Source organism: Nocardiopsis sp. TRM 82005, assembly GCF_056312425.1.
The window spans coordinates 1-56,742 of sequence record NZ_JBWDTQ010000008.1 but is presented as its reverse complement, the minus strand read 5'-3'; the positions used below and the strand labels follow the sequence as shown (position 1 = coordinate 56,742).

45 protein-coding genes, 2 pseudogenes, 2 CRISPR repeat arrays and 4 riboswitches are annotated in these 56,742 nt (G+C 71.1%); of the genes and pseudogenes, 16 read left to right on the top strand and 31 right to left on the bottom strand.

The genetic code is table 11. From position 1 onward, the window contains the following. Window positions 1–280: 280 nt before the first annotated feature. From AC0T5L_RS06085 to AC0T5L_RS06065, 5 genes are all read right to left on the bottom strand, one after another. The gene (locus tag AC0T5L_RS06085) at window positions 281–2,704 is read right to left on the bottom strand and encodes an ATP-binding cassette domain-containing protein (RefSeq protein WP_476164384.1); all 2,424 of its coding nucleotides are present in this window, start codon (window positions 2,702–2,704) and stop codon (window positions 281–283) included. Window positions 2,705–2,814: 110 nt separating this feature from the next. Next, entirely contained in the window at window positions 2,815–3,225 is a 411-nt protein-coding gene (locus tag AC0T5L_RS06080) for a VOC family protein (RefSeq protein WP_476164383.1), read from the bottom strand. Between the two features lie 5 nt (window positions 3,226–3,230). Further along, complete coding sequence (locus AC0T5L_RS06075) at window positions 3,231–3,680, bottom strand: helix-turn-helix transcriptional regulator (protein WP_476164382.1); 450 nt, start codon at window positions 3,678–3,680, stop codon at window positions 3,231–3,233. A gap of 206 nt (window positions 3,681–3,886) precedes the next feature. After that, window positions 3,887–4,735, bottom strand: coding sequence for a poly(ethylene terephthalate) hydrolase family protein (locus AC0T5L_RS06070; protein ID WP_476164381.1), 849 nt, complete (start codon window positions 4,733–4,735; stop codon window positions 3,887–3,889). 528 nt (window positions 4,736–5,263) lie between these two features. Continuing rightward, on the bottom strand, window positions 5,264–6,310 hold the full coding sequence (locus tag AC0T5L_RS06065; RefSeq protein WP_476164380.1) for a glucose 1-dehydrogenase: 1,047 nt from the start codon (window positions 6,308–6,310) through the stop codon (window positions 5,264–5,266). A gap of 271 nt (window positions 6,311–6,581) precedes the next feature. Here AC0T5L_RS06065 and AC0T5L_RS06060 point away from each other — a divergent pair, with 271 nt between their 5' ends. After that, window positions 6,582–7,001, top strand: a complete 420-nt coding sequence (locus AC0T5L_RS06060) for a Fur family transcriptional regulator (protein WP_476164379.1) — start codon at window positions 6,582–6,584, stop codon at window positions 6,999–7,001. A gap of 57 nt (window positions 7,002–7,058) precedes the next feature. Next, window positions 7,059–8,558: a catalase gene (locus tag AC0T5L_RS06055; protein ID WP_476164378.1), complete on the top strand. Its 1,500-nt coding sequence runs from the start codon at window positions 7,059–7,061 to the stop codon at window positions 8,556–8,558. 92 nt (window positions 8,559–8,650) lie between these two features. On the opposite strand, the gene AC0T5L_RS06050 is transcribed toward AC0T5L_RS06055, so the two are convergent. Further along, a complete protein-coding gene (locus AC0T5L_RS06050) occupies window positions 8,651–9,028 on the bottom strand; it encodes an ankyrin repeat domain-containing protein (protein ID WP_476164377.1) in 378 nt (125 codons plus the stop codon). A 93-nt stretch (window positions 9,029–9,121) separates the two neighbouring features. Beyond that, window positions 9,122–9,478 carry a cupin domain-containing protein gene (locus AC0T5L_RS06045; RefSeq protein WP_476164376.1) on the bottom strand — a complete coding sequence of 119 codons (357 nt, stop codon included), beginning with the start codon at window positions 9,476–9,478 and terminating at the stop codon, window positions 9,122–9,124. Window positions 9,479–9,665: 187 nt separating this feature from the next. Here AC0T5L_RS06045 and AC0T5L_RS06040 point away from each other — a divergent pair, with 187 nt between their 5' ends. After that, complete coding sequence (locus tag AC0T5L_RS06040; RefSeq protein ID WP_476164375.1) at window positions 9,666–11,060, top strand: acyl-CoA synthetase; 1,395 nt, start codon at window positions 9,666–9,668, stop codon at window positions 11,058–11,060. A 76-nt stretch (window positions 11,061–11,136) separates the two neighbouring features. Here AC0T5L_RS06040 and AC0T5L_RS06035 read toward each other — a convergent pair whose 3' ends face one another. The 4 genes from AC0T5L_RS06035 to AC0T5L_RS06020 form a co-directional block, all read right to left on the bottom strand. Then, window positions 11,137–12,330: an FUSC family protein gene (locus AC0T5L_RS06035; protein WP_476164397.1), complete on the bottom strand. Its 1,194-nt coding sequence runs from the start codon at window positions 12,328–12,330 to the stop codon at window positions 11,137–11,139. A 315-nt stretch (window positions 12,331–12,645) separates the two neighbouring features. Further along, window positions 12,646–13,038 carry a hypothetical protein gene (locus tag AC0T5L_RS06030; RefSeq protein ID WP_476164374.1) on the bottom strand — a complete coding sequence of 131 codons (393 nt, stop codon included), beginning with the start codon at window positions 13,036–13,038 and terminating at the stop codon, window positions 12,646–12,648. Window positions 13,039–13,093: 55 nt separating this feature from the next. Continuing rightward, the gene (locus tag AC0T5L_RS06025) at window positions 13,094–13,273 is read right to left on the bottom strand and encodes a hypothetical protein (RefSeq protein WP_476164373.1); all 180 of its coding nucleotides are present in this window, start codon (window positions 13,271–13,273) and stop codon (window positions 13,094–13,096) included. A gap of 198 nt (window positions 13,274–13,471) precedes the next feature. Then, window positions 13,472–14,353, bottom strand: a complete 882-nt coding sequence (locus AC0T5L_RS06020; RefSeq protein WP_476164372.1) for a lysostaphin resistance A-like protein — start codon at window positions 14,351–14,353, stop codon at window positions 13,472–13,474. 405 nt (window positions 14,354–14,758) lie between these two features. Between AC0T5L_RS06020 and styA the strand changes: the two genes are divergently transcribed. From styA to AC0T5L_RS05980, 8 genes are all read left to right on the top strand, one after another. Next, a complete protein-coding gene (gene styA / locus AC0T5L_RS06015) occupies window positions 14,759–16,006 on the top strand; it encodes a styrene monooxygenase subunit StyA (protein WP_476164371.1) in 1,248 nt (415 codons plus the stop codon). 59 nt (window positions 16,007–16,065) lie between these two features. Next, window positions 16,066–16,280: riboswitch (cobalamin riboswitch) on the top strand. Between the two features lie 60 nt (window positions 16,281–16,340). Continuing rightward, the gene (locus tag AC0T5L_RS06010; protein ID WP_476164370.1) at window positions 16,341–17,384 is read left to right on the top strand and encodes an ABC transporter substrate-binding protein; all 1,044 of its coding nucleotides are present in this window, start codon (window positions 16,341–16,343) and stop codon (window positions 17,382–17,384) included. Beyond that, complete coding sequence (locus tag AC0T5L_RS06005) at window positions 17,381–18,397, top strand: FecCD family ABC transporter permease (protein ID WP_476164369.1); 1,017 nt, start codon at window positions 17,381–17,383, stop codon at window positions 18,395–18,397. The genes AC0T5L_RS06010 and AC0T5L_RS06005 overlap by 4 nt, the downstream gene beginning before the upstream one ends. Continuing rightward, a complete protein-coding gene (locus AC0T5L_RS06000; RefSeq protein ID WP_476164368.1) occupies window positions 18,394–19,323 on the top strand; it encodes an ABC transporter ATP-binding protein in 930 nt (309 codons plus the stop codon). Before AC0T5L_RS06005 ends, AC0T5L_RS06000 begins: the two co-directional genes overlap by 4 nt. 2 nt (window positions 19,324–19,325) lie before the next feature. Further along, window positions 19,326–19,440, top strand: a riboswitch (cobalamin riboswitch). Between the two features lie 35 nt (window positions 19,441–19,475). Next, on the top strand, window positions 19,476–23,102 hold the full coding sequence (cobN, locus tag AC0T5L_RS05995) for a cobaltochelatase subunit CobN (protein ID WP_476164367.1): 3,627 nt from the start codon (window positions 19,476–19,478) through the stop codon (window positions 23,100–23,102). Next, a complete protein-coding gene (cobF, locus tag AC0T5L_RS05990; protein ID WP_476164366.1) occupies window positions 23,099–23,824 on the top strand; it encodes a precorrin-6A synthase (deacetylating) in 726 nt (241 codons plus the stop codon). Before cobN ends, cobF begins: the two co-directional genes overlap by 4 nt. After that, window positions 23,821–25,386: a cobyric acid synthase gene (locus tag AC0T5L_RS05985; protein ID WP_476164365.1), complete on the top strand. Its 1,566-nt coding sequence runs from the start codon at window positions 23,821–23,823 to the stop codon at window positions 25,384–25,386. Before cobF ends, AC0T5L_RS05985 begins: the two co-directional genes overlap by 4 nt. Beyond that, window positions 25,383–26,102: a cobalt-precorrin-6A reductase gene (locus AC0T5L_RS05980; RefSeq protein WP_476164364.1), complete on the top strand. Its 720-nt coding sequence runs from the start codon at window positions 25,383–25,385 to the stop codon at window positions 26,100–26,102. Before AC0T5L_RS05985 ends, AC0T5L_RS05980 begins: the two co-directional genes overlap by 4 nt. A gap of 77 nt (window positions 26,103–26,179) precedes the next feature. Here AC0T5L_RS05980 and AC0T5L_RS05975 read toward each other — a convergent pair whose 3' ends face one another. The 3 genes from AC0T5L_RS05975 to AC0T5L_RS05965 are packed head-to-tail and all read right to left on the bottom strand — an operon-like array spanning window position 26,180 to window position 31,418. Then, window positions 26,180–28,726 carry a cobyrinate a,c-diamide synthase gene (locus AC0T5L_RS05975; protein ID WP_476164363.1) on the bottom strand — a complete coding sequence of 849 codons (2,547 nt, stop codon included), beginning with the start codon at window positions 28,724–28,726 and terminating at the stop codon, window positions 26,180–26,182. Next, window positions 28,720–29,334 (bottom strand): cob(I)yrinic acid a,c-diamide adenosyltransferase, encoded by a 615-nt coding sequence (cobO, locus tag AC0T5L_RS05970; RefSeq protein WP_476164362.1) that lies wholly within the window; start codon window positions 29,332–29,334, stop codon window positions 28,720–28,722. Before cobO ends, AC0T5L_RS05975 begins: the two co-directional genes overlap by 7 nt. Then, window positions 29,334–31,418: a VWA domain-containing protein gene (locus AC0T5L_RS05965; RefSeq protein WP_476164361.1), complete on the bottom strand. Its 2,085-nt coding sequence runs from the start codon at window positions 31,416–31,418 to the stop codon at window positions 29,334–29,336. Before AC0T5L_RS05965 ends, cobO begins: the two co-directional genes overlap by 1 nt. 48 nt (window positions 31,419–31,466) lie before the next feature. After that, a riboswitch (cobalamin riboswitch) is annotated at window positions 31,467–31,548 on the bottom strand. A 153-nt stretch (window positions 31,549–31,701) separates the two neighbouring features. Here AC0T5L_RS05965 and cbiE point away from each other — a divergent pair. After that, window positions 31,702–32,928 (top strand): precorrin-6y C5,15-methyltransferase (decarboxylating) subunit CbiE, encoded by a 1,227-nt coding sequence (cbiE, locus tag AC0T5L_RS05960; protein WP_476164360.1) that lies wholly within the window; start codon window positions 31,702–31,704, stop codon window positions 32,926–32,928. Window positions 32,929–33,094: 166 nt separating this feature from the next. Here the strand turns inward: cbiE and AC0T5L_RS05955 are convergent, their stop codons facing one another. After that, window positions 33,095–33,970, bottom strand: a complete 876-nt coding sequence (locus tag AC0T5L_RS05955; protein ID WP_476164359.1) for an alpha/beta fold hydrolase — start codon at window positions 33,968–33,970, stop codon at window positions 33,095–33,097. Between the two features lie 80 nt (window positions 33,971–34,050). Here AC0T5L_RS05955 and AC0T5L_RS05950 point away from each other — a divergent pair, with 80 nt between their 5' ends. Then, a complete protein-coding gene (locus AC0T5L_RS05950) occupies window positions 34,051–34,584 on the top strand; it encodes a CGNR zinc finger domain-containing protein (RefSeq protein ID WP_476164358.1) in 534 nt (177 codons plus the stop codon). Window positions 34,585–34,687: 103 nt separating this feature from the next. On the opposite strand, the gene cobM is transcribed toward AC0T5L_RS05950, so the two are convergent. The 5 genes from cobM to AC0T5L_RS05925 all read right to left on the bottom strand — a co-directional run bounded on the left by cobM (window position 34,688) and on the right by AC0T5L_RS05925 (window position 39,452). Continuing rightward, window positions 34,688–35,437, bottom strand: a complete 750-nt coding sequence (gene cobM, locus AC0T5L_RS05945; RefSeq protein ID WP_476164357.1) for a precorrin-4 C(11)-methyltransferase — start codon at window positions 35,435–35,437, stop codon at window positions 34,688–34,690. Continuing rightward, window positions 35,434–36,939, bottom strand: coding sequence for a precorrin-2 C(20)-methyltransferase (locus tag AC0T5L_RS05940; RefSeq protein WP_476164356.1), 1,506 nt, complete (start codon window positions 36,937–36,939; stop codon window positions 35,434–35,436). The genes cobM and AC0T5L_RS05940 overlap by 4 nt, the downstream gene beginning before the upstream one ends. After that, window positions 36,936–37,601 carry a precorrin-8X methylmutase gene (locus AC0T5L_RS05935; RefSeq protein ID WP_476164355.1) on the bottom strand — a complete coding sequence of 222 codons (666 nt, stop codon included), beginning with the start codon at window positions 37,599–37,601 and terminating at the stop codon, window positions 36,936–36,938. The genes AC0T5L_RS05940 and AC0T5L_RS05935 overlap by 4 nt, the downstream gene beginning before the upstream one ends. After that, complete coding sequence (locus AC0T5L_RS05930; RefSeq protein WP_476164354.1) at window positions 37,598–38,656, bottom strand: nitrite reductase; 1,059 nt, start codon at window positions 38,654–38,656, stop codon at window positions 37,598–37,600. The genes AC0T5L_RS05935 and AC0T5L_RS05930 overlap by 4 nt, the downstream gene beginning before the upstream one ends. 54 nt (window positions 38,657–38,710) lie before the next feature. Beyond that, window positions 38,711–38,916: riboswitch (cobalamin riboswitch) on the bottom strand. Window positions 38,917–39,074: 158 nt separating this feature from the next. Continuing rightward, a complete protein-coding gene (locus AC0T5L_RS05925) occupies window positions 39,075–39,452 on the bottom strand; it encodes a DUF1330 domain-containing protein (protein ID WP_476164353.1) in 378 nt (125 codons plus the stop codon). 380 nt (window positions 39,453–39,832) lie between these two features. Between AC0T5L_RS05925 and AC0T5L_RS05920 the strand changes: the two genes are divergently transcribed. Together AC0T5L_RS05920 and AC0T5L_RS05915 are read left to right on the top strand one after the other, a co-directional pair. Further along, window positions 39,833–41,050: a M14 family zinc carboxypeptidase gene (locus tag AC0T5L_RS05920; protein ID WP_476164352.1), complete on the top strand. Its 1,218-nt coding sequence runs from the start codon at window positions 39,833–39,835 to the stop codon at window positions 41,048–41,050. A gap of 459 nt (window positions 41,051–41,509) precedes the next feature. Beyond that, window positions 41,510–41,851, top strand: a pseudogene (locus AC0T5L_RS05915) (lysoplasmalogenase family protein); the annotation flags it as partial. A 212-nt stretch (window positions 41,852–42,063) separates the two neighbouring features. Here AC0T5L_RS05915 and AC0T5L_RS05910 read toward each other — a convergent pair. After that, window positions 42,064–43,086, bottom strand: coding sequence for an SMI1/KNR4 family protein (locus tag AC0T5L_RS05910; protein WP_476164351.1), 1,023 nt, complete (start codon window positions 43,084–43,086; stop codon window positions 42,064–42,066). Between the two features lie 210 nt (window positions 43,087–43,296). On the opposite strand from AC0T5L_RS05910, the gene AC0T5L_RS05905 reads away from it, so the two are divergent. Beyond that, a complete protein-coding gene (locus AC0T5L_RS05905) occupies window positions 43,297–43,590 on the top strand; it encodes an Rdx family protein (protein WP_476164350.1) in 294 nt (97 codons plus the stop codon). 146 nt (window positions 43,591–43,736) lie between these two features. On the opposite strand, the pseudogene AC0T5L_RS05900 reads toward AC0T5L_RS05905, so the two are convergent. From AC0T5L_RS05900 to cas3, 10 genes and pseudogenes are all read right to left on the bottom strand, one after another. Further along, a pseudogene (locus tag AC0T5L_RS05900) lies at window positions 43,737–44,083 on the bottom strand (VOC family protein). 238 nt (window positions 44,084–44,321) lie between these two features. Then, entirely contained in the window at window positions 44,322–44,744 is a 423-nt protein-coding gene (locus AC0T5L_RS05895) for a DoxX family protein (protein WP_476164349.1), read from the bottom strand. Then, a CRISPR array of direct repeats spans window positions 44,745–46,115; the repeat unit is 29 nt; unit sequence CGGTCCATCCCCGCGTCCGCGGGGCTCAC. 47 nt (window positions 46,116–46,162) lie between these two features. Beyond that, on the bottom strand, window positions 46,163–46,492 hold the full coding sequence (gene cas2e / locus AC0T5L_RS05890; RefSeq protein WP_476164348.1) for a type I-E CRISPR-associated endoribonuclease Cas2e: 330 nt from the start codon (window positions 46,490–46,492) through the stop codon (window positions 46,163–46,165). Further along, window positions 46,492–47,514, bottom strand: a complete 1,023-nt coding sequence (gene cas1e, locus AC0T5L_RS05885; protein WP_476164347.1) for a type I-E CRISPR-associated endonuclease Cas1e — start codon at window positions 47,512–47,514, stop codon at window positions 46,492–46,494. The genes cas2e and cas1e overlap by 1 nt, the downstream gene beginning before the upstream one ends. Then, on the bottom strand, window positions 47,511–48,191 hold the full coding sequence (cas6e, locus tag AC0T5L_RS05880) for a type I-E CRISPR-associated protein Cas6/Cse3/CasE (RefSeq protein WP_476164346.1): 681 nt from the start codon (window positions 48,189–48,191) through the stop codon (window positions 47,511–47,513). The genes cas1e and cas6e overlap by 4 nt, the downstream gene beginning before the upstream one ends. Beyond that, the gene (gene cas5e, locus AC0T5L_RS05875; protein WP_476164345.1) at window positions 48,176–48,973 is read right to left on the bottom strand and encodes a type I-E CRISPR-associated protein Cas5/CasD; all 798 of its coding nucleotides are present in this window, start codon (window positions 48,971–48,973) and stop codon (window positions 48,176–48,178) included. The genes cas6e and cas5e overlap by 16 nt, the downstream gene beginning before the upstream one ends. Next, complete coding sequence (gene cas7e, locus AC0T5L_RS05870; RefSeq protein WP_476164344.1) at window positions 48,970–50,121, bottom strand: type I-E CRISPR-associated protein Cas7/Cse4/CasC; 1,152 nt, start codon at window positions 50,119–50,121, stop codon at window positions 48,970–48,972. Before cas7e ends, cas5e begins: the two co-directional genes overlap by 4 nt. 5 nt (window positions 50,122–50,126) lie before the next feature. Beyond that, window positions 50,127–50,903 (bottom strand): type I-E CRISPR-associated protein Cse2/CasB, encoded by a 777-nt coding sequence (gene casB, locus AC0T5L_RS05865; protein ID WP_476164343.1) that lies wholly within the window; start codon window positions 50,901–50,903, stop codon window positions 50,127–50,129. Continuing rightward, on the bottom strand, window positions 50,900–52,501 hold the full coding sequence (gene casA / locus AC0T5L_RS05860; protein WP_476164342.1) for a type I-E CRISPR-associated protein Cse1/CasA: 1,602 nt from the start codon (window positions 52,499–52,501) through the stop codon (window positions 50,900–50,902). The genes casB and casA overlap by 4 nt, the downstream gene beginning before the upstream one ends. A gap of 478 nt (window positions 52,502–52,979) precedes the next feature. Further along, complete coding sequence (gene cas3, locus AC0T5L_RS05855) at window positions 52,980–55,949, bottom strand: CRISPR-associated helicase Cas3' (RefSeq protein ID WP_476164341.1); 2,970 nt, start codon at window positions 55,947–55,949, stop codon at window positions 52,980–52,982. A gap of 48 nt (window positions 55,950–55,997) precedes the next feature. Next, a CRISPR array of direct repeats spans window positions 55,998–56,697; the repeat unit is 29 nt; unit sequence CGGTCCATCCCCGCGTCCGCGGGGCTCAC. Window positions 56,698–56,742 lie beyond the last annotated feature (45 nt).

The following is a 56,742-nucleotide window of genomic DNA, read 5'->3' as shown; positions in this document are numbered from 1 at the left end:
CCGAACGCACCGTGCCACTTCGCCCTCGTTCTATGGCCACCCAAAGCAACCACCCCGTCACCGGACGATCCAGGGTGTGGAGTTCTCGCGATTCGTCCACAAAGCGCCACGAGGGGACATGAGTGCGGACCGATCCTGGCAACAGGCTCACGGAGTTCCATAACGGCCGGTACCGGACGCGCTCCCGGCCGATCTGCGGGCCCGGGACGACCCCGGTCCCGCACATGCCGGTGTCGGAACAGGTGGGAGAACCCGTCCCGCTGTGTCCTCGGGACCCTGGTCAGGTGCCGACGTAGGCCGCGAGGTGCTCGCCGGTGAGGGTTGAGCGGTCGGCGACGAGGTCGGCGGGCGTGCCCTCGAAGACGACCCGGCCGCCGTCGTGGCCGGCACCGGGGCCGATGTCGATGATCCAGTCGGCGTGCGCCATGACCGCCTGGTGGTGCTCGATGACCACGACCGACTTGCCGGAGTCGACGAGCCGGTCGAGCAGGCCGAGCAGCTGCTCGACGTCGGCGAGGTGGAGGCCGGCGGTCGGCTCGTCGAGGACGTAGACGCCGCCCTTCTCAGCCATGCGGGTGGCCAGCTTGAGCCGCTGCCGCTCGCCGCCGGACAGCGTGGTGAGCGGCTGGCCGAGGGCGAGGTAGCCGAGTCCGACGCCGGCGAGCCGGTCGAGGATCCTGTGCGCGGCCGGCGTGCGCGCCTCGCCGGCGCCGAAGAACTCCCCCGCCTGGGACACCGGCATCGCGAGCACCTCGCTGATGTCGCGGCCGCCGAGGCGGTGGTCCAGGACCGAGGCCTCGAACCGCTTTCCCTCGCACTCCTCGCAGGTGACGGTGACGCCGGCCATCATCCCCAGGTCGGTGTAGACGACCCCGGCGCCCTTGCAGTTGGGGCAGGCGCCCTCGGAGTTGGCGCTGAACAGCGCCGGCTTCACACCGTTGGCCTTCGCGAACGCCTTGCGGATCGGGTCGAGCAGTCCGGTGTACGTCGCCGGGTTGCTCCGTCGTGAGCCGCGGATCGCGCCCTGGTCGATCGAGACCACGTCCGAGCCCGCGGGAACCGACCCGTGCATGAGCGAGCTCTTGCCGGAGCCGGCGACGCCGGTGACGACGGCGAGCACCCCGAGCGGGATGTCGACGTCGACGTCGCGCAGGTTGTGCGCCCTCGCGCCGCGGATCTCCAGAGCGCCGGTGGGCGCGCGCACCGTCTCCTTGAGGGCGGCCCGGTCGTCGAGATGGCGGCCGGTGACGGTGCCGCTGGCCCGCAGGCCCTCGGTGGTGCCCTCGAACACCACCTCGCCACCGGCGGTGCCGGCGCCGGGACCGAGGTCGACGACGTGGTCGGCGATCGCGATCGTCTCCGGCTCGTGCTCCACGACGAGGACGGTGTTGCCCTTGTCGCGCAGCCGCAGCAGCAGGTCGTTCATCCGCTGGACGTCGTGGGGGTGCAGGCCGATGGTGGGCTCGTCGAAGACGTAGGTGGCGTCGGTGAGCGAGGAGCCGAGGTGGCGGATCATCTTGGTGCGCTGTGCCTCGCCGCCCGAGAGCGTGCCCGACGGCCGGTCGAGCGAGAGGTAGCCCAGTCCGATCTCCACGAACGAGTCGAGGGTGTCCCCCAGCGCCCTCAGCAGCGGCGCCACCGTCCCCCGCGCGTGGCTGACGCCGCCGTACGCGCGGGAGGTACCCCCGGATTCGTCGAGGCCGCGGATCCACTCGGCGAGGTCGCTGATCTGCATCGCGCAGGCGTCAGCGATGTTGGTCCCCCCGATCCTCGACGACCGGGCCGCCTCGCTGAGCCGGGTGCCGTCGCACTCGGGGCAGGCGACGAAGGTGATCGCACGGTCCACGAACGCCCGGATGTGCGGCTGCATCGACTCCCGGTCCTTGGAGAGGAACGACTTCTGGATCTTGGGGATCAGCCCCTCGTAGGTGAGGTTGACGCCGTTGACCTTCACCTTGGTCGGCTCGCGGTGGAGGAAGTCGTGCAGTTCGGTCCCGGTGTAGTCGCGGATCGGCTTGTCCGGGTCGACGAAGCCCGACTCGGCGAAGATCCGTACCGTCCACCAGCCGTCCGCCTTGTAGCCGGGGATGGTGATCGCGCCCTCGGCGATCGACTTGGAGTCGTCGAAGAGCTGGGTGAGGTCGAAGTCGGAGATCGTGCCCCGGCCCTCACAGCGCGGACACATGCCGCCGGTGCGGGTGAAGGTCTGTTTCACGGTCTTGCTGGCACCGCGCTCGACCGTGATCGCCCCGCTCGCCCGGACCGTGGGGGTGTTGAAGGAGAACGCGTTGGGCGAGCCTATGTGCGGCCGCCCGAGCCGGCTGAAGAGGATGCGCAGCATCGCGTTGGCGTCGGTGGCGGTGCCGACCGTGGAACGGGGGTCGGTGCCCATCCGCTGCTGGTCGACGATGATCGCGGTCGTCAGTCCGTCGAGTACGTCGACCTCGGGCCGTGCCAGTGTCGGCATGAAGCCCTGCACGAAGGCGCTGTAGGTCTCGTTGATCAGCCGCTGCGACTCCGCGGCGATCGTGTCGAACACCAGGGAGCTCTTGCCCGAGCCGGAGACGCCGGTGAACACCGTCAGCCGGCGTTTCGGGACCTCAAGGCCGACGCCCTTGAGGTTGTTCTCGCGCGCGCCGTACACACGGATCAGGTCGTGGCTGTCGGCGACATGCGGCGCGGGCGACCGCGTGTCCGTGCTCATCGTGTCTCCATCCGTTGGGCGGGGCCGCCTTCGCGGTCTCCTCGGGCCTCGTGCGCGGGATCCTTCACGGGCCCGCCTGTTCAAGGTCATGGCCGCGGCCGCCAAGCGGCTCAGCGCAGTTCCTGGATACGGACCAGGTTGCCCGCGGGATCGCGGACGGCGCAGTCACGGACGCCGTAGGGCTGCTCGGCCGGCTCCTGGACGATCTCGGTGCCGCCGGCCTGCAACCGTTCGAAGGTGCCGTCGAGGTCGGCGGTGGCCAGGAGGACTCCGGCGTAGGTGCCCTTGGCCATCATCTCGACGATGGTGCGGCTCTCGTCTTCGGTGACGCCGGGGTCGGCGACCGGCGGTTCCAGGACGATGGACGTGCTCGGCTGGCCGGCGGGGCCGACCGTGATCCAGCGCATCCCGTCGTATCCGACGTCGCCCCGGACTTCGAAGCCGAGGGCGTCGCGGTAGAAGGCCAGGGAGGCGTCCGGGTCGTCGTGCGGAAGAAAGCTCGCGTGAATGGTGATGTCCATGGCAGTCACGCTAGACCCGGCTCGGGTGCCGGCGCTTCTCGATTCCTGACCGGTCTGGTCACCTGTCTCGCCACGCAGGACGGCATCCCCGCCGTCGCGCGCGCCGCCTGGCGCCGGTAGATGCTGGGCGGCATACCGACCAGCTCGGCGAAGCGGGTGCTGAAAGTGCCCAGCGACGAACAGCCGACCGTGAAGCAGACCTCGGTGACGCTGAGGTCGCCCCGGCGCAGCAGCGCCATCGCGCGCTCGATTCGCCGCGTCATCAGATAGGCGTACGGCGACTCGCCGTAGGCGCGCCGGAACTCGCGGCTGAGGTGCCCGGCCGACATGTGCACACCGCGGGCGAGCGCCTCGACGTCCAGCGGCTGCGCGTACTCCCGGTCGATCCGGTCGCGGACGCGGCGCAGCCGCGCGAGGTCGCGCAGGTACTGCGCTGCGGCGGGTCTGCTGATCACATGTCATATCGTGCCACGTCGCACCGAAGCCGCGACAGAAGACACAATGCGGTACCAGCGGGCGGGTCCGTCAGCTCCTGGGCGGGCAGCGCCCCGTCCCGGACCGGGAACCCCCGCGGGGGGCGAGCATCCGACGGCGATGGCCTTGCTCCCAGTGACACTGCCGCCAAGAGCAAGACCATCCGGTGGGGCTCCCGGTCACCGCGCTAGCCGAGGTTCTTCTGCCTCACGTCCCAGTCGGTGGAGCACAGACCGCAGTCGCTACCGACGAACTCCTGTCGGGCCCCCTGGTCGCCCTTGAGCTGCCACTTCAGCCAGGCGGCGCCCACACGGCCGTACTCGCCGCCGTTGACCTCGCCGAAGGTGCCGTAGTGGCCGACGTCCAGGTGGCCCATGAACGCGGGCAGGCCCTGCGGCAGCCGACTGTAGTCGTCCAGGGCGTTCTCGTAGGCGATGTCGTCGGGACCTCCGGTGAAGTAGGCGACGGGTGCGTGCAGTCCGTCCAGCAGGTCGTTGTCCCGGTCGCTCAGGAGACCGCTGTTCCACAGCACGGTGGTGTCGATACGGGGGTCGTCGGCGACCTCATAGGTCTCCAGGCCGCCACAGGACTGGCCCATGACCGCGATGTTGTCGGTGTCGATGTGGCCCCGGTACCGGCTGAACCAGCGGTCGTTCTCATCGACCGCCCAGTCGATGGCCTCGGTGAGCATCTCGGCGTCGGTGCTGCCGGAGCCGCCCGGGCGGCCGTTGGCGATGACCAGGAACCCGTGCGAGGCGATCTCGGTGAGGAAGTTCTCGAACCACGTCCCGTCGGCGCGGCAGGCGCCGTTGCCCCAGGCGACGACGGGAAGCTGCTCGTTCTCGGGCAGGTCGACGGGACGGTAGATGGTGTGGTCACGCAGGCGCAGGGTGGTGACGTACTCGGCGTCGTAGGGCCCCGATCCGCCCATGGTCTCCACGGTGTCGGCGGCCGCCGACGCTGGGACCAGGGTGGCGGCCACGAGCAGGCCGAGAAAAGCAGATGATGCGCGGCGCACCAGGTATCGTGCTCCCATTCCACACTCCTCACGAGGTGTACAGCGAATATCAACGGTCCTTTTTTCAGCGCGCTGACCATCGAATATTCGACACGGGGAGCCAGGTGTCAACAACACTCCGAAACAACCCGTGCTATCACCGATACCCCGGGACCCGCACGACCCGTGTTCGTCGGACCCGGCCGCAATCGGCCCCATCCACCATTCTCAACCGGGCATCGGCATTTCCACCCGCAGAGGGTTATCCACGCATCGGGGCGACGGAGTTCGGCATACGGCCTGCGAAAACGGGCACCATGGCCCCCGTTCTCCAGATTTCCCACCCCTGCTGGCCCCTCTTCTTCATGAGGTTCCGCACGGGAAATAGCGAGTGCATCGCGGAAGTTCGGTTGGTTACCGAAAAACAGACGCACCGGACGTGGCGACCACCTTTTCCTGGAAACCGCTACACAAGGTGACCGTGAAGGGTGTGGAACCGCCCTCGCGGCCCGCCCGCGCTCCCCTTCCGGCGGTGGGCCGGGCCGGGGTTCGAAGCGGCCCGGCGGCTCACAGGTCGATGACGGTCTTGATGTCGTCGCCGCCGGGCTCGAACGCCTCGTGCGCACGCTCCAGCGGCAGACGTCGGGTGATCATCCGCTCCAGCCAGGAGCGGTCGGCTCGGGCCAGCGCCTGGGCGGCCAGCTCGTAGTGACGCAGGTTGGCGTTGACCGATCCGAGGATCACGTCGTTCTCCAGGACGATCTCCCGGTTGACCGCACCGGCGTCGACGCTGATGGTCCGTCCGGCCGAGGAGATACCGGTGAGGCAGACGATCCCGTAGGAGGCGTTGTCGGCCATCGCATCCGCGATGAGCCTGGACGCTCCGGTGGCCTCGATGATCACGTCCGGCTCGCCCTCGGCGGCGACGTCGGCGATGCTCCCGGTGTGGTAGGTCGCCCCCAGCTCGGCCACCAGGTCGGGTTTGACCCCCGTCTCCACCCGGTCCAGAACGTGCACGTCGAGGCCGCGCTGGGCACCGAGCAGTGCGGCCAGCAGGCCGATCGGGCCGGCGCCGGTGACGAGCAGGCGGCGCGGGTCGAACCAGGCCCGGTTACCGATCCGCTCGATCTGCTCCCACGCCTTGGCGACGACCGTGGTGGGCTCCATCAGTACGCCGACGCGCTCCAGCGAGGGGGCGAGCCTGACCGCGTAGTCGGCCTCCACCGTCCACTGCTGCGCACCGTAGCCGTGGATGCCCTTGATGCCGCGTTCGGTGAACCTCCCGTTGCGGCACATGTCGAACTCGCCGCGACCGCACGCGCCGCACGGCTCGGGGTCGGGCCGTCGCACGACCCCGACCACCAGGTCGCCCGGCGCGAAGCCGCTGCCGTCCGGTGCCTCCCGGACCCGGCCCAGGGACTCGTGCCCCAGGACCAGGCTCTCCGCCCCGGGTGGCGCTTCACCGTACTCGCCCCGGGCGATCTCGCGGTCGGTACCGCAGACGCCCAGCGCGACACCGTCCACGAGCAGCTCCCCCGCGCCCGGCACGGGCGCCTCGATCTCGCTCACCCGCACCGAGTCGGCCTTCGACGGCACCACTGTCAGAGCACGCATGATCATCCATCCCCTCGCCTGGGCCGCTCGTCCGCTGCCGGGTCGCCGTCGGCGCCGTCCCACCGCGTGGACGGCCCGGTCCATCGGCCGGCCGACAGTCCGGGGACGCGTTCTCGCTACCCGGCGATTCTGCCAAGCGGCTACCCGGCCGCCGCACGTGACACACGAGGAGGGGGAAACCGGGCCGCGGACACCCGGTGCCGTCACACCCAGCCTCCGGGTTAGGCACCCCTTTGTTGGAACTGTTCCAGAAAAGTGTTTCAATGGGCACATGCACCAGACCGAGACCGAGGTCCTCCTCAGGGAGGCCTCGCTACGCGTGACCCGACCGCGGGTCGCGGTACTGGCGGCGCTCGGGGCCCACCCGCACGCTGACGCCGGCACCGTACTCCAGGTGGTCCGCGGCCAGCTCGGTGCTGTATCCACACAGGCGGTGTACGACGTGCTCAAGGCTCTGACGGACGCCGGCCTCGTGAGGCGTATCGAACCGGAGGGGTCACCCGCGCGCTATGAGCGGCGAGTGGGTGACAACCACCACCACGTGGTCTGCCGTCGCTGCGGCGCGATCGCCGACGTGGACTGTGCCACCGGATCCGCCCCCTGCATGACGGGTTCGCAGGACCACGGTTTTGCCATCGACGAGGTCGAGGTCACCTACTGGGGCCTCTGCCCCGGGTGCCAGCAGGCCTGATCCCGACCGGCACCCCCGCCGCAGCACCGACAGACCCCATCGAAGACCAAGGAAGTCATGTCCCAGGACAACACCCAGCCGATGACCACCGCCAACGGTGCCCCGGTAGCGAACAACCAGAACAGCATGACCGCGGGTCCGCGCGGACCGATGCTGCTCCAGGACCTGTGGTTCCTGGAGAAGCTCGCGCACTTCGACCGTGAGGTCATCCCCGAGCGCCGGATGCACGCCAAGGGCTCCGGAGCCTTCGGCACCTTCACCGTCACCAAGGACATCACCCAGTACAGCAAGGCCGCGATCTTCTCCGAGGTCGGCAAGCAGACCGAGATGTTCGCCCGCTTCTCCACCGTCGCCGGTGAGCGCGGTGCCGCCGACGCCGAGCGCGACATCCGCGGCTTCGCCCTGCGCTTCTACACCGAGGAGGGCAACTGGGACATCGTCGGCAACAACACCCCGGTCTTCTTCTTCCGCGACCCGCTGAAGTTCCCCGACCTCAACCGCGCCGTCAAGCGCGACCCGCGCACCAACATGCGCTCGGCGGAGAACAACTGGGACTTTTGGACCAACCTCCCCGAGGCCCTGCACCAGGTCACCATCGTGATGTCGGACCGCGGCATCCCCGACGGCTACCGCCACATGCACGGCTTCGGCTCGCACACCTTCTCGTTCGTCAACGAGGCCGGCGAGCGCTTCTGGGCCAAGTTCCACTTCCGCACCCAGCAGGGCATCAAGAACCTCACGGACGAGGAGGCCGCCCAGGTCGTGGCCGATGACCGTGAGTCCGCGCAGCGCGACCTGTTCGACGCCATCGAGCGGGGCGAGAACCCCAAGTGGACGTTCTACGTCCAGATCATGCCCGAGGCCGACGCCGCGGACTACCGCTTCCACCCCTTCGACCTCACCAAGGTCTGGTCCAAGAAGGACTACCCGCTGATCGAGGTCGGCGAGTTCGAGCTCAACCGCAACCCGGAGAACTACTTCGCGGACGTGGAGCAGGCCGCCTTCACCCCGGCCAACATCGTTCCGGGCGTCGGCGTCTCGCCCGACCGCATGCTCCAGGGCCGCCTCTTCTCCTACGGTGACGCCGCCCGCTACCGCCTGGGCGTCAACCACCACCAGATCCCGGTGAACTACCCCCGCGGGGCCAAGCTGGTCAACACCTACCACCGCGACGGCACGATGCGCGTGGACGGCAACCAGGGCGGCGTTCCGGGCATCGAGCCCAACTCCTACGGCCGCTGGCAGGAGCAGAGCCAGTACGCCGAGCCGGCGCTGGCCGTGGGCGCGACCGCCGACCGGTTCGACTACCGCGAGGACGACGACAACTACTTCGAGCAGCCCGGCGACCTGTTCCGCATGATGAGCGCGGACGAGCAGCAGAGGCTGTTCGAGAACACCGCGCGTGCGATCGACGGGGCCTCGCAGGCCACCATCGAGCGCCACATCGGCAACTGCACGAAGGCCGACCCGGCCTACGGCGAGGGTGTGCGCAAGGCCGTCGAGGCCCTGCACGCGGGCAAGGTCTCCGCGAGCGAGCCCAACCCGAACAACGCCTGAACGAACACCTGAGCAGACGAGCCGACGCGGCCCCGACCGCGTCGGCTCGTCTCCGTCGTGGGCGCCCGGGCCGTGGCCCCGCCAGTGCCGGGTCAGGGCAGGATGTCGGTGCGGCCGAACATCTCGGCCGCGGCACGGGCGCTCGGCGTACCCGCGTCGAGGTCGGCTCCCGCGGCGACGAGCACGGCCACGATGCCCTCCTCTCCCTTGAACAGCGCTCCGGCCACGGGTGACTGGTCCCGTTCGTTGCGCAGGTCGACGTCGGCTCCGCGGTCGACCAGGGCGCGGACCGTGCTCTCGCGGCCGTGGTAGGCGGCGAGCATCACCAGGGTGTTGCCCTGTTCGTCGGGGGTGTCCACGGGCAGGCCGTGGTCGAGGAACTCCAGCAGCTCCTCCGTCCGGCCCTCCCGTGCGAGGTCCATCGCCAGGGCGATGACCCGGTTGGTCTGCTCCGCTGAGAGTGCGTTCATGGACCCCATGCTAGGAGCGCCCTCCCGCCCGCCGGTACGGAGGTGCGGTCTCCGCCCGGGTGCGGTGGGGGACTCGCACCCGTCCCGTGACACCTACTCGTGCGTGTGGCTCTGGGGGTCCAGCATGAAGACCAGGACGCGGGAGGCGCCGACGGTCGTGACCGCGTGGGGGACGGACCCGGCCACGTAGATCATCCCGCCGGGGTCGAGCTCGTGGCTCTCGCCCTCGACGTCCACCCGGATCCGGCCTTCGAGGACCTGGACCAGGACCGGGGAGGGGGTCATGTGCTCCCTGAGCTCGGCGCCCTCGTCCAACGCCAGGTGCATGACCCGGGCCTCGCCGTTGGAGAACAGGCGTGCGGGCGCGGTCTGCCCCTCCTTGAAGTGCCTCTGTTCCCTGAGCTGGTCGAGCCCCGTCGCGATCAGTTTCCATCGGGCGTCGTCGGCCATGCGGTCCCCGCCTCCGTGTCTTCCCCACAAGGGCTGCGCATCCCCGCCGTCCACGGCCCGGCCCGGGGCCGCCGGGGTGCGTCGCCTCCCATCCAAATCGGCCGGAGGCCCGGTGGCAAGGAGAACACGGCCCCGTCTGTGGTGTACTGGCTCGCGACCGGGTCGGGAACGACGGACGGAGTGGGACATGCTGCTGGGCTCCGGGGCGGGCGAGGGGCTCGCGGCGCGGGTCGGTGACGAGGAGCTCGACCGTGAGGGGCTGTGGTCGGCGGCGGCCGCCGTGGCCGGGCGGATCGCCGGCGCCCACGCCGTCGCCGTGCACGGAGAGGCCTCTCTGGCGACGGTCGTCGCGGTCGTCGGCGGCCTGCTGGCCGGTGTTCCCGTGGTCCCGGTCCCCGCGGACGCGGGGGCCGCCGAGCGCCGCCACATCGTGCGCGACTCCGGTGCCGCCCTGTGGCTGGGGACACCACAGGACGGGATCGACCTGCCGGCCGTCCCCGTCGACCCGGCTGAGCGCTCCTCCCACACGCTCCCCGAGCCCCCGCCCGGGGCCACCGCGCTGATCATGTACACCTCCGGGACCACCGGCCCACCCAAGGGCGCCGTCCTGTCACGCCGGGCCGTGGCCGCCGACCTGGACGCGCTCGCCGACGCCTGGGCCTGGACCCCCGAAGACGTACTGGTCCACGGCCTGCCGATGTTCCACGTGCACGGGCTGGTCCTGGGCGTGCTGGGGGCACTGCGTGTGGGCAGCCCCCTGGTGCACACCGTCCGCCCCTCCCCCGCCGCCTACGCCGCCGCGGCACGGGCGCGGGGAAGCCTGTTCTTCGGGGTGCCGACCGTGTGGTCGCGGATAGCGCGCGACACCGACAGCGGCCGCGCCCTGTCCGGGGCGCGGCTGCTGGTGTCGGGCAGCGCCCCGCTCCCCGACACGGTGGCCGACAGCCTGCGGGCGGCCTCCGGCCACAGCCCCGTGGAGCGGTACGGGATGACCGAGACGCTGATCACCGTGGCCGCGCGCGCCGACGCGCCGCGGCGTACCGGCTGGGTGGGGACGGCGCTGCCCGGTCTGGAGTCACGGCTGCGTGGTGAACACGGCGATCCCGTCCCGTCGGACGGTGAGAGTATCGGCGAACTACAGGTGCGCGGCGCCACCCTCTTCGACGGCTACCTCGGCCTTCCCGAGGCCACGGCGGCGGCGTGGACCGACGACGGCTGGTTCCGTACCGGCGACGCCGCGGTCCGCGACACCGACGGCTGGCACCGGATCGTGGGGCGAATGTCGGTCGACATGATCAAGACCGGCGGCTACCGGGTCGGCGCGGGCGAGGTCGAGGCCGCGCTGCTCGGCCACCCCGCGGTACACGAGGCCGCCGTGGTGGGCGAGGCCGACGACGACCTCGGCCAGCGCGTCATCGCCTATCTGGTGGGCGAGGGCATCGATCCGGAGGCCGTCATCGACTTCGCGACCGCCCGCCTGTCAGTCCACAAGCGCCCGCGCGAGGTGCGCGTGGTGGACACGCTGCCGCGCAACGCCATGGGCAAGGTCCAGAAGAAGCTGCTGGGCGACGCGCGGCACTGACCCCGGCCCGCACACTCCCCCTTCACCCACGACCCGCTGGCACGCGAGGAGGGGCCTGGGCGAGGGTTCCGAGGCGTCAGCGGCGCCGGAAGGGCCAACGGCCACGGTTCCCCGGCGAAGAGGAGCTCCGCAGTACCCGCGGCAGCCACGACTCCGTCGGCGGATGCGTGACCTGCGGTTCCTCCTCCCCGTTCGAGAGCGCCTGCTCGGCCCTCCCGGGTTCGAGCCCGGCGAACAGCATGATGTCGGTGGCGACCATCAGCACGGACAGGTGGGTGGCCGCGGTCATGGAATCGTCGGCCGTGTCGCCGCCGAACGGCCGGGCCACTTCGAGCACCAGCTCGACCGCGCGCTGGTGCGCGGGGCGGTCGCCGAGGTCGCTGGCGAGCACGTCGAGTACGGCGGCCATCTCGCACACCACCGGTGCGATGCGTTGGCGCTCGCCCGCCTCCATGGACGCCGCGGTCCGTGCGAGCGACAGGCAGCTCTCACCGAGGATGATGAGCCGGTCGACCCTCTCGTCCTCGTACCGCAGCGGTTCGGGGCTGGTCCACCGCGCGGTGGACCAGCGGGCGATGCGGTGGCTGTTCTCGCGCGCGCGGCTGAGGTCGGCCATCGGCCTGCTCAGGGCGCCCAGGCGGTCCACCGTCCGCGGGGAGGGGTCCTCGTCCTCCCTCAGAGCGCGTCCGGTCTCGTCGAGTATGCGCACGATCTCCGCCAGCGCGGTCTCCTCGGTACGGCGCAGCCGGGCGACGGGGCGCGTGGGGAAGAGCAGCTGGCTCATCACGAGCGCCACGCCCGCTCCGACGAGGGCGTCGGTGAGCCGGCTGATGCCCACCTGGCCGTCGGTGAAGGTCACGGTGAGGATCGCGCCCGCCGCGGCCTGGGCCATCACGAGCCGCTCGGCGCCGATGGCGACCGCGATCGCCATCGCCACGCCGATGGCGACGGCCAGTGCCGCGTAGCCTCCGCCGGTGGCGGCGACCGCCAGTTCGCCGACGACGATGCCGATGACCACGCCCAGCAGCATCCGGACGGCGTTGGTTCCCCGCTCACCGCCCGTGGCGTTGAGCGCGATGACCGCGGCGATCGGCGCGAAGAACGGGAAGTGGTCCTGGATGAGGCCGCCCGCGATGATCCACGCCGTGGTCGCGGCGATGGTGGCCTGCAACACCGACCACATACTGGCGGACAGGCGCTCCAGCGCCGCCGAACCCGCGTGGGCCGCCCACCGCCATCCGGCTCGGACGGGACCGCTCAGATACCGTATGCCCCCTCACCAGCCCCCGGAGTCGGCGGACCACCGCGTGCCCGCGTGAAAACAACCGCCGCAGCCATCGATACCCAGGTCGGCACCCACGGACACAAACACCGAGGTCGGAGCGGGCGGGACGCAGTGTCCAGGCCGTCGGCGAGCGCGCTGGCCGGTGCGGTGGCCGGGTGGCCGGGTACGGGCTTCTCCTGGTCGGCCGTGCGGATGCTCCTGGCCCGCACGGGCGGGCCGCGGGATGGGTGGGCTGACGCCGTGCCACCGGACCTCTCCTGGCCGCGAACGGGCATGGGTGCGGCGGAGAGGGGCCGCGACCTATCGGGCCTCCTCCAGCAGGACCGCCTTGGCCGCCGCGTCGGCCTTCACCGTCCCGGTGACCAGGAACGCCATCAGGGCGGTGTACCCCGCGACGGCGGCGATCCAGGTGAGGGGGAGGAGGGCCTCGACCGCCATGGCCGCGGGGACGGACACGACCGTGACCGCTCCGGCGGTGTACCCGACGCGCACGGTGGCCGTCAGCCAGGGGACCGCCGCCAGGTGTCCCTCGCTCCAGGCCCGGTCCGAGGCGAGGGTGGCCTTCGTCCTCAGGCCGATCAGGACGTTCCTCCCCAGGGCCCCGCCCACGGTGGAGTTCCTGACGTGGTGCACCGCTCCCGTGGCGGCGAACAGCCCGAAGGCCAAGGCGAGGAGTCCGATCACTTCTTCCATGGATGCGCCCTCTCGTGTCGCGTCCCGAACCGCCGCGTACCCGCGCCCGGCCGTGTCAGCCGAACAGTTCCAGAAGCACGACGACCAGGCCGATGACGAGCATGGACGCGAGGATGAAGTAGCACCCGACGCTCCCGGTCGGCCCGGGGTCCCTCGTCGGCCCCCGTCGAATGTCGTTCGCGCCCTTGCCCCGACCTGCGCGACGTCCCGACTTGCTCTTCTTCTTGGCGGCCATCCCGGGCGCGTCCTCCCCACACCGCGTACGGTCCTCTGTGCGTTCGGACCGCAGATCCTACGCCACGGGACGGCCCCTCCTCCATCCGGGAGTTCGCGAACGCGGGAGCCGGCCGGCCCTTCGCGCTTCGCACGGCCCGCGGCGCTCCCTGGCGCGAGGACCGCCCCGCCCGCGGTCACCACCGCCGTCGACAGGGCCTCACAGCATCCCCGACAGGACCGGGACCGCGTTCACCGCGCCGTGGACTACAAGGACGGGCCACATCAACCGGTAGCGGCTCCACAGGTAGCCGAGGAACAGTCCCGTCACTCCCTGGTTGACGAGGGCGGAAGCCAGGTCGGTGGGAAGGTGGCCCGTGCCCTGGATGCCGACGTGCCAGACCGCCCAGAGCAGGGAGGCCAGCACGATGGCGGGCCAGCGGCCCAGCACGCCCTCCCACCGGGTCTGGAGCCAGCGCCGGTAGAAGACCTCTTCGAGCAGGCTGTTGAGGGCGAACACCACGGCCACGGTGACGACCAGCGAGACGGCGTCGACGCTCGCCGCGTAGTCGCTGGCCGGTGCGGCCATCGGTCCGGTGTAGGAGAGGAGGAGCCAGACGGCCACCGGTACCGCGGGCCCGTAGCGCCACCGCGCCGTGGACCGCTCGGATACCGGCCGTGTGACCGGGTCATCGCCGCGTGTCAGCCGGAACAGCACCAGGGGCACGGCCAGCAGCAGGGTGAGCTTCAGGGCGGTGTGCGCGGGTTCACCGCCGCCCACCAGCCGCAGCGCCACGGCGAAGAGCACGGCCGACGCCAGGAGGACCTCCGCACGGACGCGGGACGCACGTTCCGCGGGGCCTCCCGTCGCGGACGGCTCCCGGGGCGGTACCAGCCGCACGAGGACCAGGCCCGCCAGGGCCGGGACCCAGCGGTGCCACATGGGAACGGTGTCGTGGTGGTCGGCCGAGTACCGGATGCCGGCGGCACCGTTCATGGTCAGCCACACCGCGGATCCGGCGATCAGGGCCAGCCCGGTCACCAGTACGGCGGGCCCCAGCGCCCGATGTCCGAAAAAGGGCCGCCATGCCTTGTTTCGCATCCCTGAACCTTATGGGATCGCAGAAACGGACGTGAAGTCATGGCAAGTATTCTTTGGACCGGAGGCCAAAGGCCGAAGGAAACCGGCCAGACCCGGTTCTCCCTGACGGCCCCTGTCGCAGCATCGGCCTTTCCCGGTCTCCGACACGCGTTCCCCCTGAGCATGGGTAGCACGCCCCCGGACAAACGTGTTCTCCGCGATCCGAGGGTTACCTCCGCAGCCGGGTCCTGCTCGGCCCCCTTGCGTTCTCCCGTAAATCGTTCGCCGAATTCCTCGCGCATCCCTGGCCGAGACGTAACCTGTTGAGTACGATCACCAGCGGTGAGGGAAAAGGCCCCGCCCCCGACAGGCCCCACGAATCCCGTTCCGCCCCGGCTCCGAAACACCCCTGCCGTCAGGAGAAGCGTGAATAAGAGGATCGGCATCATCGGCGCCGGGACCGCGGGCCTGCACCTGGGCCTCCACCTGTTGCGGCACGGGGTGGAGGTCGCCCTCTTCACCGAGCGCTCACCGGACGAGCAACGGCGGTCCAAGGTGCTCAACACCGTCGCCCACCACGCGGTGACCGTGGAACGTGAGCGCGCCCTCGGCGTGGACCACTGGCCGGCGGAGGAGTACGGATACCCCGGACACCAGTACCGCGTGGGCCCCGGACCGGAGCCCGCGGCCTTCGCGGGCGTGTTCCGCGCTCCCAGCCGGGCCGTGGACTACCGGATCTACCAGCCCCGGCTGACCGAGGACTTCGCCGAGCGTGGCGGGGAGCTCGTGCTCGGCCGGCTCTCGCCCGAGGACGTCTCCTCCCTGGCCTCCCGGTTCGACCTGCTCGTGGTGTGCACCGGACGCGGCCCGTTCGCGCGGATGTTCGACCGGGATCCCGCGCACTCGCCCTTCAGCCGTCCCCGGCGGGCGCTGTGCGCCGGCCTGTTCACCGGCATCGCCCAGCACCCCACCCCCAACGTGACCTTCCACGTCTCCCCCGGCGCGGGCGAGATGATCGAGATCCCCACGTGGACCGACGGCGGCCAGGTCATGTCCCTGGTCATCGAGAACCACTACGGCTCTGATCTGGAGGCCCTGGCCGCCACGCCCTACGAGGACGACCCGAACGCCTACCGGGATCTCGCCCTGGGCCTGCTCCGTGAGCACTATCCGGCATGTTTCGAACGGATCGATCCGGCGGAGTTCGCTCCCCTGGACGGGCCGCGCGGCATCGTCCAGGGCGCGGTCACCCCGGTGGTGCGCCGCACGCACACCGTGCTGGACGACGGCACCGTCGTGCTCGCCCTCGGCGACGCACACGTGACCGTGGACCCCCTGCTCGGGCAGGGGGCCAACATGGCCTCCCACGCCGCGTGGGTGCTCGCCGAGGAGATCGTCCGGCAGGACGTCCTCGACCGCCGTTTCGTCGAGCACGTCGACCGGCGCAGGCAGGACCGTGTCCTGTCGGCGTCACGCACCACCAACCTGCTCATGGAGAACCTGGAGACCCTGCCCGAGGACTTCCTGGGGTTCCTCGGGGAACTGGGCCGGAACCCCTCCCTGGCCGACGAGTTCACCGAGTGGTTCAACTACCCCGAGCGCTTCTGGGACGGCCTGGCCGATCCCCGGCGCACACAGGCCTGGATCGGCCGGCACACCCCGGACCCGGTCTGAGCCACGCCCCGGCGGAGCACCGCCGGACCTCTCCGCCGCGGAGGGCCCCGGCAGGGCCTTGGTACTCTGCCCGAGCCAGCCGTACCACGTTCCGTGGTCAGGGAATCCGGTGCGAATCCGGAACTGACGCGCAGCGGTGAGGGGGATGGGCAGGGTACTTTGCGCCACTGGGGCGAGACCGCGGCGACCGGAGCGTCGACGCGGCCGCGGCCTGGGAAGGCACCCTGTCCGGGCGAACCCGAGTCCGAAGACCTGCTGGCACCTTCGCGTCGAGTGCGCGGAGGACGACCAAGGCCAGGCTCCGCGTTCGAGCCCCGACATCCAAGGCATCCCCATGCTGCGTTACGCGCCGCGCCCCGCCGCGCTCCTGTTCATATCCTCCCTGTTGCTCACCTCCTGCGGCTCCTCCCAGGGCGGGGAGGCCGACGGGGCGGAGCCCACCGCCGGCACCGGCTCCCCCCACACCATCGACAACTGCGGACACCGGGTCGCCCCCGACTCGGTGCCGGAGCGAGTCGTCTCCCTCAACCAGGGCAGTACCGAGATCCTCCTCTCCCTCGGTCTGGCGGACCGCCTCGTGGGCACCGCCACCTGGACCGACCCGGTCATGGAAGGGCTGGAGGAGGAGAACGCGGGCGTCCCGCGGCTGGCCGACGACAACCCCTCCTTCGAGAGGGTCCTGGAGGCCGAACCGGACTTCGTGACCGCCTCCTTCGTCTCCACGCTCGGCACGGGCGGCGTCGCCACCCGGGAGCAGTTCGAGGAGCTGGGCGTGCCCACGTACGTCTCCCCGTCCGACTGCGCCGCGGGCAAGGACAACGAGAGCGGAGGGGACGGCTCCCGCGGTGAGCCGCTCACCCTGGACACCGTCTACGGCGAGGTCCGCGACCTGGCCCGGGTCTTCGGTGTGCGGGAGCGCGGGGAGGAGCTCGTCGCGGGGCTGGAGCAGCGGGTGGACACGGCGACCGAGGGCCTGGACGCCTCGGACGCCTCCCTCATGTACTGGTTCGCCAACTCCCAGTCGCCCTACCTCGCCGGCTGCTGCGGCGCCCCGGGCGCCATCACCCGTGCGGTCGGCGCGCAGAACGCCTTCGACGACACCCACGACGAGTGGCCCCAGATCAACTGGGAGACCGTCGCCGACCGCGACCCCGACGTCATCGTGCTCGGCGACCTGACCCGCGAGTCCCAGACGGCCGAGACCGCCGAGGCGAAGATCGACTTCCTGGAGACCAACCCCGCCACCCGCAACCTCACCGCGGTGAGGGAGGAACGGTACATCCTGCTCAGCGGCCAGGCCATGAACCCGACGATCCGCACGGTCGAGGGGACCGAACGGGTCGCCGACGGTCTGCGCGGCCTCGGGTTCACCCAGTGAGCGGTGCGCGTCTCGCGCTGCTCATCTCCAGTGGACTGGCGGTACTGGCCGTGTCGGTCTCGGTCACCGTGACCATCGGCCCCGCCGACATCGCCACGGCCGAGGTCTGGGGGTCGGTCGCCTCCCGCCTCGGGTTCGGTGAGAGCCCCCTGCCACCGCTGCGGGAGGGCATCGTGTGGAACCTGCGCATGCCCCGTACACTGCTCGCCGCGGTGTGCGGGGCGGGCCTGGCCCTGTGCGGCGCGGTCATGCAGTCCCTGCTCCGCAACCCGCTGGCGGACCCCTTCGTGCTCGGTGTCTCCTCCGGTGCCTCCACCGGAGCTGTCGCCGTGATCGTCCTCGGGTGGGGCGCCGGGGTGGTGTCGCTGTCTGCGGGGGCCTTCGCCGGGGCGCTGCTCTCCTTCGGGATGGTGATGCTGCTCAGCCACAGCCTGGGCGGGAGCATGGACCGCGTCGTGCTGTCCGGGGTCGCGGCCATGCAGCTGTTCTCGGCGCTGACCTCGTTCACCGTGCTGACCTCGGCGGACGCCGAGACCACGCGTGGGGTGCTGTTCTGGCTGCTCGGCTCCCTCAGCGGCGCCGGATGGACCGACGTGGTCCTGTGCACGGCGGTGCTGGTCGGCGTGCTCGCCGTCTGCCTCGCCCACACCACCGCCCTGGACGCCTTCGCCTTCGGCGAGGAGGCCGCCGCGAACCTGGGCGTCCGGGTGGTCCGGGCCCGCGTGCTGCTCCTGACCGCCACCGCCCTGCTCACCGCGGTCCTGGTCAGCTCCGCCGGGGCGATCGGCTTCGTGGGCCTGGTCCTGCCGCACGCCGCGCGTGCGCTCACCGGTTCCACCCACACCAGGCTCCTGCCGGTCACCGCGCTGACCGGGGCCGTCTTCCTGGTGTGGGTGGACACGGTCGCCCGCACCGCGCTGGATCCGCAGGAGATCCCGGTGGGGGTGGTGACCTCCCTCATCGGCGTGCCCGCCTTCATCGCCGTGCTGTACCGAGCCAGGAGGCTGACATGAACGACTCCGACCAGGCCGTGGCCCGCGTCCGCGCCGGTGTTCCCCCAGCCGGAGGACGGGAGAGCGGCTGGGACCGAAGACCGTCCGGCGGGGGCGGTGGAGGGCTGAGCGCCGACCGCGTCAGCCGCCGTGTCGGCGGCCGCCTCGTCCTCGACGGTGTCACCGTGGCCCCGCGTCCCGGCGAGACCGTCGGCCTGCTCGGCCCCAACGGCTCGGGCAAGTCCACACTGCTGCGGCTGCTCGCCGGCGTCCTCGCGCCGTCCGCGGGCGTGGTCACCCTGGACGGCCGGCGGCTGAGCCGGACCGGACGCCGCGCCGCGGCGCGGCGCGTCGCCGCCGTCCAGCAGAACGCGCACACCCAGACCGAGCTGACGGTCCGGGACGTCGTGGCCCTGGGGCGCATCCCGCACCGCCGCCCCTGGTCGGCCATGTCCGCCTCCGACCTGCGCGCCGTGGCGGCGGCCCTGGAACGCGCCGGCCTCACCGGACGGGCCGACCAGTCCTGGCACACGCTGTCCGGCGGCGAGCGCCAGCGCGCCCAGATCGCCCGTGCCCTCGCCCAGGAGCCGAGCGAACTCCTGCTCGACGAGCCGACCAACCACCTCGACATCCAGCACCAGCTCGACCTGCTGGAACTGGTCACGGGCCTCCCGGTCACCACCGTGATCGCCCTGCACGACCTCAACCTGGCCGCGATGTACTGCGACCGCCTGCTCGTGCTCCGGGACGGCCGTGCCGTCGCCGAGGGCACGCCCTCCGAGGTCCTGGTCCCGTCCCTCATCGAGGAGGTCTACGGGGTGCGGGCCGAGGTCGTCCCCGGCCCCGGCCATCCGGTGATCCGCTTCCTGCGCCGCGGCGCCAAGCCGTCGGCCCGCTCCGCCGGGCCGGACCGCCCCGCCGAAGCGGAGGCGGGAGCGGCGGGCTAGGGTATGGATCCTTCGCCCGTGGTACAGGAACCCGGTGTAAATCCGGGGCGGTTCCGCCACTGTGACGCCCCTGTCGTGGGGGTACAGCCAGACACTGGCCTCGGGCGGTCCTACCGCCGATGGGGCGAGAACCCCGAGGGAGGAATCCGGCCATGACGGCACGGATCGCACTGCTGTCCACGTCCGACACCGACCTGCTCTCCGCGCGGGCCAGTGGTTCCGCGTACACGTGGGCGAACCCGTCCCGTGCCTCCGACGCGGAGCTCACCGACGCCGTCGGGGGCGCCGATCTCGTGGTGGTGCGGCTGCTCGGCTCTCCGCACGACCTGTGGCCCGGCCTCGCCGCCGTGCGGGAGCGGGGCACACCGCTGGTCGTCCTGGGCGGCGAACAGCAGCCCAGCGCCGAGCTGATGGAGCACTCCACCGTCCCGATCGGCGTGGCGACCGACGCCCACCGCTACCTCGCGGAAGGCGGCCCCGGCAATCTCGGGCGCCTGCACGCCTTCCTGTCGGACACCGTGCTGTTGGCCGGCGAGGGCTTCGATCCGCCCGCGCCCGTTCCGCTGTGGGGCTTCACCGAACGCGACCGGCCGCGGGACCCCGCCCGGGTGAGCGCTTCGCGGCGGGAGGGGGCCGCCGCCCTTCCACGGGTCGGCATCCTCTACTACCGGGCCCACGAGGCCAGCGGCAACACCGCGTTCGCGCACGCGCTGGCCGACGCCGTCGACGCGACCGGGCAGGCCGTGGGCGTCCCCGTGTTCGCCGGTTCGCTGCGCTCCGCGCCCGACGAGCTGTTCGGTGCACTCCGCGGCTTCGACGCACTGGTGGTGACCGTCCTCGCGGCGGGCGGCAGCGTGCCCGCCTCCGCGAGCGCGGGCGGGGACGACGAGGCATGGGACGTGGAACGGATGGCGGCCCTGGACGTCCCCGTCCTCCAGGGCCTGTGCCTGACCAGCTCCCGCGCCGACTGGGAGGCCTCCGACGACGGTGTCACCCCGCTCGACTCGGCGAGCCAGATCGCCATCCCCGAGTTCGACGGCCGGATCATCACCGTGCCCTTCTCCTTCAAGGAGATCGACCACGACGGGCTGCCCCGCTACGTCGCGGACCCGGAGCGGTGCGACCGCCTGGCCGGGATCGCGGTCGCCCACGCCCGGCTGCCGCACGTGCCCCCCGCCGAGAAGCGGATCGCGGTCGTGCTGTCCGCCTATCCGACCAAGCACGCCCGCATCGGCAACGCCGTCGGACTCGACACGCCCCGCTCACTGGTCCGCCTGCTGCGCCGTCTGCGCGCCGAGGGCTACGACCTGGGTGATCCCGGCGACCTGCCCGGGCTCGACCTGGCCGACGACACGGAGGCCGGCGACGCGCTGATGCACGCCCTGATCGCGGCGGGCGGCCAGGACGAGGACTGGCTGACCTCCGTCCAGCTGTCCGACGCCCAGGTACGGATCACGGCCGAGGAGTACGCCGCCTGGACCGAGGGCCTGCCCGGGGCCCTGAGGGAGGCGATGGCCGAGACGTGGGGGCCCGCGCCCGGCCGCCTGTACGTGAACGAGGCGGGCGAACTCGTCCTCGCCGCGCTGCGCGCCGGCAACGTCGTCGTCCTGGTCCAGCCGCCGCGCGGCTTCGGTGAGAACCCGATCGCCATCTACCACGACCCCGACCTGCCCCCGAGCCACCACTACCTGGCCGCCTACCGCTGGCTGGAGCACGGCTTCGGCGCCCACGCCGTGGTCCACCTCGGCAAGCACGGCTCGCTGGAGTGGCTGCCCGGCAAGAACGCCGCGCCGTCCGCCGCCTGCGGCCCCGACGCGGTGCTGGGCGACCTGCCGCTGATCTACCCGTTCCTGGTCAACGACCCGGGTGAGGGCGCCCAGGCCAAGCGCCGCGCCCACGCCACGGTCGTCGACCACCTCATCCCGCCGATGGCCCGCGCGGAGACCTACGGTGACATCGCCCGCCTGGAGCAGCTGCTCGACGAGCACGCCAACATCGCGGCCATGGACCCGGCCAAGCTGCCCGCGGTCCGGGGCGAGATCTGGTCCCTGATGCGCGCGGCGGAGCTGCACCGCGACCTCGGTCTGGAGGAGCGGCCCGACGACGAGGAGTTCGACGACTTCCTGCTCCACGTCGACGGCTGGCTGTGCGAGATCAAGGACGCCCAGATCCGCGACGGCCTGCACGTGCTCGGCGAGGCGCCGACGGGCGAGGCCAGGGTGAACCTGGTCCTGGCCGTCCTGCGCGCCGCGCAGGTGTGGGGAGGCGTCGGCGCCGCGGTGCCGGGGCTGCGGTCCGTCCTCGGCCTGAAGGAGGACGCGCCGACCGGCGAGGTCGACGAGGCGGAGGCGCGCGCCCGCGACCTCGTCGAGCGGATGGAGGCCGCGGGCTGGGACACGGCCGCCGCGGCCGGCCTGCACGAGGACGCCGGGGTGCGCCGCGTCCTGGAGTTCGCCGCCACGCAGGTGGTGCCCCGCCTCGCGCGCACCACCGACGAACTCGACCACGTCGTCCACGCCCTGGAGGGCGGCTTCGTCCCGGCGGGCCCCTCCGGCTCCCCGCTGCGCGGCCTGGTCAACGTGCTGCCGACCGGCCGCAACTTCTACACCGTCGACCCCCGTGCCGTCCCCTCCCGGCTCGCCTGGCAGACCGGTCAGGCGATGGCCGACTCCCTGCTGCGCCGCCACCTGGAGGAGACCGGGACCTACCCGGAGTCGGTGGGCCTGTCGGTGTGGGGTACCTCCGCCATGCGTACCTCCGGTGACGACATCGCCGAGGTGCTGGTGCTCCTCGGTGTCCGCCCCGAGTGGGACGAGGCCTCCCGCCGGGTCTCCCGGCTCCACGTGGTCCCGCTGGAGGAGCTGGGCCGCCCGCGCGTCGACGTCACGGTGCGCATCTCCGGCTTCTTCCGCGACGCGTTCCCCCACGTGGTCGCCATGCTGGACGACGCCGTGAACCTGGTCGCCGACCTCGACGAACCGGAGGAACAGAACTTCGTCCGCGCCCACGCCCGCGCCGACCTGGGGGTGCACGGCGACCAGCGCCGCGCCACCACCCGGATCTTCGGCTCGGCACCCGGCTCCTACGGCGCGGGCATCCTCCAGCTCGTGGAGTCCGGCAACTGGCGCGACGACCGCGACCTCGCCGACGTCTACACGGCCTGGGGCGGTTTCGCGTACGGGCGCGGCCTCGACGGCGTCCCGGCCGCGGACGACATGCGCGCCAACTACCGCCGGATCAAGGTCGCCGCGAAGAACATCGACAGCGCCGAGCACGACATCGCCGACTCCGACGACTACTTCCAGTACCACGGCGGCATGATCGCCACCGTCCGCGCCCTCACCGGCGCCGAGCCCAAGGCCTACGTCGGCGACTCCACCGCGCCCGACGCGGTACGCACCCGCACCCTCGCCCAGGAGACCGCCCGTGTGTTCCGGGCCAGGGTGGTCAACCCGCGCTGGATCTCCGCCATGCGGCGCCACGGCTACAAGGGCGCCTTCGAACTGGCCGCCACCGTCGACTACCTCTTCGGTTTCGACGCCACGGCCGGCGTCGTCCACGACTGGATGTACGAGAAGCTCGCGGCCGAGTACGCGCTCGACCCCGGCACCCAGGAGTTCCTGCGCCGCTCCAACCCGTGGGCTCTGCACGGCATCGTCGAGCGGCTGCACGAGGCCGCCCGGCGCGGGCTGTGGGCCGAGCCGGACCCGGCGACGCTCGAAGCCCTGACGGAGGTCTACCTGGAGGTCGAGGGCGACTTGGAGGACCGGTCCGAATGAGGGTGAGGATCCTCGGCATCGGCATGGGGCCGCGGCACGTCACCCAGGAGGTCGCCGACGCGCTACGGGGCTGCGACTACGCGGTGGCCGCCCGCAAACGCGAGGACGACGGGCTGCTCGCCCTGCGCCAGGCCGTCTGCGACGCGTACGGCGTGCCCCTGGTCGCCGTGCCCGATCCGGAGCGCGACCGCGACGACCCCGCGGACTACCCGGCCGCGGTCGCCGCATGGCACGAGGCCCGGGTCGCCGTCTATGAGCGGGTACTCGGCGAGCGCGGGGGGACCGCGGCGTTCCTGGTCTGGGGCGACCCGGCCCTGTACGACTCCACCCTGCGGATCGTGGAGCGGATCGCCGCGCGAGGGGTCGTTCCCGTGGAACACGACGTGCTCCCCGGCGTCAGCGCCCTCCAGCTCCTCGCCGCACGGCACCGGATCGTGCTGCACGAGGTGGGCCGTCCGGTCCACGTCACCCCGGCGCGCCGGCTGCGCGGGGCCGTCGACGCCGGGCAGGACAACATCGTCGTCATGCTCGGCGGGAAGCCCGGATTCGAGGGCCTGGAGCGGTGGTCGGTCTGGTGGGGCGCCAACGTGGGCACCGACACGGAGGAGTTGGTCGCCGGACGGGTCGGTGACGTGCTGCCCGGGATCGACGCGGCCCGGACACGGGCCAGGGAGCGGGCCGGCTGGGTGATGGACATCGCGCTGCTGCGGAGGCCGGTATGAGTAGGGACGTTGAGGGCGGTGGCGGCCTGCTGATCGCCGGCACCACCTCCGACGCCGGCAAGAGCGTCGTCACCACCGCTCTGTGCCGGGCCTTCGCACGCCGCGGCGTGCGGGTCGCGCCGTACAAGGCGCAGAACATGTCCAACAACTCCATGGTCTGCCACGGCCCCGACGGCCGCCCCGCGGAGATCGGCCGGGCCCAGTGGGTGCAGGCGCTGGCCGCCCGCGCCGCGCCGGAGCCCGCCATGAACCCCGTGCTCCTCAAGCCGGGCACCGACCGGCGCAGCCATGTCGTCCTGCTCGGGGAGCCCGCCGGGGACGTGTCCTCGGCGGGATGGGAGTCCGGCCGCCGCCGTCTGGCGAAGGCCGCGCACGCCGCCTACGACGACCTGGCGGCACGCCACGACATCGTCGTCGCCGAGGGCGCGGGCAGTCCCGCCGAGACCAACCTGCGGACCGGCGACTACGTGAACATGGGTCTGGCCCGGCACGCGGACATGCCCGTGGTGGTCGTCGGCGACATCGACCGGGGCGGCGTCCTCGCCGCGCTGTACGGCACGGTGGGACTGCTGGAGCCCGCCGACCAGGAACTGGTCGCGGGCTTCGTGATCAACAAGTTCCGCGGGGACGCCGGACTGCTGCGGCCCGGACTGGAGGACCTCGAACGGATCACCGGCCGCCGGGTGTACGGCACCCTGCCGTGGGACTCCGGACTGTGGCTCGACTCCGAGGACGCCCTCGACCTGGAGGGCCGCCGGGCGGACGGGGGTGACGGAGGACGGCGGGCGGGAGAGGTCCGGCGGGTGGCCGTGGTACGCCTGCCCAGGATCAGCAACTTCACCGACGTGGACGCCCTGGGGCTGGAGCCCGGCCTCGACGTCGTCTTCGCCTCCGGCCCGCGCGACCTCGCCGACGCCGACCTGGTCGTCCTGCCCGGCACCCGCTCCACCCTCGCCGACCTGGCCTGGCTGCGCTCCCGCGGACTCGACCGGGCGATCACCGAGCACGCCCGCCGCGGTCGACCGCTGCTCGGCGTCTGCGGCGGATTCCAGATGCTCGGCCGGACGGTCGCCGACCCCGAGGGCGTCGAGGCCGGGCCCGGCGCGTGCGCGGACGGCCTCGGGCTGCTCGACGTACGCACCGACTTCACCGTCGGGAAGGCCCTCCGCCTGCCGTCCGGGGAGGCGCTCGGCGCGCCCGCGCACGGCTACGAGATCCACCACGGCCGGGTCACGGTCGGCGACGGCGCGGAGGAGTTCCTGGGCGGAGCCCGCTCGGGGAACGTCTTCGGCACCATGTGGCACGGCAGTCTGGAGGGTGACGCCTTCCGCACCGCCTTCCTCACCCGGGCGCTCGGCTGCGAGCCGTCCGGCGTGCGTTTCGCCGCTGCCAGGGAGCGGCGCCTCGACCTGCTCGCCGACCTCGTGGAGCGGCACCTCGACGTCGACGCGCTGCTCGCCCTCGCCCGCGAGGGCGCCCCGGCGGAGCTGCCCGCGCTGGCTCCGGGAGCCGCACCCGCCGCCCGCCCCCGACGGACGCCTTCTGCGCGGTTCCCCCGATGAGGCTGTTGCTCCTCGGCGGCACGTCCGAGGCCCGCGAGCTCGCCGCCCTCCTGGTCGGGGCGGGCGTCGACGTGACCACGTCGCTGGCCGGCCGGGTGGCCCGGCCCCGGCTGCCGGTGGGAAAGGTCCGCGTCGGCGGCTTCGGAGGGGTCTCCGGCCTGCGTGCGGCGCTGACCGGCTACGACGCGGTGGTGGACGCCACCCACCCCTTCGCCCTGGGCATGACCGCCAACGCGGCGGCCGCCTGCACCGATGTCCCCTTGCTGCGGCTGGAACGGCCGGGCTGGACCCCCGACCCGGCCTGGCACTACGCCGCCACCCACGAGGAGGCGGCGGAAAGGGCCGCGGCGCTCGGCGCCCGGCCGTTCCTCACGGTCGGCCGCCAGGAACTCGCCCGCTTCGCCTCGGAGCTGGGCCGACGGGCGGTCCTGGCCCGGGTGGTGGACGTTCCCGGGCTCGGACTGCCCCTCGCCTGGCGGCTGGTGACCAGCCGGGGGCCCTACACCCTCGACGGCGAGCTGGACCTGTTGGGCGGGCACCGCGCGGACGTCCTGGTCACCAAGGACTCCGGCGGTACCTACACCTGGCCGAAGATGGAGGCCGCGCGGCTGCTCGGCGTACCGGTCGTGGTGGTGCGGCGCTCGCCGGGCCCGCCCGGCGTCCCCACCGTCCACGACGTCGCGGACGCGTTCGCCTGGGTCTCCACCCTGGGGTGAGACGCACATCCCAGCAACACGTCATATCCCCGACGTTTTCAGCCGGCGCACGGGCAGAGGACCCGTCGCGCGGCTGCTCAGACGCGGGCGCCGTACGGCTCCCCCTCCGACTCGCGCGTCCTGGCGAGGGCGGCGAGCAGGCGCCGGGTGGTGCCCGGGGGCCGTACCGCTACGCGCACCCAGGAGGCGTCGAGTCCGGGGAACGTGTCGGACCGCCGCACCGCGACGCCCTGTTCACGCAGGCGCGTGTGTCCCCCTTCTCCCACCCGCACCAGGACGAACGACGCGCGGGAGGGCACGAACTCCAGGTCCGCCTCCCGCAGTCCGGCTTCGAGGAACTCGCGCCAGCCCTCCAGGATCCGGGCCCGCTCCAGCGCCTCGGGGGCCGCGCCCTCACCCGTGCAGGCGACGGTGGCGGCGATCGCGGGCGCGGACACCGACCACGGCGTCTGCGCCCGGCCCAGCTCGCGCACCACGGCCCCGTCCCCGACGACGTATCCGGCCCGGACGCCCGGGATCGACCAGTGCTTGGTGAGGCTGCGCAGCACCACCAGGCCTTCGGCCCGATCGCCCACCAGGGACTCCGGTTCCCCCGGTACGGCGTCCATGAACGCCTCGTCGACGACGACCAGCCGTCCCGGGCGGCACAGCCGGCGCAGTGCCGCGGCCGGGTGCAGGACACCGGTGGGGTTGGTGGGGTTGCCGAGCACCACCAGGTCCGCGTCGTCGGGAACCGCCGCCGGGTCGAACGCGAAGCCGTCCCCGGCCGTACAGAGCACGGACGTGACGGTGTGCCCGGCCTGTTCCAGTGCGGCGTGCGGCTCGGTGAACTGGGGGTGCACCACCACCGGGCACCGCCACGGCCGCAGCCGTGCGATCAGGGTGAACGCCTCCGCCGCACCCGCGGTCGGCAGTACCTCGGCGGGCCGCCGGGCGTGCCGATGGGCGATCGCGGCGCGGGCGGGCTCCGGGTCGGGGTAGGCGGCGGCGCGGGCCAGGCTCTCGCGCAGGGCCCGGTCGAGCCAGGCGGGACGCTCTCCGGCGTAGACGTTGACGGCGAAGTCCAGCAGGCCGCCGCGGACCTCGGCGTCGCCGTGGTGCCGCAGCGGATCGGCCGTCCGGTGGGCGTTGGCGCCCTGGCCGGCCGCGGCCGAAGGCTCACCGCATGAGGGAGGCACCGCGTCCGAAGGCCCGCCGTTGAGGGTGGTGGAGGGCGACGAGGGGTGCGGGGCCGGAGCGGCAGCCGCGCCCGGTCCGGGGGCGGCGTGCACGGCCTCCGCGAAGCGGGCGGCGATGCGGGGGTGCCCGGCCCAGTGGACATGGAGATAGGAGGCGTGCAGCGTCGGCGAGGCGAAACCCTCCGACGCGCCGTCGACCTCCCACGCCGGGCGGTCGACGGAAGCGCCGGGGGTGAGGCCGGTGCGGTGGAACTCGTGGCCGGTGACCCTCTCCCCGGCCCGGGTCAGCAGAGTGTCCCCGGGCGAGGTCGCCTCGGGATAGCGCAGGGTGAGCCGCTCCGTCATCCGCGCGTGCGCGGGAACGGCCCCGGCCATGGCTTCGCCGTCGAGCGACTCGGCGAGGTAGAGCAGGCCCGCGCACTCGGCGACGGTCGGCACCCCGCTCCGTACCGCGTCGCGCAACTCGGTCAGCAGGCTCCGGTTGGCGGCGAGCCGGCCGGCGTACACCTCGGGGAATCCTCCGCCGAGGTAGATGCCCCGGGTACCGGCGGGCAGCCCGGTGTCGCGGAGCGGGTCGAAGCCGACGACCTCGCACCCGGCGGCGGTGAGCAACTCCTCGGTCTCCGTGTAGCGGAAGGTGAAGGCCCGTCCGCCCGCCGCCGCGACCAACGGCCGCCGGGCCGCGGAGGGTGCGTCCAGCCCGTGTGCCGGGTCCCAGGGCTTGGCGTCCAGGGCGGGCGCGGAGCGGGCCAGGGCGAGCAGCGCGTCCAGGTCCACCTGGCGCGCGACGTGCTCTCCGAGCCGCTCGACCACGTGCGCCGACTCCGCCCGCTCGGACACCGGGACGAGCCCGAGGTACCGGGACGGGCTGGCGAGCCGCTCGTCGCGGTGGACCACGCCGAGGACGGGCAGGCGTGTGGCCCGGATGATCTCGGCGACGTTGCGCGCCGAACCCGCCTGGTTGAGGATCACGCCGGCGACCTCGACCGCCGGATCGTAGGCGGCCATGCCCGCGACCAGCGCGCCCACCGAACGGGACATCCGGGACACGTCCACGACCAGCACCACCGGCGTCCGGGTCAGGGCCGCCACATGCGCGGACGAGGCGAACCCGTCGGTGCCGATCCGCCCGTCGTGCAGGCCCATCACCCCCTCCACGACGGCGACGTCGGCACCGCGCGCCCCGTGCAGGAGCAGCGGCGCCACCCGGTCCTCGCCGACCAGGTGGGGGTCGAGGTTACGGCCGGGGCGCCCGGTGGCGAGGGCGTGGTAGCCGGGGTCGATGTAGTCGGGGCCCACCTTGTGGCCGCTCACCGCCTGTCCGGCGTCACGGAGCGCTGCCATCAGCCCGGTCGCGACCGTGGTCTTGCCCTGACCGGTCATGGGGGCGGCGATCATCAGCCGGGGCAGGGCCGTCGGCCCGGAGGCCGCCGGGGACGTCACCATTCGATCCCCCGCTGGCCCTTCCTGCCGGCGTCCATGGGGTGCTTGACCTTCGTCATCTCGGTGACCAGGTCGGCGGCCTCCAACAGCCGCGGATCGGCCCGGCGGCCGGTGATCACCACGTGCTGGTGACCGGGACGGTCCCGAAGGGCGGCCACGACGTCGTCGGCGTCGACCCAGCCCCAATTGATCGGGTAGGTGAACTCGTCGAGGATGAGCAGGTCGTGCGTCTGGTCGGCGAGCCTCCGCTTGATCTCGGCCCAGCCCTCCGCGGCGGCCGCCGCGTGGTCCTCGACGTCGTCCTTCCGGCGGATCCACGACCAGCCGGAGCCCATCTTGTGCCACTCGACCGGGCCTCCCTCGCCGGTCTCCTCGTGGAGCCGGCCCAGGCGTTCCAGCACGGTCTGCTCACCGATACGCCACTTCGCCGACTTGACGAACTGGAACACCCCGATCCGCCAGCCCTGGTTCCAGCTGCGCAGCGCTAGGCCGAACGCGGCGGTCGACTTGCCCTTTCCGTCACCGGTGTGGACGGCGAGCAGCGGCTGGTTGCGGCGCTGCCGCGTGGTGAGCCCGTCGTCGGGAACGACGAGCGGTTTGCCCTGAGGCATCAGGCGGCCCTCTCTCGTACGGCGTTGCTCAGCGCGTCGGCGCTGACTTCGCCGACTGGTAGGTGGTCGGCGCCCAGGCGGGCGGCGAGGGTGGCGGCGAGGCCGAGCCGCAGCGGTCCGGACTCGCCGTCCATCACGACGGTGGTAACGTCCAGCCCGGCGACGTGGTCGGCGGCTCCCATAGCGCGGCCGACGGCGCCCCGTCCGCCGGTGGCCCGGCCGTCGGTGACGACGACGAGGAGCGGGCGCAGCCTCGGGTCCCGCAGGCGCTCGCGCCGAAGGACGCGGGCCGCCTCCAACAGGCCCTCGGCCAGCGGAGTGCGCCCTCCGGCGGGCAGGTCGTCGAGCCGGGCCGCGGCGATGTCCACGGAGCGGGTCGGCGGCAGCGCGAGTTCGGCGCCCCGTCCCCTGAAGGTGATCAGGCCGACCTTGTCGCGGCGCCGGTAGGCGTCGAGGAGCAGGGAGAGGATCGCGGTCTTGACCTCGGTCATGCGCTTGCGCGCGGCCATGGATCCGGACGCGTCGACGCAGAACAGGACCAGGTTGGTCTCCTGGCCCTCGCGGACCGCGACGCGCAGGTCGCGGGGGCGGAGCCGCAGTCGGCCGCCGTCCTGTGGCCGTGAGGCGGCGGCCCGTACCGTCTCGCCCAGGTGGAGCGATTCGCCGGATCCCCGGCCGGGCGCGGCGGAACCGATCCGGCGGCCCCGTACGCCGACGGCCCGGCTGCGCCTGCCGTCGGCCCCTTCGCCGGAGCCCCGCACGGTGAGCATCCGGGGCCGGTAGGGAGCGGCGGCCTTGGCCGTGACCGGGGAGTCGCCGGCGGGGCGGGGTCCCGGGGCACCGCTGTCGGAGCCGGCCGGCTCCTGCTCGGCGGACGCGGGTTCCTGCTCGGCGGGTGCTGGGGGCTGCCCCTGGCCGTCCGGGACGTCGTCCGGCGCCTCGGGGGTGCCCTCGGTGTCGGAGGGGCCGTCGGCTTCGGAGGGGCCGTCGGAGTCGGAGGGGTCGTCCGCCCCTCCCGGTCCCGACGGATCCGGAGGGTCGGGCGGCGGTTCCTCGTCTCCCAGGACCTGGTCGAGGAGGTCCTCGTCGAGACCCGGCGCGTCGAACGGGTTGCGCCGACGCCGGTGCGGCAGGGCGAGCAGGGCGGCACGGCGGATGTCGGCCAGGGTGACCGAGGTCCGGCCCTCCCAGGCCGCGTGCGCCACCGCCGTGCGCGCGGTGACGATGTCGGCCCGCAGACCGTCCACCTCGAACGTCGCGCACACCTCGGCGATCTTCAGCAGCGCGGCCTCCGGCAGCCGCACCTGCCCGAGCGCCTCCCGGGCCGCGGCGATGCGCTCGGTGAGGGCCTCCTCGGCCGCACGGTAGCGGTCGGCGAAGGCGGCGGCGTCGGAGTCGTGGGCCATGCGCCTGCGGACCACCTCGGCGCGGGTCGCGGGCTCGCGCGGCGCGGCGACCTCGACGGTGAGCCCGAACCGGTCGAGGAGCTGCGGACGCAGCTCACCCTCCTCGGGGTTCATCGTGCCGATGAACAGGAACCGGGCGGTGTGCTCCACGGAGAACCCGTCGCGCTCCACGGTCACCCGGCCGGTGGCGGCGGCGTCGAGCAGGAGGTCGACCAGGTGGTCGTGGAGCAGGTTGACCTCGTCGACGTAGAGGAGTCCGCGGTGGGCCCGGGCCAGGAGACCGGGCTCGTAGGCGACCTTGCCGTGCGTGAGCGCCTGTTCCAGGTGCAGGGAGCCCAGGACACGGTCCTCCGTGGCGCCGACGGGCAGTTCGACGAGCCGTACCGGGCGGCTCTCCACGGCCGTGTCGGCCCCGAAGGGGCCGTCCGGCGACCGCTGCGCCGGATCGGCGGGATCCACGGAGAACCGGTCGCCCCGGTAGACGTCCACGGGCGGGAGGAGGGAGGCGAGGGCCCGGGCGGCGGTGGACTTGGCCGTGCCCTTCTCCCCGCGCACCAGGACGCCGCCGATCTCCGGCGAGACGCTGGTGAGGACGAGGGACAGGCCCAGGTCGTCGAGCTGTTCGGCGTCGCAGCCGACGATCGCGGTGAAGGGGTAGTGCGATGACCGCAATGGCATGTGAGGCTCCCGCTCGTTTCGCCATCCGTAAGGGGCGGGCGCGAGGCCGGTCTTCGGACTTGCCGAGTCCTCCTGCGTGGAGGCTCGGTTCACCGCAGCGGGCCTGTGCCGGAGTCTCACCGGGCTTCCCTGATTCTCCCCTCCCGCCGTCCCCACCGTTTCCGATGGCTGGGCCGTTGGGGCACCTCGTGCCTGTGGCCGCCACGATAGCTTGGCCTCCTCCCCACGGCGGAAGCCGGGGGCCTCCGCCGCCACACACTCGGTCAAGGTCAGGAAGGTCGGTATGCACTCCCCCAAGGAAACCGGGATCACCGTCGTCGGCGTCGGAGCCGACGGCTGGCCCGGTGTGCCGGAACGGCTGCGCGGGCTCGTCCTGGACGCGGACGTGGTGCTGGGCGGCCGCAGGCACCTGGCGATGCTGCCCGACCAGCCCGGGCAGCGCCGTGAGGCCTGGCCCTCTCCCCTGCGGGAGGGGCTGCCGTCGGTGCTCGCCTCCCTCGACGGCGCCTCCGCGGTGGCGCTCGCCTCCGGCGACCCCCTGGTGTCCGGTGTCGGCACCACGCTGATCGATCTGCTGGGCGCGGACGCCGTGCGGGTGGAGCCGTCCGTCTCCTCGGTCGCCCTGGCCCGCGCCCGGATGGGCTGGCCCTCGGAACGGTGCGAGGTGGTGGGCCTGGTCGGGCGCGACCCCCGGCTGCTGCTGCGGTGTTTGGGGCCCGGACAGCGCGTCCTGGTGCTCTCCTCGGACGGGGACACGCCCGCGGCGGTCGCCGCCCTCCTCGTCGGCGCCGGCTACGGCGCCAGCCGTATGACCGTGCTGGGCGATCTGGGCGCGGACTCGGAGTCCCGTTCGGAGGGCACGGCGGACGGCTGGCTGGAGGACCCTCCCGCGAAGGCGCCCGCGTTGCACGTACTGGCCCTGGAGCTGGTCGGCCCGTCCGGGTACGGACTGGTCCCGGGGCTGCCCGACGACGCGTTCGAACACGACGGGCAGCTGACCAAGAGGGACCTGCGCGCCTCGGCGCTGGCCCGGCTGGCGCCCTCGCCGGGCCAGCACATGTGGGACGTGGGCGCGGGTGCGGGGTCGGTCGGCATCGAGTGGATGCGGGCCCACCCGACCTGCACCGCCACGGCGGTCGAGGCGCAGGCCGAGCGGGCCGAGCGGGCCGGCCGCAACGCCGGCCGCCTCGGTGTGCCCGGGCTGCGCGTGGTCACCGGCCGCGCGCCGGACGCGCTGGCCGGCCTGCACGCGCCCGACGCGGTGTTCGTCGGCGGCGGTGCGACCCGTCCGGGCGTGCTCGACACCTGCCTGCGGGCGCTGCGGCCGGGCGGCCGGCTCGTGGTGCACGGTGTGACGCTGGAGACCGAGCACCTGCTCGCGGACGCCTACCGGCGCCACGGAGGGGAGCTGACCCGTGTCGCCGTCGAGACCACCGCTCCCGTCGGCACGTTCACCGGCTGGACACCCGCCCGCACGGTCACCCAGTGGTTCCTGACCGCGATGCCCTGAACCCTCGCCCCGCCCCGGTCCGTTGCCGGCCGCCGCGGGCACGGGAGTCGGTTCTCCGCCTGCGGCCCCGCCGGGGACCGGCCCCGGCGGGCACGCCGGCAGGACCGGGAGCCGCTCGAGGTTCCCGGGCCCTGCCGCCACCCGCGCCGGAAACTCCCTGCGGGCTTCACACCGGCGATTCAATGACGGTCAGGAACTCGCGGATGTATCCGGCCACGGTGTCCAGGTGGCTTTCGAGGAGGAAGTGTCCGCCTCCGGGAACCAGGTGGATCTCCGCGTCCGGCAGGTCCCTCGCGAAGGCGCGTGCTCCGTCCGGGCCGAAGATCTCGTCGCCTGCGCCCCAGACCGCGAGGAGGGGAACCCGGTGGTCCCGAAAGTAGGCGTGTACCCGGGGGTAGAGGGGCGGGTTGCTGGCGTAGTCGCGAAACAGGGCGAGCTGCACGAGGTCGTTGCCCGGCCGGTTGACCTCGCGGTGGTCGGCGGCCCAGGTGTCAGGATCGACCAGCTCGGGCCGGTCCACTCCGTGCAGGTACTGCCAGCGGATGGCCTCGAGCGAGAGGGCGGCACGGACGGCGGGTTCGGTCTCTGGTCCCGGATTCTCGCAGTACGCCCATACGGGCTCCCAGAAGTCCGGTACGAAGCCGTCCTCGTAGGCGTTGCCGCTCTGCGTGATCACCGCGGTGATCGCGTCCGGGGCGCGCAGGGCCAGCCGCCAGCCGATGGGCGCGCCGTAGTCCTGGACGTACAGGGCGTAGCGGGTGATGCCGAGCTGGGACAGCAGGGCCTCGGTGATGTCGGTCAGGGAGTCGAAGGTGTAGGTGAACGCGTCCACGGGCGGGGCGTCGGATCCGCCGAAGCCGAGGTGGTCGGGGGCGATGACGTGGAACCGGTCGGCCAGCTCCGGGATGAGGTGGCGGAACATGCGTGAGCTGGAGGGGAATCCGTGCAGGAGCACGAGTGCGGGCGCCTGGCGGTCTCCTGCCTCTCGGTAGGAGACGCGATGTCCCCGCACTGTCGCGTATCGATGGCCCACCTCAACCATAACTAACCCCTTCGATGTCTTTTGAAGGTTATCCTTGGCATTGAGTAGACCACCCTGGGAGTAACCTGTCAAACCACTTGATGGAGTTAGACGGAAAGGTGGGTGCCGTGCTGGACGACCAGGCCCTGATGCAGGCGCTGAACAGCACCCCTGTCACGGACGGCCGACGCCGGGACCTGTGGAGTGACGACCAGGGGGTGGACGAGTGGGCGCGGGCACACGGGGGCATCGGCGGCGACGAGGAGCGCCGGTGGCTGCGCACCGCCCGGGACGCGCTCCAGGCGGTGGAGTCGGGCACCTCGTCGGAGCCCCGGCTGCGCCGGGTTCTCGCAGGCGTTCGCAAGGTCCCGCGGCCCAGCGCGTCGGGCGTCGAGTGGCACTTGGAGGTGCCGCCGGAGCGCAGGCTCGCCGTGGAACTCGTGCTCGCGTGGGCGGACGTCCAGGAGCGCATGCCCGGCCGTCTGCGGCCGTGCGAGAACCCTGAGTGCCGCCTCTTCCTTTTGGACCGCAGCCGTGCCAACACCGCACGGTGGTGCTCGATGAAGACCTGCGGGAACCGGCTCAAGGCCCGCCGGCACCAGAGCCGGGCACGGGAGGCCCCACGGTCCGGGTAGCGCGCCGACGGGTCCGCCTCGCACGGGCGGACCCGCGCCCGGAGGCCTCCGGCGGACGGGCGTTCGGGGTCCCCGCCCTCAGCGGCCCCCTCCCGCACACCCCCTAGCCACCGGCCCGGGGGCGTGCCGGATCGTAGAGGTGGGACTCACCGCCCCTCCCGGGGTCGAGCGCCCGCCCCACGAGGATCACCGCCGCCTGGCGGAGCCCGGCCTCCTCCACCGCGTCGGCGATGGTGGAGACCGTGCCGCGCAGCACCGACTCGTCCGGCTGGCTGGCCCGGTGGACGACGACGACCGGGCAGCCGCCGCCGTACTCGGGTTCGATCTGCGCCATCAGCTCCCGGACCCGCCTGATCGCCAGGTGCAGCACCAGTGTGGCGCGGGTCGCCGCGAAGGCCGCCAGCGACTCGGTGTCCGGCATGGCGGTCGAGCGGGCCTGGGTCCGGGTCAGCACCACCGACTGGGCCACCAGCGGCACGGTCAGCTCCCTGCCCGCCAGCGCCGAGGCGGCCGCGTACGCGGGCACCCCCGGTGTGACGTCCCACGGGACACCGTGCGCGTCGAGCCTGCGGGTCTGCTCGGCGAGCGCCGAGTAGAGCGAGGGGTCGCCGGAGGTGAGCCGTACGACGTCCCGCCCCCCGGCGTGCGCGTCGACCAGGCGGTCGGTGATGCGGTCGAGGTCCAGGCCCTGGGTGTCCACCAGTGCGGCGCCGGGCGCGCAGTGGGTGAGGACGTCCGGGTCCAGGTACGTGCCGGGGTACAGCACCACGTCGGCCTCGGCGAGCATCCGCGTGGCGCGGACCGTCAGCAGATCGGCGGCGCCGGGCCCCGCCCCCACGAAGTGCACGGTCATGGTCCCACCCACCGCGGGGTCCAGACGCGGCCCGTCGCGGAGACCCGGGTGCCGGACGCGCCGACGATCAGCAGGCAGCGCATGTCGACGGCGGCCGGGTCGAGTTCGTCGAGGGTGGTCACCGTCAGGGACTCGCCGTCTCGGCCGACGTCCCGGCCGACGACGACCACGGTGTCGGGCTTCCGGTGCTCCAGCAGGATCCGGCGGGCGGTGACGATCTGCTCGGTCCGGGACCGGGAGGCCGGGTTGTAGACGGCCAGCGCCAGGTCGGCCTCGGCGACGGCGCGCAGCCGCCGCTCGACCACCTCCCACGGTTTGAGGCGGTCCGACAGGCTCATCACCGCGAAATCACCGCCGACGGGTGCGCCCGCTCGGGCCGCGACCGCCTGGACGGCGCTGACGCCCGGCAGCACCCGGACGGGCACGTCCTGGTAGCCGGGGTCCTCGGCCGCCTCGAACACGGCGGTGGCCATGCCGAAGACGCCGGCGTCCCCGCCGGAGACCACGGCGACGCGTTCTCCGCGCCTGGCCAGGTCGAGGGCGAACCGGGCCCGCTGGAGCTCGACGGTGTTACCGGAGGCGTGCCGGGTGAGTCCGGGGCGCTGCGGGACCCGGTCGACGTAGGAGGCGTAGCCCACCACGTGGTCCACCTCCGCGAGCGCCTCGGAGGCCTCGGGGGTGAGCCAGTGCCCGGGACCGGGCCCCAGGCCGACGACCAGCAGTTCGGCCGCCGGTTCAGCGGACTCCGGTGCCGTCGGCGTCGCCGCGCCGCCCTGCCGGGACCGCTTGCCGTTGCGGCTGTCGCCGGTGACCAGTACCAGGGAGAAGTAGGGCACCGTCTGCGGATCGACCTCCGAGACCGGCAGCCGCCGCTCCCCGTCCATCGAGGCGCGCTCCACGTACACCGCGTGCTCCAGGCGCCCGGCCGCCTCCAGGGCGCGGCGGACGGCCGGGAAGGTCCGGCCCAGCTTCATGATCACGGCCGCGTCGGTGTCCGCCAGACGGCGGGCCAGTTCCGGTTCGGGCAGGGTGCCGGGCAGCACGGTGAGCACGTCGGTCTGCCGGGCCAGCGGGGCCGCCGCGGCGGCGGTGAACGCCGGGACTCCGGGCACGATCTCGGTCTCGTACCGCTCGGACAGCCGGTCGTGCATGTACATGTACGACCCGTAGAACAGGGGGTCGCCCTCGGAGAGCAGGACGACGTCGCGCCCGGCGTCGAGGTGGGCGGCCAGCCGTGCGGCGGACTCCTCGTAGAAGTCGGCCAGCGCACCCGCGTAGCCGCCCGGATGGTCGGTCGCGCCGGTGGTCACCGGATAGGTGAGCTGTTCCTCGACCGCCGAGCCCGGGATCAGGGACGCGGCGATGCGCCGGGCGTTGGACTGCTTTCCCGCGCCGGCGTGGTAGGCGACGACGTCGGCTCCGGTGATGAGCCCGGCCGCCTTGAGGGTGATCAGCTCGGGGTCGCCGGGACCGACCCCGACACCGTGGAAACGACCGGTCATTCCTCCTCCTTGGCGAGTGCGTTGAGGGCCGAGGAGGTCATCGCGGAGCCCCCGCGGCGGCCACGGGTGGTCACGTAGGGGACGTCGACGCCGTGTCGGCCCGCGAATTCCGTCAGCGCCTGCTTGGACTCGGCGGCGCCGACGAAGCCGACCGGGCAGCCGACGATCGCAGCCGGGCGCGGGGCGCCGTCGACCAGCATTTCCAGCAGATGGAAGAGGGCGGTGGGCGCGTTGCCGACGGCGACCACCGCGCCGTCGAGCAGCGGCTCCCACAGGGAGACCGCGGCCGCGGTGCGGGTGGTGCCCCACTCCCGGGCGAGGTCGGGGACCCGCTCGTCGCCGAGGAGGCAGAGCACCTCGTTGCCGCTCGGCAGGCGGTTCCTGGTCACGCCAGCGGCCACCATGCGCGCGTCGCACAGGACCGGCGCACCGGCCCGGAGGGCGGCCCGTGCCGCGGGGACCAGATCGGGGTGGACGGCCAGGTCGTCGGCGAGGTCTACCTGGCCGGTGCCGTGGATCATCCGGACGGCGAGCCGCTCCGCGTTGGCGGGCAGGTGCCCCAGCCGGGCCTCACGCCGGATGATGGCGAAGGAGTCGGCGTAGATCGCGGGCCCGTCGTCGACGTACTCATAGTGCCGGTTCGGCCGGCTCGGGACGGTCACTGTGTCTCTCCGGGGATGAGGATGCCACGCCACGGCGTGACGACGAGCTCGCGGGATCCGGAGGTGAGCGCCTCCTCGGCGAGCGCTTCGGCGGCGGGGCGGTCCAGTCCGTCGTCGGGTACGGGAACGTGCCGTCCGCCCTCGGGCAGCGGACCGTACGGCAGCGGCGGCGCGGGGGCCGGTAGTCGCGGGTCCGGTGGCGCCGGTTCGATCAGCGGCGACGGGAGTTCGGCGACGTGCCACGGCGCGGCGGGACCGTCTCCGCGCCGCTCCAGGAACTCGTCGGCCAGTCCTACGAGCGAGGCGGCGGCCCCGCCGAGCGGCGTCAACGGGCCCCAGCCCTCCCCGATCCTCAGCTGGGCGACCTGCTCGTCGAGGGCGACGAGGCCCAGGTCGCAGGAGCGGTCGAGCATGTCACCGCGTCCGTCGTCCAGGACGAACAGGAAGCGCCCGGGAAGGGCGGCTCGGTGCGGCTCGGCACACAGCAGCCCGTCCAGGTCGGTGGCGAGGGGGCGCAGGTCCACCCTCCCGCCCGTCGCCCGCCATCGCTCCGGGGGACGCTCCGCGCCAGACGAAGCTTCCACCCTCAAACGAGAGCCACCGGCCCCAGCCCACTTGCCCGTCGCCCGCCATCGCTCCGGGGGACGCTCCGCGCCAGACGAAGCTTCCACCCTCAAAGGAGAGCCTCCGGCTCCGGCCCACTTGCCCGTCAGGCCCGTGCACGGGGAGGCCATCACGTTGCGGACCAGTTCGTGGGTGAGCGAGGGCAGCAGACCGGTCCCCTCAAGGGCCCGGAGCACCTCGGGGGGCAACCGCCCGTCACGTCCGGGCAGGGCGCGCAGCTGCACGTTGGCCCGGCCGGTGACATGGATCCGGCCGACGCCGTACTCGTCGGCCACGGCGGCCAGGGCCCGCAGCGAGCGGGCGGGAAGCCGGCCGCCGACGAGCCGGAGACGGACCAGCAGCCCGTCCTCGGCGGGCCAGGGACGCAGGGCGCCGGGGCAGCGGTCGCGCCGGGTTCGAGGGGCGGAGGGCGGGGGTTCCGTCGGGGACATGCGAGTCCTTCGGGTCAGGGACCCGTTCGCGGGGTCCGCGGATGACCTGGCGGCCCGTCACCGCCAGTGCCAGCAGGTCTTCGGACTCGGGTTCGACCGGTACGGAGCGCCTTCCCGGAGCGGTGCTCCAGTGGCTGTCCCGGGAACCGCGTTCCCGGGGCGTGCCCGCCCGTCACCCTCACCGCTGCGCGTCAGTCCCGGAGTCTCACCGGGTTCCCTGCCCCACGAGGTGGAGTTCGACTGGCTCGACGAGGGTAATACCTCGCTCATCACCGGTCTGAGCCAGGGTCCCCACCGGCCTGCGAGAAGGCACGGCTGGAGCGGGCCGTGGTGCCTTGCCGCGGTCACTCACGGTAGGTCTCCACGGCCCGCCCCGATGGCCACCGCACGACTTCTGAACGTGCCCGCAGGCCCCCGTCTACGAACTGCGGCCGGAGCCCCAGGGAACGGTCGGCTGGAGCACGGCCTCGGTCAGGGCCTGGGAGCGCAGATGGGTGACCTTCTGGTACTCGGGGTCGGCGACCATGCGGCTGAACGTCTCCCGGTCGGGGTAGCGAACGAGCAGTACCGCGTCCCAGTCCTGCCCGTCCTCGGCGACCAGGGGCGCCGCACCGTCACCGGCGTAGAGGAGTTCGGCTCCGTACTTCTTCAGGAAGCGAGCCGTCTGCCGCGAGTACTCCTCGTACGAGGAACGACCGTCCGGAGCGAAGCGCAGCAGGTTGAGCATGACGAAGGGACCGCCCGGGTCATCCTTCAACATGCCCGCGAGAGCGGATCCTGAGGGGTCGACGGCCATTGGTGACTCCTTGTGTGGTCGAGGGGTGTGAGAAGCGTGGGCGCACCACGGACGCCATGGTAACCGACTGGTCGGTATGCACTATTGGCGGGCCTGCCCGCGGCCTCGTCGCGATGGCCCGCCCACCCCGGTTCCATCAAAAATCCTGCATACCGCTTTCCTACCATTCCCTTTCCCCTGGGTGCGAAAACGATATCCAATCCGCCACGGATGCGCAGGTGACAGAGCCACTACCCAGCCCCGAGGGACTCCTGGCGAGGGCTGGACTCCCACGTCCAGGAAAACGAAACCTAGATCAAACTATTGACCATTTGTACATATCTGCGTAAATCTGAGTGTGCCAAGACCAGCCCCTGTCCCCCCACACCGCAGGAGGACTCTTGACCCCGTACCGCCAGCGGAGGCTCCGCCACCGCGCACCGCTCGCCGCACTGCTCGCCGGAGCACTACTCGGAACCTCGATGGTCGCGCCCGCCTCCCCCGCGGCGGCGCAGCCCTCGCAGGCGAACTGCTCGTCCAACACCGGGGACACCGGCGGCCGGTCGTGGACCGACCACGCCGAGCTGGAACGCGAGCTGCGGACCCTCCAACGCCAGCGCGGCGACGTACTGGCGGTCGAGGAGATCGGCCGCTCCCACCAGGGGCGCGGGATCTGGTCCGCGCGCGTGGGCACCGGACCGCAGACCGTGCTGGTCACCAGCGAGATCCACGGCAACGAGAAGACCGGCACAGAGGCGCTGCTCAACCTGCTGCGCACCATGAGCGCCAGAACTCCCCGGGCTCAACGGCTGCGCGAGGACGTCACCCTGGTCGCGGTGCCGCAGATGAACCCCGACGCCAGCGAACTGGACCGGCGCGGCAACGACCGCGGCTGGGACGACGTCGTGGCCGACTTCCCCCAGCTGGAGGGGGCGCAGCCCCCGTGGAACTACTACACCCGGTCCCTACAGGGAGACGACTACTCCGAGCGCCCCGGGTTCGACGTCAACCGCGACTTCAACCCGGACCTGTCCTACGTGCCCGAACCCGACGACTTCCCGGGGCGGTCCAGCGAGCCCGGCTGGTACATCCACCCCGAGTCCCAGACGGTCCGCGACCTCTACGTGGACCTCACCGAGGAGCGGGGCGGGGTGGACGTCTACATCGACCTGCACCACCAGGGGCCGTGCTACGAGGAGGAGGAAGGCGGGGAGTGGGTGAACCTGTCCGTCTCCGCCGACTTCGTCCCGGACCCGGGCACCCCCGAGGGTGAGAAGTACTCCGAGTACGCCGACCTCTACGACTTCGACCTCTCCCGCCAGGTCAACCTCGCGGTGTACGACGAGCTGAACTCCTACGGCAGCTCGGGGTTCGACAACATCACGCTGTACCCGCAGGACCTCGACCTTCCCGGGACGGCGCTGGGCTCCTTCTCCCTGAACGGCAGCGGCGCGATGCTGTTCGAGGTGCGCGGGCAGACCCAGAGCTGGGGAGCCCGCCAGCGCGGCCAGCTCGTCAAGACGGTCGAGCGCGGCCTGGAGTCGGTGGTCGAAGGCCTCGCCGACGGCTCATTGCACGACCTCGACCCGGAGCGCTACCACACCATCCCCGGGCGCTAGGTGTACTGACCACAGAGGTTAGGTACAGCTAGGGCGTGCGCGGCGGACACTCCCCGGCACTGACCACGTGATGCGGCGGGGCCGACGGCCGGATCGGCCCCGCCGTTGCACACACCCTCGCTGAGGAGTGTGTGCCGATCACGCGATCGGTCCCCGTCGCACGCACGCGTCCCTGGGGACTCGTGCGCCGGTGGAACCGGCGCCCCGAAGCCGTGTCCCCCTCGAAGGCCGCCCGCGGAGGCAGTTCACCGAGGATCACCAGAAGGCGTCCGTACCATGTCCTGAGGGTCCCCCACCACCCCCTCGCCCGCGCTCTGCTGGCCTTCTTCCTCGCTCTGGCCGCCTCCCACCTGGCCGTCCAGCTGTTCGGCCTCGCCTCTTGGTCGCGGCCGACGCGGGTCCTGCTCATGCCGGCCCCGGCACTGAGGGTGTTCGCGGCCACGGACCGGCCCCCGTCTGGTGAGGCTGGCGCTGATCGCCCTGGTCTTCTCCTGGCTCGGCGGCTCCCTTCCCGCACTGGCCGACGGCGACACCGCGTTCCTGCTGATGGTGGGCGGTTTCCTGGTCACACAGGTGGTGTACGTGTTCGCCTTCTGGCCGTACCGGACCGAGAGCGTGCTCCGCCACCGCCGGTGGCTGCTGGTGCCCTACCTCGGTTTCGTGTCCGCCCTGGTGTGGGTGTGTGCCCCGCACGCCCACGGTCTGCTGGTCCCCGTCCTGCTGTACGGGCTGGTGCTAGCGCTGATGGCGGTCCTGGCCACGGGGGCCAACGCCTGGACGGCGGCAGGTGGAGCGCTGTTCCTGATCTGCGACGCCCTCATCGCCCTGCGGTCCTTCGTCCCTGGCTTCGACGAGGCACAGATGTTCGACGCCCACTGCACCGACGCCGCGTCGGGCGCCCCCGCCCGAGCGGGGCGTCGTGTACACGGACGCACCCGCGATCGACCTCACGGTCTTCCACGGCACGTGAGGCTGTGGCGATCGCCCGTGAGCGGCGACCACAGGCCCGGTTCTCAGAGGGCGTCGGCTCCGGACAGGGCACGGGCCAGGTCGGCCGGGGCACCGTGCCCCCGCTGCGCGACGCGGCGCAGCCGCTCCGGATGTCCCCGGCCGCGGCTGAGCGCGCACACCGCCGCCAGCCGGTCGGGCCCGTGGGCCTCGGAGACGGCCAGGCCGGCGAACCGCTCGGCGGTCGCATCGTTCAGACCGGTCTCGCCACCGGGTCCGCACCGGGCACCCATGCGAACCGCACGCATCGCCTGCCCGTGACGCTCGACCACCCACGGGCGCAGGTAGTCGGGACGGGTGACCAGGACGTGTCCGTAGTCGTGCCGCAGCTCGCGCGGCGGCTCTCCCTCGGGGAAGTGCAGGCCGCAGGCGTACATGTCCAGCCAGGTCTCGTACCATGCGGGGAAATCGGCGCCCGGCGGGAACGACGGGGGCTTCTCGTCGTTCCAGGTGTAGACCACGCGTCCGCGTTCCGGCCCGTACAGGACAAGGTTCACCGCGTAGCCGCAGCCCAGTTCAGCCATGCGCAGCAGACCGGGGAACTCGCCCCAAGTGGTGTCCTCGTCCCAGTCGAGGGCACGCTCCCACCAGTGGTCGTCGAACCGGATGCTCTCGGGCCAGGGTGCGCGGCTTTCGACGCGACCGTACGGGTAGCGCGTACCGTCCTCGCCCTCCTCCCCGGCCACGAGCGGGAACGGGTGGGTGGGCGGGAACTCGTCGCTCTCCACGGCGACGGTGCGCTGGTATCCCTCCTCTGGGATGCCGGCCTTCCGCGCGATGGACCCGGCCCCCGCGCCGAACATCATGCCGCCGTCGGCAACGGAGGTGACGAACGCCCGGTAGCTCTCGGGCAGGGTGAGGCCGTTCTCCTCCTCGAAGGCGGTCACCGCATCCTCCGTCGTGGGTGCCATGAGCCACAGCTCGTCGGCACCGCGCTCCCGGAGCCAGGTGTGCTTGGCCCGGATCCGGCGCAGCCGCGATGGCGGCCCCGTCCCGGGTTCGTGCGTGATGGGAGATGGATGGTCCATGGGCGCCACCCTGCCGAACGCGCCGGTGTACGTTCCACCGGTTTTCGGGCCTCCGCGGAGCGGACACACTCCTCGCGCCGCCCTGGGCCGTGCCGGCCCCCGGCCACGCGAACGGCGGGTGTCGCCGCGGCCGCGTCCCGCGGGATCGCGGCCTCCGCAGGGTCCGGGCCGCAGAGCCACCGGTCTCGCTCCCGTGCCATGCTTGGAGCCATGCAGGTAAAGCAACCGCGGCTGGAGATCGAGTACTGCACTCGGTGCCGGTGGCTCCCGCGGGCCACCTGGATGGCACAGGAACTACTGACGACGTTCGAGGCCGAACTCGGCGAGGTCGCACTCGTCCCGAGTAGCGGCGGCGTGTTCGAGGTCCGCCTGGACGGACAGAGCGTGTGGTCGCGCAGGAGCGACGCCGCATTCACCGACGCCGCCGAACTCAAGCGCCTCATCCGGGACCGGATCGCCCCCGACCGCCGCCTGGGGCATTCCGAACGCACGTCAGAGCACTAGGGTCTGTCGCGCAGGCCGACCTCGGTCGAGGACGACCGAGATCCGTGGGGCGCGGTGCCTGACGAGGGGCCGGTGGTCCCGGCCGGAACCGTTGTCGCCGAAGGCGAGTCTGTCCGCCGCGGCCACGGCCGAACCGCCCGGCGGCGTCAGCGGTGGCTCAACACGTTGACCACCCTGCCGTCGGGGTCGCGGACAAGGAACCGCCGTACCCCCCACTCCTCGTCCTGTAGGGGTGGACGATTTCCGCGCCGCTCTCCCGCATGACCGCGTAGGCCGCGTCCACGTCGTCCACCTCAATACTCATGTCGGGGCTGACCGGTGCGGTCTTGTCGCTGGTCATGACGCTGACCTGTGCCGCCGGGCTGGACGGGGAGGCGAGGGTCACGATCCAGCCGTGGTTCATGACCTCCTCGAAGCCCAAGAGCCCGTAGAACTCCTGGTTCTCCTGCGCGGCCTCTGACTGGATGACGGGCGTGACACGGTGGACGGCCATCGGCGGCTCCACGTGGGAAAAGGCGTATCTCCGGGGCTTCTCGAGAGGACTATGACACACCCTGCCCCGCGCGCGCTTTCGCGAAAGGCCCCGGGTGCACGCGGCTCGGCAACGGCCGCCGCCGTGTCTCGTCACCGACGACCGTTCCGCCTGGTTCGGCGGTGGAGTTCGTGTACGCGGTGTCCACAGAAGCCGGGTCCCCCCACGAACTCGGAAGGGACCCGGCGGCGGGCGCGGTTCAGGCGGTGCCGTGCTCGGGGCCGGGCCCGGAGCCGTGGGCATCGCCGCCGCGCAGGCGGGCGAGGAAGGTGTCCAGGGCCCAGGGGCCCGGTCCCAGGACGGCGATGAGCAGGAAGGCCCAGCAGTACATGGCCGCGAGTTCGCCGCCGTTGCCGAGCGGCAGCAGCCCCTCGGGCTGGTGGACCGCGAAGTAGGCGTAGGCCATCGAGCCCGAGGCGGTCACGGCGTTGAGGCGGGTGGTCAGTCCCGCCAGGACCAGGGTGCCGCAGACCAGTTGGATGAGCGCGGCCCACCAGGAGGGCCAGGTACCGAGTTCGACGGCGAGTCCGGTACCGCGGTTGCCGCCGAGCACGCCGAACAGGGAAGCGGTGCCGTGCAGGAGGAAGAGGAAGCCGGTGACCACGCGGAAGAGGGACAGCACCGGTCCATCCCCGCGTCCGCGGGGCTCACATGCCGCCTTTGCCGGAGTAGACGGCGAGGATCGGTCCATCCCCGCGTCCGCGGGGCTCACCACATCAGGTTGGAAACTTCTTCGCCAACATCAGGTCCATCCCCGCGTCCGCGGGGCTCACTGCTCCTCCTCCCGCGCGGCGGTGCCTACGGGCGGTCCATCCCCGCGTCCGCGGGGCTCACGGGCTCTGGTTGGTGTGGGACATGGGTGTCCTCGGTCCATCCCCGCGTCCGCGGGGCTCACAGCTCAAGAAGCAGCTCACCGACGACGGCGAGCGGTCCATCCCCGCGTCCGCGGGGCTCACTCCGCCGCCGTGATGACCTCCGGAGTAAGGCCAGGTCCATCCCCGCGTCCGCGGGGCTCACCGTGCCGCAACCTTGGGCATGGTGGATCCCTCCGGTCCATCCCCGCGTCCGCGGGGCTCACTTGGCGCTCCGTTACGCCGCTCCCAGCTGAGCCGGTCCATCCCCGCGTCCGCGGGGCTCACCAGGCCTGGACCGGGGCCCTGGCCATCACCGCCGGTCCATCCCCGCGTCCGCGGGGCTCACAAGCCCATTTCAACGGCGAGTTTCACAAACGTTGGTCCATCCCCGCGTCCGCGGGGCTCACACCGTACGGAGACCCGCGAGGACATCCGCCATCGGTCCATCCCCGCGTCCGCGGGGCTCACGGCCGGTAGGGGCCGAACACCTTCACGACCGGCGGTCCATCCCCGCGTCCGCGGGGCTCACACGCGTCCACGATCGGATCAAGCGCGAGCAAGCGGTCCATCCCCGCGTCCGCGGGGCTCACCCGCCCGCATACGCCTTTCCTAGGCTGATTACCGGTCCATCCCCGCGTCCGCGGGGCTCACGGCGGCTTGCCACTCCCGGACCCGCTGGACGTCGGTCCATCCCCGCGTCCGCGGGGCTCACGCCGCCAAGCTCACCAAGCAGTACCTGGAGAGCGGTCCATCCCCGCGTCCGCGGGGCTCACAGCGTGGCGCGGAGGGCCCCGACGTGGAGCGCGGGTCCATCCCCGCGTCCGCGGGGCTCACGTGAGCTTGTCCGCCGTGATAACCTCTCCGGCCGGTCCATCCCCGCGTCCGCGGGGCTCACCCCTCGTGCGGGCCCCGGCACGTCGGACAGAGCGGTCCATCCCCGCGTCCGCGGGGCTCACGAGTAGACCACAATCGAAGTATGGCCAATGTTCGGTCCATCCCCGCGTCCGCGGGGCTCACGCCCTCGGGGTGCATGGGGGTCAACATGTGGTCGGTCCATCCCCGCGTCCGCGGGGCTCACTCCGTCGGGGACCTCGTAATCCTGAACTAGGGCGGTCCATCCCCGCGTCCGCGGGGCTCACAGCAAATGACCTGCGACAATCCGAGGTGTTATCTTCGCGTTACCTCTTCAAGGAGAGGACACCGAAGGATCGAGCAACTCGTCTTCAGGCTCAACCCCAATGAAGCGGATGAGCTGGAGGCCGTCGAAATCCATCACCTGTCTTCGTCTCTCTCCCGCTGTCTTGACCACGAACCTCTGCTCGTTGTCCGCAGGGTGCGCGCATACCGCCGCACCATCCCCAACGGATTCGCTGACCAGTTCCCAAAAGCGATCGCGTACGCGGGCCGTCATCGTGCCAATGTACAAACCGGCTTTGGGTTCGATCATCCACCGCGACAATGACCCCCGCACATGCGGAGGTACAGCCGTCGTTGAGATCACCACCATCGACGTCATCAGCCGTGCTCCTCTTCCAGCTCAGAAGGAGGAAGAGCGGAACCGAACGCGATCCGATCACCATAGTTGACACCGCCTGTCACTGACCCACGCACGGGGTCCCACAGATCCACAACACGCCAGCGCTTGGTGGGTTCCGCTTCTTCTCCTTCAGCTTCGGAGTCGAGCAGCAACTGGACGTCCCGGACGATGCGCGGGATCATTCGGTAGAGCTTCAGGTCACTGCGCAGTTTGCGTCGTGCCTCAGCTTCAGGGTGCTCTGACGCGTGCAGCGAAAACGCCAGGGGCACCGTTGTCGCTGCCTTGTACAGGTCAGCGATGTCGTAGACGAAGGAGTGCTGTTTCCCGCTGTGCACAAACCCCAGGCCCGGGTGACATCCCAGGTGCATGATCACTGAGTGGACCACGCCGTATAGGGCGGCATTCGCTGAGGACAGCGCCCGGTTGACCGGATCCTGTTCGCCCCAGGATTCGGGGTTGTAGTTGCGTTTGAACGGTTTGAGCCGATACCTGCCTGCAAGCCCTTGGTAGAGCTTGCGCATCCGCTGGCCCTCCAGCGCTCGGAGGGTTTCGATTGATGTGCCCTCAGCGACTTCTTCGCTGAAGCGCATCTCGAACATCGCGCAGGCAATATCAAGGCGCAGTTCGTTGTCGGCGTAGGCGCGAGCCTGCAGGTCCAGCCATCTGGTTGTCCGGTCAGGTGATGGCCAGCCACCGTAGTGGACGACGCCGCCGGATCCCGTGCTGATGACCGTGGTGTTGTGCCGGAAGAGCGTGGCAAGGGCCGGTGAGGTGATGGATGTTCCCGGCCCCAACATCAGACACGCCAGTGCTGCTGTCGGGATAGGGACACGGTGCACTACACCCGAGTCGGTCTCGGTCTCAGCGCACACCCCGGTGTCGGTCTGTACGATGCGCACAATGTCGGCGTACAGGAACGATAAGCCGTCGGAGACCCGCGGCAGCATAGCGAGCGTCGGCCGAATGAAGTTCTTCTTCGCCTCGTTCTCCGGCTCGGTCATCCCTGCTCCGCGTAGGCGAGACTCAGCAGGCCGCAACCGAAAGCCTTGCCGCGACCGATCCCCTTCAGCACGGCCGTACGCACCGCATCGGTGTCTCGCACACGGGCGAGTCCGTCGAAGCGCACAGCGGGCATGCGGACCCTGCGTTCTCTCCTTCTGTCGACATGCTCCGAAAGCCTGGTCGAGTACGCACTGAGAAGCTCCAGCCCGTTTTTCCCGGCTTTGTCCTGCCACCAGGCATCGGCGGCCTGCCCTGTCAGCGGCAGTTCGTGGGCACCCGAACTCAGGCGCTTGTTGTCCCGAGTCCACAGTTCGCGGGGCATGGTGCTTTTGCCCAGGCGTTTCATCGGGCTTGCGGTGATCCGGTAGCGGACGACGTCGCCGAGGCCGATGCGTTCGAGGAGTGGGGTGAGGTCTTTGGTACCTGCGAGTTCGAACCCGGAGGGTAGATGCTGCGGGCACAGCTCGCTCTGGGCCTGGACGAGCAGATGGCGCCCGTTCCTGGTGTCTTCCACGCGAAAGAGCAGGCCGGCCTTTTGCCGGGGTGACTCGACGCGCTGGTCGCCCAGATCAGCGGAGGCGAGTTTCATCAGGATGCGGTGGTGGTCACCGGCCGTTGAACGCCGCACCTTCTGAACACGGTCGTCTAGGTCGATCTTGGTCAGCTGGACAGGCACCGCTTCTCCTCCACGTACTCAAAGATGCGCCTACGGTATTCGTGTGGTTTGCGGGTGAGCAGTTCTGCGGGAAGCCGTTGCAGGTCGGCGCTCACCGCGCGAGAGCGGTAGGTGCGTCCCTGTCCGGCGAAGGAGACGGGGACGTCGTTGAGCACGGCGACGCTTCGCTCCGATGCGGTGCGGCCGGGGGCGGCTTCCTCGATGAAGGTGACCTGTACTCCTGTTGGCTTGCGGTCCGTGCCCCATTCGATGCGGCCGCCCGGGCGGGGTGCGAGCGGTACTTCGGTTCGTAGCTGGTGCACCGGGTCGTCTGTTCGGGAGCAGAGCAGCAGGGGCGGGTCGGGAACGTAGGCGCGTCGGCCGAGGTGGGGGGCCCAACGCGGCGCCTGCAGGGCGGCAGCGATCTGATCGGTCAGCTGTGGTGGTCCTTCGACTGCGACAGTGAACACCGCGTCGGCCAGGAAGGACCTTCTGGTGACGATGGTCGCCGCACCTTCAGGTCGACGTTTGCCTTCTGCGGTGGGCACGGCCTCCTTGGCGGGAAGCCCACCGCCGATGGTGTGGAAGTCGACCATCCTCACTCCCGGCCGGTCCACGCGGACGGTGAACCTCAGCGCTTCGTAGCGTTCCAGGGGTTGGGTGCGGTCGCGGCCTTCCGCCGCCGCGAACATACCGATCAGCGCGGACCTGGTGGGATGGTCGACGGTGTCGCGGTCGGTGAAGGTGCTGTGCTCTCCCCAGCTTTGCAGGGGGCCGGCCAGCCGGATCAGCAGACCGCTCATTTGTGCTCGTTTCGCGAAGCACGGTTGGCCTCGTCGAGGGTGGCGGTGATGAGGCCGGGGTAGGAGGGCATGTACTCTCCCAGGTTCGGTAGTTCCTTGACCAGGTTGATCCCGGAGTGAAACGAGGTGGAGGTGTCCTTCCACCAGGCCCGGTTGAGTTCCTGGGCGTAGCTGTCCAGCCTGCTCTGAGCCTGCGTGGAGTAACCGGTGGCCGCCAGGAGCGGCTCTTCGAAGGCGGAGGCATAGGACATGGGCCGGTCGGTGCGGACACAGACGTGCACGAGGTCGGGTGCGGTCTGGGCTGCCGTCGCGTTCTGTTTCCCGCTGGGGATGGTGTCGATGAAGGCGCGCAGGAACTGACCGACCAGCTCGTGGGCGGTCTCGGTGTCGCCGTTGAGGTTGTCCAACAGTTGTGCCAGGTTGATGTTGGCGTAGCGGTAGAAGGTGCCGGAGCTGAACTCCCCCACGTTCATGTGGCCGCTGCCGCGGTCGTCTTCTTTGGGGATGTCGTCGACAGCGGTGAAGAAGTCCGTCTCTACGGTCGTGCCGTGGACGGTGAAGGCATGCGCGAACTGGACCGCTCCGTCGACCTCGGTGCCGGGCAACTCCGCGAGCATCCGGCCGAAGAGGTTGATGGTGCCGCTGCGTGCTTTGAGGATCTCCACGATCTCGTCGGAGGGGAGCACTCCCTTCGCGGAGGGCTTACTTTTGGCGGTCTCGGCTGTGATGGCGGCCTCGTGCTGGCTTGCCAGGTCGGCGAGTTCGGTGATGGCGCCCTGGGGGAGGTAGAAGAGCACGGAGGTGTCCTGCGGCTGGTCCTCCTGCCCCTTCTTCTGCTTTTCGACCTTGATGCCCTTGCCCACGGACAGGACGATCTGGCGGCCGGCTTCCTCAGCGTTCTTGCCTTGCCATCCGCGTTCCTGCAGGACTGCGGCGATGGCTGCGATCAGGTGGCGGGTACGCACCGCGGGGTCGGCCAGGCGCTCTTCGACCTTGTGGCGTACGACGCGCTTCCAGCTCTGGCTGGAGATGCGTGTGCGTTCGAATCCACCGAAGACGACCGTTTTGGGCGAGCCCAGGTCGTCGCGGTTGACATTGGAGTAGGGCAGCGTGTGGAGTGCGTGCACGTCGATGTAGAGAGGGCTCATGCGGGTCAGTGCTCCGAATCGTCGGTAGAGGCCGTTTTGGCGGCCTGCTTCTTCTCTTCCAGGTACAGGTCGCGGTTGCGGGTGCGGTGGTAGGACTGCAACCACTGTTTGGCGACCAGTTCCCGTTCGGTGTCCCACCGCGCCAGGTCCTGGATCAGTACCACCCAGTTGATGGGGACCTGGTGGGCTCGTGCCTGACGAACCAAGGCAGGCAACCGCTTGTGCACACCGGCCAGGTCCAGGCGGCAGAGCCGGTGGAGCCTGCTCTCTGTGGTGTCGGCGTTGAGCCTGCCGGCATGCACTCCCTTGGCCAGGGATACCCCGAGGTTGAAGGAGGGGTCCCGGCCGGGCGGTGAGGCAGGCGGCTTCTCAGCGTCAGACCCCGTTGGGTCGTGTACGGCGTCGTCTGCTTCGGGGGGTGTCGCCTCGTCCGCGCTTTCGTTGGCTTGCAGGGGGTGCTCGGCGTTGTCGTAAATGTCGAGATCGGGAGCGTCGTTCTCGTCCCGGGCCTCACGCGGCTGCGCTGCGATGAGTGCGGCCACCCCGTAGAACGCCCATTCCTGTGCTTGGCCTGTCGGCAGGTCCACGGGGGCGCCTGAGGGGGCCCTCAGGCAGTCGTAGATCACGCTGTGCACGGGGCGCGCGGTGGGGTGTGTGGGCGGGTGGCCTACCATCCGGCGCAGCACGGCACGGTCACCGGGTGTGTCCACGACTGTGCGTGTGAGCCGTTCGACCATCCGACCGGCAAGGTAGGCGATTTCCTTGCTCTGTTGCGTGTTCATTGTTCGGTGTCTTTCCGCTGTGGGTTCCACTGCCTGAACAGTCGGCCGCGATGGTGTTCGATGACCTTCGCTGCACGGGGACGCGCGGAGTAGGTGTCGGTGACCTCTTCGAAGGCGCGAACCGCCGCCAGAATGAAGGTGTTGCCCGGGGTCTGCCTGTCCTCGTCGAAGGCGATGTTCCAGAACTCGTTGCCCGCTTGGGACCAGTAACGGGACATTCCCGGGCGCAGCCAGGGACCGGCTCCTGTCTCCGTCGTCTTCGCTTCGCCGCCGCCGGGGCTGTTGCTCTCTTTCCAGGCGGCTTTGAGCGCGCTTTCCAAACGGCTCCCGGCTCCCTCGGCTGAGGCGATGGACAAGTGGATCCGGCGGCGGGCGCGGGCGGCCTTCTCTGTATCGGCGTCGCTGTGCTTGAGCCAGCCCAGGACAGCGGGGGTGATGGCCGTGAACCATTGCCGGTCACGGGTCTGGCCGTCCTGGTCGAACCCGAAAGCGCGGATACGCAGCGTCTTCAGGACCTGGGCTGGGACACCCTCACGCGCGCCCCAGGTGTTGAACAACGCGGGACGGTGGCGCTTGGCGGTCTGGTCGTCTCGCAGCAGGGCGTCCATGTCCCGCCACACCGCGCGGGTGGCGTCTGCCGACCGCGGGTAGGGCTTGCCCTCTTTGGAGGTGTGGTAGATCCGAAAAGGGTCGACCGGAGCCGACCAGCTCTCCCGGAACTCGTGGGTAATCCGAAATCCCCAGGTGATCGTGGCATCGGTGACGCTTCGGCCGTCCAGGGAGGGATGCAGGAGCACAGCGTGCCGGTACTGGTTGGTCAAGATGCCCGCAAGTCCGGTGGCCTCGCTCGGAAGGCCTGTGGCCTCGTCCAGGTCGTCGCGCTCCCAGGGGGCTTCGTCGATCTTTCCATTGCCCGGGTAGGGGATGTTCAGGACGAGGCTGGTGAACAGGTTGTCGGAGACCGGGTGGAAGGACAGTGCGCCGCGCAGGGGCCCGGCGGAGGTGTCGGCTTTGGTGACGCCGTCGACACTGCGTGAGGTGCAGCGACCCGAGGGCCCGTAGTAGACGGTCGCGATGAGATGTTGAGCAGCAATCTCCGGCGCGACCGGCTCGGGGGCGAGGTCGGTGGCGTGGCCTCCCAACCAGACCTGGTTGTTGCCTGCGCTGCGCCCCCAGCAGAGCTTGTTGATGCCCGATGTTGAAGGACACTGCTCGGCCAGGCGGGGATCTTGGAGCCAGGGGCGGCCGATGACGCCGAAGAGATCGAACCTGTCCGCGTAGTCATCGAAGTAGGCGTTGACTTCGGTGGCGTCGAACCTTCCTCGTTTGAGAAGTTCCATCCGCAGCTGTTGCCAGTCCTGGGAGTTGTCAGCGTCGTCCAGTCCGGTGACGCGCGCTGCGATCAGTGCCAGGATCCGCCACAGCCCTGCTGAGGCCGGTGGCAACGCGAGCTCCACGTCCGCGATCTCATGGGCCCGCAGGAAGAGCTCGCGCAGACCGACGCGGGAGGATCGATGGTCTGTGTCATCGCCTATCTGAGGGTTGAGCCACTGCACAGGCAGCCAGGGCTTGCTGTCGAGCCCGTAGGAAGCCACCATGATTCTCGCTTTCACTTTAGTTTCTGAGCAGAACTACTGATGGACCCTTGTCTGCTACGGCCTGCTAGATTGGCGCTCCGGTGACGCTGGGGGCCAGGTGGCTCCGCTTGGCATCGCTGGGCTTGCCGAGCACGACCCCGCGGACGCGGGGATGGACCGGTGTTGAACCCAGTTCCACGTGAAGCGTCATTATGTCCCCCGCGGACGCGGGGAGGATGGTGGTCCGCTTGGAGTGAGCTGTCAGCAGCGCGCTTCATGAACGCGAACCCGGCCCCCTGAACGAACACAAGTGCCGATTCGGTGACGAGAACCGCCTGGACGATGTTCACTCGTTCGCGACTGCACGGGGCGATCACCAGGCCACTCACTCAAAGTGCAAGGTGTTAAACCCTGTTCAATGGTTCCTACGAAAAAGAATAGCACCAAAGGGGGATATCTGAAAAACGAACACTAATAATGATTCATTCAGAAACTTCACTTACCACCACATAAGTCCCTTTTTTTCGTCCAGGTGCCAGGTGCGTCCGCCCAACTCTCCCGGCTGCGGGATGCCTCCGGCCACCAGAGGTTGGGGCATCATGACGAGTTCTCGAAGCCTGAAGTCCTTCTTCCAGGACGAAGGGCGGGCTGCTTCGCAGTCCGCTTGCGCCGGCACCCATCGTCCGCCGCGCACGGGGACGGTCCTACGGATCACTGCGGCGACCTCGTCGTCGGTGAAGGCCCCCTTGGGTCCCGATCCCTTCTGCGGCAGAGCGGCTGTGCGGTCCGGGCCCAGCCACTGCCTGCCCTCGGCGTCCTGGTAGCAGGGCAGCACACGCACCGAGTCGGCATCGAAGCGGGTGGTCACCATGTCCTCGTCGATGTCGAAGGAACCGATGGTCAGTTCGTGCAGGCCGCCGTTCAGGGCGTCGGGCCCCGGCACGAGCACGTTCCGTGCCTGGGTGCGCATGCCCATGTCCTTGCCGACTCGTTCGATGTCGCTCTTCATGTCGTCGATGAGGCCGGGGTCGTCATACACCCGTTCCACGAGGGCTTGCACGTCACCGGGGACCGCGACGGGGCTTCCCTTCCGTTCGAGTAGGAGGTTCTGTGTCCGCACCAGCAACGACGCCGGGTAGACGTAGGTCCACACGTCGGGCATGCCCGAGCCCACCGGTCGGTCCGGAGCGAGCACGGCCACGCGCGGGTGTGATGCCCATGCTGGCCTGGTGATCGTTCCCAGGTTCTGGTGGCGCCAACAACGTCCTGCGCGTTGCAGGAGGAGTGAGACTGGTGCGAGGTCGGTGATGATCAGATCGAAGTCCAGGTCGAGGCTCTGTTCGATGATCTGGGTTGCCACCAGGATGGCTGCTTGCGGGCGCTTGCTGTCCGTGTGGTCCTTGCCGAAGTACTCGATCACCTGCTGGGTGGTCTCATCACGCTGCCACCCGGGGAACCTCGCATGCAGGAGCATGGTCTTCGGAGGGTTGTCGGCCCCCGGGAAGCGCTGCCGGACCATCGCGCGAATCAGGTCGTAGGTTTCCTGGGCTTCGGCGACGGTGGTGCAGATGACAGCGGCGCACCCTGTGTTGGAATCCAGCAGGCCCGCGAGTTCGGATTCCAGTGCTGCGGACCGGTCGGCTTTGCTTTTGCGGTCCTCTGTCTCTAGGGGCACGGTCACTAGGTCCAAGTGCAGCCGCTCTCGCTCTGTCGCTGTGACCGGCGCGGGGTTGCGGCTGACCACACCGGTGCACGCGTCCGCATAGAGCCATCCCGGGTATTCGATCCTGTCGACGAGGGGAGCCTTGGCCGCCGCGCTTGCACGCCTTCGACGGCCGGGTTTGGCGGTGCGGTGCTTTCCTGCGCCCCTGAGGTAGGCGGCTGTGTAGGCCTCCGCGACAGCGCGGTGCAAAGTCGCAGATAGGAGGATGACCGGAACGTTCAGCTTTCCCAACCACTGCAGGAGTCGCTCGAGTTCTTCCTGCATGTAGGGGTCGACGGCGTGTGCTTCGTCCACGACCACGACCTTGCCGACCAGGCCGAGAAGTCGGACCACGTTGTGCCTGAGCTTCAGCACTGTCATCAGGATCTGGTCGATGGTGCCCACCGACCAGGACGCCAGTAGGCCGCGTTTGCGGCCGGACAGCCAGTCTGTGGCCGAGGAGTCCCGGCCTGAGGGCCCTGAGGTCAGAACGGTCGACGGTGCATGTTCGTATACCTTCGGTGCGTAGTCATCGTTGAGCCATGCCATGGAATGCAGCAGCGTGAGAGGGCGGGGCACATCCGCCCGGTGCTGGGCGTAACTGCGTAGCCGCCCGTACATCTGGTTCGCCGTGGCCATGGTGGGAAGTGCGATGTAGCGTCCCGGGCACCCGGCCGCGTACCCCATGATGTCGGCTGCGTGAAACGCAGCTTCGGTTTTGCCCTCACCTGTGGGCGCAGTAACGATCAGCAGGCCTGGCCCTGTGCAGACCTGTGGAAGATGTTCGGCGAGAGAAGCCTGGAGGCCGTTGGGTGCGGGAATGCGCGGGAAGGAAGCGCTGAACGTCGCGGGGGTCGTGGTGAGGGGACGCAGGCCGGCTTGGTCAAGCAGTTGGGCGACAGCTTCCTTCTGGCGGCTGAAGTAGGTGCCCAGTTCGGCCGGGTCTGCGGTAGCAGGAGCGTGCTGCCTCTGGTAGAGGATGTGGTGCTCCTGGCTGACGAGCCAGTCCGCGAGAACGACGATGGCGCAGATGACTGCGGCAACAGGTTCGGGAAGGGTGTCGGGGGGTCGCGGCGCGCCGAGCAACTCTTGCAGGCAGCACAGGAGCAGCCACCGCTGCTCGTTCCAGGCGTCTTCCTCAAAGCCGGCATCGTGCAAGTGGTTGCCGTCTACGGATTCGGAGAACCTGGGGAAGCTCCCGTGGTGCCCCCCGAGAAGTTGAGCGATGAGGGGGGTGATGGAGCGGAACTCGTCTGTGAGGGGATAGCCGGCTTGGGGCAGAACCGCTTCCAGCCAGCGAGCTGTTGCTGTTGCGTGTCCCATCCGCTCTGCAAGGTCGCGCTGAGGCGGGTATGAGGACAGGTCGATCTTGATCTGGTGCTGGAAGTACGGGGTGAGTTTGCCGATGTCATGCAAGCCTGCCCAGAAAGCGATGATTTGTCCCGCGTGTTCTGTGCTGGTTGACAGCGCGGTGGCGATCGTGGCGCGTGTTCCGGGGGCCATGAATTCGTCCCACAGGGTGAGCGCCATGGCAGCGGCATCGATCGCGTGACAGACAGCTGGATGGCGGTAGCCGCCGAGATCACGCTCTTTGGCCCAAAGGCGAAGGTCGACACTCGACCCAGGCTCTGCGCACACACCAAACGGATAGGCCATGCGGTTCCTCTCCTGAGCATCGCGGCGAGCGAATGCACTGTAGAGGATCGGTCTGACAAAACCACCGAGACGATGCTGAAGAAGGCCGTTAAACAGCGCGTTTACTGTCACGTCCGTGAGGGTCAACATGGAGTCCGGCAGACCCGCCACCTTCTCCGTCGGCCCATCCTCGCGTCCGCGGGGCTCACCCGAGCGGGTACGTGCTAGAGGTGGGGGCTGCCGGTCCATCCCCGCGTCCGCGGGGCTCACGACATCTGCACACCGGCCTCGGGGTACACGCCCGGTCCATCCCCGCGTCCGCGGGGCTCACTCAGCCTGCACGAACAGGCGCTCGACCATCAGCGGTCCATCCCCGCGTCCGCGGGGCTCACCCACATGGCGCCCATCTCGTCGTCCCACCGGACGGTCCATCCCCGCGTCCGCGGGGCTCACTACCAGGTCCCGGCAGATATCGCGGTCGCCGACGGTCCATCCCCGCGTCCGCGGGGCTCACCGACCGGCGACGCCATCCCGTTCTAGTCCCCCCGGTCCATCCCCGCGTCCGCGGGGCTCACGAGGGCGCGGAGGCCGCTGACGCCTCCCCCAGCGGTCCATCCCCGCGTCCGCGGGGCTCACCGGGAGGTGGAACGCGCCCTGGCCGAGAGGCCCGGTCCATCCCCGCGTCCGCGGGACTCACCATTACCGGCCTCCCGCGAGGAACTCCGCGAGCGGTCCATCCCCGCGTCCGCGGGGCTCACTCATGCGCGGCAGAGCCGACGTCCGCGCGGGTCGGTCCATCCCCGCGTCCGCGGGGCTCACGTCGCCCGGTCGCTGAGGCCGCATACAACGCGCGGTCCATCCCCGCGTCCGCGGGGCTCACCAGCACCTTTGCCGGTATCGGGGAGACCACGGAGGTCCATCCCCG

What these genes read in the sequence shown, in the direction of transcription:
- cas7e (WP_476164344.1), bottom strand. Translation starts at nt 50,121, where the DNA reads ATGAGCCCTCTCTACATCGACGTGCACGCACTCCACACGCTGCCCTAC.
- AC0T5L_RS05965 (WP_476164361.1), bottom strand. Translation starts at nt 31,418, where the DNA reads ATGCCATTGCGGTCATCGCACTACCCCTTCACCGCGATCGTCGGCTGC.
- casA (WP_476164342.1), bottom strand. Translation starts at nt 52,501, where the DNA reads ATGGTGGCTTCCTACGGGCTCGACAGCAAGCCCTGGCTGCCTGTGCAG.
- cas5e (WP_476164345.1), bottom strand. Translation starts at nt 48,973, where the DNA reads ATGAGCGGTCTGCTGATCCGGCTGGCCGGCCCCCTGCAAAGCTGGGGA.
- AC0T5L_RS06070 (WP_476164381.1), bottom strand. Translation starts at nt 4,735, where the DNA reads ATGGGAGCACGATACCTGGTGCGCCGCGCATCATCTGCTTTTCTCGGC.
- cobN (WP_476164367.1), top strand. Translation starts at nt 19,476, where the DNA reads ATGACGGCACGGATCGCACTGCTGTCCACGTCCGACACCGACCTGCTC.
- AC0T5L_RS05940 (WP_476164356.1), bottom strand. Translation starts at nt 36,939, where the DNA reads ATGACCGGTCGTTTCCACGGTGTCGGGGTCGGTCCCGGCGACCCCGAG.
- AC0T5L_RS06025 (WP_476164373.1), bottom strand. Translation starts at nt 13,273, where the DNA reads ATGGCCGCCAAGAAGAAGAGCAAGTCGGGACGTCGCGCAGGTCGGGGC.
- AC0T5L_RS05985 (WP_476164365.1), top strand. Translation starts at nt 23,821, where the DNA reads ATGAGTAGGGACGTTGAGGGCGGTGGCGGCCTGCTGATCGCCGGCACC.
- AC0T5L_RS05980 (WP_476164364.1), top strand. Translation starts at nt 25,383, where the DNA reads ATGAGGCTGTTGCTCCTCGGCGGCACGTCCGAGGCCCGCGAGCTCGCC.
- AC0T5L_RS06085 (WP_476164384.1), bottom strand. Translation starts at nt 2,704, where the DNA reads ATGAGCACGGACACGCGGTCGCCCGCGCCGCATGTCGCCGACAGCCAC.
- AC0T5L_RS06045 (WP_476164376.1), bottom strand. Translation starts at nt 9,478, where the DNA reads ATGGCCGACGACGCCCGATGGAAACTGATCGCGACGGGGCTCGACCAG.
- AC0T5L_RS06055 (WP_476164378.1), top strand. Translation starts at nt 7,059, where the DNA reads ATGTCCCAGGACAACACCCAGCCGATGACCACCGCCAACGGTGCCCCG.
- AC0T5L_RS06040 (WP_476164375.1), top strand. Translation starts at nt 9,666, where the DNA reads ATGCTGCTGGGCTCCGGGGCGGGCGAGGGGCTCGCGGCGCGGGTCGGT.
- AC0T5L_RS05950 (WP_476164358.1), top strand. Translation starts at nt 34,051, where the DNA reads ATGGAGTTAGACGGAAAGGTGGGTGCCGTGCTGGACGACCAGGCCCTG.
- casB (WP_476164343.1), bottom strand. Translation starts at nt 50,903, where the DNA reads ATGAACACGCAACAGAGCAAGGAAATCGCCTACCTTGCCGGTCGGATG.
- cbiE (WP_476164360.1), top strand. Translation starts at nt 31,702, where the DNA reads ATGCACTCCCCCAAGGAAACCGGGATCACCGTCGTCGGCGTCGGAGCC.
- AC0T5L_RS06080 (WP_476164383.1), bottom strand. Translation starts at nt 3,225, where the DNA reads ATGGACATCACCATTCACGCGAGCTTTCTTCCGCACGACGACCCGGAC.
- AC0T5L_RS05925 (WP_476164353.1), bottom strand. Translation starts at nt 39,452, where the DNA reads ATGGCCGTCGACCCCTCAGGATCCGCTCTCGCGGGCATGTTGAAGGAT.
- AC0T5L_RS05955 (WP_476164359.1), bottom strand. Translation starts at nt 33,970, where the DNA reads ATGGTTGAGGTGGGCCATCGATACGCGACAGTGCGGGGACATCGCGTC.
- cobF (WP_476164366.1), top strand. Translation starts at nt 23,099, where the DNA reads ATGAGGGTGAGGATCCTCGGCATCGGCATGGGGCCGCGGCACGTCACC.
- AC0T5L_RS06030 (WP_476164374.1), bottom strand. Translation starts at nt 13,038, where the DNA reads ATGGAAGAAGTGATCGGACTCCTCGCCTTGGCCTTCGGGCTGTTCGCC.
- AC0T5L_RS06065 (WP_476164380.1), bottom strand. Translation starts at nt 6,310, where the DNA reads ATGCGTGCTCTGACAGTGGTGCCGTCGAAGGCCGACTCGGTGCGGGTG.
- AC0T5L_RS06020 (WP_476164372.1), bottom strand. Translation starts at nt 14,353, where the DNA reads ATGCGAAACAAGGCATGGCGGCCCTTTTTCGGACATCGGGCGCTGGGG.
- cobO (WP_476164362.1), bottom strand. Translation starts at nt 29,334, where the DNA reads ATGCCTCAGGGCAAACCGCTCGTCGTTCCCGACGACGGGCTCACCACG.
- AC0T5L_RS05975 (WP_476164363.1), bottom strand. Translation starts at nt 28,726, where the DNA reads ATGGTGACGTCCCCGGCGGCCTCCGGGCCGACGGCCCTGCCCCGGCTG.
- cas2e (WP_476164348.1), bottom strand. Translation starts at nt 46,492, where the DNA reads ATGACGTCGATGGTGGTGATCTCAACGACGGCTGTACCTCCGCATGTG.
- AC0T5L_RS05930 (WP_476164354.1), bottom strand. Translation starts at nt 38,656, where the DNA reads ATGTCCCCGACGGAACCCCCGCCCTCCGCCCCTCGAACCCGGCGCGAC.
- AC0T5L_RS06050 (WP_476164377.1), bottom strand. Translation starts at nt 9,028, where the DNA reads ATGAACGCACTCTCAGCGGAGCAGACCAACCGGGTCATCGCCCTGGCG.
- AC0T5L_RS06000 (WP_476164368.1), top strand. Translation starts at nt 18,394, where the DNA reads ATGAACGACTCCGACCAGGCCGTGGCCCGCGTCCGCGCCGGTGTTCCC.
- cobM (WP_476164357.1), bottom strand. Translation starts at nt 35,437, where the DNA reads ATGACCGTGCACTTCGTGGGGGCGGGGCCCGGCGCCGCCGATCTGCTG.
- AC0T5L_RS05905 (WP_476164350.1), top strand. Translation starts at nt 43,297, where the DNA reads ATGCAGGTAAAGCAACCGCGGCTGGAGATCGAGTACTGCACTCGGTGC.
- cas1e (WP_476164347.1), bottom strand. Translation starts at nt 47,514, where the DNA reads ATGACCGAGCCGGAGAACGAGGCGAAGAAGAACTTCATTCGGCCGACG.
- AC0T5L_RS06060 (WP_476164379.1), top strand. Translation starts at nt 6,582, where the DNA reads ATGCACCAGACCGAGACCGAGGTCCTCCTCAGGGAGGCCTCGCTACGC.
- AC0T5L_RS05910 (WP_476164351.1), bottom strand. Translation starts at nt 43,086, where the DNA reads ATGGACCATCCATCTCCCATCACGCACGAACCCGGGACGGGGCCGCCA.
- AC0T5L_RS06010 (WP_476164370.1), top strand. Translation starts at nt 16,341, where the DNA reads ATGCTGCGTTACGCGCCGCGCCCCGCCGCGCTCCTGTTCATATCCTCC.